Annotated in this window: 43 protein-coding genes and 4 pseudogenes (2 of these 47 only partly in view); 26 read left to right on the forward strand and 21 right to left on the reverse strand. The window is 63.3% G+C overall.

Going from position 1 to position 57,671, the window contains the following annotated elements; all coding sequences use genetic code 11:
* On the forward strand, positions 1–870 hold the 3' portion of the coding sequence (locus tag EJ077_RS14120; RefSeq protein ID WP_208702666.1) for an ABC transporter ATP-binding protein. Its footprint begins 198 nt before the window's first position; the window shows 870 of its 1,068 coding nt (coding positions 199–1,068); its start codon lies off the left edge, out of view; the stop codon is at positions 868–870.
* Positions 871–993: 123 nt separating this feature from the next.
* Here the strand turns inward: EJ077_RS14120 and rpmG are convergent, their stop codons facing one another.
* The 8 genes and pseudogenes from rpmG to EJ077_RS14160 all read right to left on the reverse strand — a co-directional run bounded on the left by rpmG (position 994) and on the right by EJ077_RS14160 (position 10,108).
* Positions 994–1,161: a 50S ribosomal protein L33 gene (rpmG, locus tag EJ077_RS14125; protein WP_006201775.1), complete on the reverse strand. Its 168-nt coding sequence runs from the start codon at positions 1,159–1,161 to the stop codon at positions 994–996.
* 155 nt (positions 1,162–1,316) lie between these two features.
* On the reverse strand, positions 1,317–1,775 hold the full coding sequence (locus EJ077_RS14130; protein ID WP_208702667.1) for a hypothetical protein: 459 nt from the start codon (positions 1,773–1,775) through the stop codon (positions 1,317–1,319).
* Between the two features lie 112 nt (positions 1,776–1,887).
* Entirely contained in the window at positions 1,888–3,066 is a 1,179-nt protein-coding gene (locus tag EJ077_RS14135) for an MFS transporter (protein ID WP_208702668.1), read from the reverse strand.
* A gap of 101 nt (positions 3,067–3,167) precedes the next feature.
* Complete coding sequence (locus EJ077_RS14140; protein WP_208702669.1) at positions 3,168–3,908, reverse strand: NUDIX hydrolase; 741 nt, start codon at positions 3,906–3,908, stop codon at positions 3,168–3,170.
* A 73-nt stretch (positions 3,909–3,981) separates the two neighbouring features.
* Positions 3,982–4,416, reverse strand: a complete 435-nt coding sequence (locus tag EJ077_RS14145; RefSeq protein WP_208702670.1) for a DUF983 domain-containing protein — start codon at positions 4,414–4,416, stop codon at positions 3,982–3,984.
* On the reverse strand, positions 4,416–6,722 hold the full coding sequence (rnr, locus tag EJ077_RS14150; protein WP_208702671.1) for a ribonuclease R: 2,307 nt from the start codon (positions 6,720–6,722) through the stop codon (positions 4,416–4,418). Before rnr ends, EJ077_RS14145 begins: the two co-directional genes overlap by 1 nt.
* Positions 6,723–6,728: 6 nt before the next feature.
* Positions 6,729–9,364, reverse strand: a pseudogene (gene topA / locus EJ077_RS14155) (type I DNA topoisomerase).
* A 366-nt stretch (positions 9,365–9,730) separates the two neighbouring features.
* On the reverse strand, positions 9,731–10,108 hold the full coding sequence (locus EJ077_RS14160) for a hypothetical protein (protein ID WP_208702672.1): 378 nt from the start codon (positions 10,106–10,108) through the stop codon (positions 9,731–9,733).
* A 281-nt stretch (positions 10,109–10,389) separates the two neighbouring features.
* Here EJ077_RS14160 and EJ077_RS14165 point away from each other — a divergent pair, with 281 nt between their 5' ends.
* The 4 genes from EJ077_RS14165 (at position 10,390) to EJ077_RS14180 (ending at position 15,508) form a co-directional block, all read left to right on the forward strand.
* Positions 10,390–11,136, forward strand: coding sequence for a cytochrome c biogenesis CcdA family protein (locus EJ077_RS14165; RefSeq protein WP_208702673.1), 747 nt, complete (start codon positions 10,390–10,392; stop codon positions 11,134–11,136).
* A 126-nt stretch (positions 11,137–11,262) separates the two neighbouring features.
* Positions 11,263–12,639 carry a bifunctional UDP-N-acetylglucosamine diphosphorylase/glucosamine-1-phosphate N-acetyltransferase GlmU gene (glmU, locus tag EJ077_RS14170; protein WP_208702674.1) on the forward strand — a complete coding sequence of 459 codons (1,377 nt, stop codon included), beginning with the start codon at positions 11,263–11,265 and terminating at the stop codon, positions 12,637–12,639.
* Between the two features lie 201 nt (positions 12,640–12,840).
* Positions 12,841–14,664 (forward strand): glutamine--fructose-6-phosphate transaminase (isomerizing), encoded by a 1,824-nt coding sequence (glmS, locus tag EJ077_RS14175; RefSeq protein WP_208702675.1) that lies wholly within the window; start codon positions 12,841–12,843, stop codon positions 14,662–14,664.
* 91 nt (positions 14,665–14,755) lie between these two features.
* Positions 14,756–15,508: a DUF502 domain-containing protein gene (locus tag EJ077_RS14180; RefSeq protein WP_135880484.1), complete on the forward strand. Its 753-nt coding sequence runs from the start codon at positions 14,756–14,758 to the stop codon at positions 15,506–15,508.
* On the opposite strand, the gene recG is transcribed toward EJ077_RS14180, so the two are convergent.
* A complete protein-coding gene (recG, locus tag EJ077_RS14185) occupies positions 15,460–17,568 on the reverse strand; it encodes an ATP-dependent DNA helicase RecG (RefSeq protein WP_208702676.1) in 2,109 nt (702 codons plus the stop codon). The genes EJ077_RS14180 and recG overlap by 49 nt on opposite strands.
* Positions 17,569–17,660: 92 nt before the next feature.
* Between recG and EJ077_RS14190 the strand changes: the two genes are divergently transcribed.
* The 3 genes from EJ077_RS14190 (at position 17,661) to EJ077_RS14200 (ending at position 23,066) form a co-directional block, all read left to right on the forward strand.
* A complete protein-coding gene (locus EJ077_RS14190) occupies positions 17,661–17,948 on the forward strand; it encodes a succinate dehydrogenase assembly factor 2 (RefSeq protein ID WP_208702677.1) in 288 nt (95 codons plus the stop codon).
* A gap of 88 nt (positions 17,949–18,036) precedes the next feature.
* Complete coding sequence (mfd, locus tag EJ077_RS14195; RefSeq protein WP_208702678.1) at positions 18,037–21,534, forward strand: transcription-repair coupling factor; 3,498 nt, start codon at positions 18,037–18,039, stop codon at positions 21,532–21,534.
* Positions 21,535–21,692: 158 nt separating this feature from the next.
* On the forward strand, positions 21,693–23,066 hold the full coding sequence (locus EJ077_RS14200) for a class II 3-deoxy-7-phosphoheptulonate synthase (protein ID WP_127872585.1): 1,374 nt from the start codon (positions 21,693–21,695) through the stop codon (positions 23,064–23,066).
* A gap of 119 nt (positions 23,067–23,185) precedes the next feature.
* On the opposite strand, the gene EJ077_RS14205 is transcribed toward EJ077_RS14200, so the two are convergent.
* Both EJ077_RS14205 and EJ077_RS32575 read right to left on the reverse strand, forming a co-directional pair.
* Positions 23,186–24,136 carry a GGDEF domain-containing protein gene (locus tag EJ077_RS14205; protein ID WP_245458745.1) on the reverse strand — a complete coding sequence of 317 codons (951 nt, stop codon included), beginning with the start codon at positions 24,134–24,136 and terminating at the stop codon, positions 23,186–23,188.
* On the reverse strand, positions 24,133–24,255 hold the full coding sequence (locus EJ077_RS32575; protein ID WP_281040206.1) for a hypothetical protein: 123 nt from the start codon (positions 24,253–24,255) through the stop codon (positions 24,133–24,135). Before EJ077_RS32575 ends, EJ077_RS14205 begins: the two co-directional genes overlap by 4 nt.
* A 414-nt stretch (positions 24,256–24,669) precedes the next feature.
* Between EJ077_RS32575 and EJ077_RS14210 the strand changes: the two genes are divergently transcribed.
* The 3 genes from EJ077_RS14210 to EJ077_RS14220 all read left to right on the forward strand — a co-directional run bounded on the left by EJ077_RS14210 (position 24,670) and on the right by EJ077_RS14220 (position 26,152).
* Complete coding sequence (locus EJ077_RS14210; RefSeq protein WP_208702679.1) at positions 24,670–25,086, forward strand: GFA family protein; 417 nt, start codon at positions 24,670–24,672, stop codon at positions 25,084–25,086.
* Positions 25,087–25,164: 78 nt separating this feature from the next.
* Positions 25,165–25,524: a diacylglycerol kinase gene (locus tag EJ077_RS14215; protein ID WP_015317648.1), complete on the forward strand. Its 360-nt coding sequence runs from the start codon at positions 25,165–25,167 to the stop codon at positions 25,522–25,524.
* A gap of 40 nt (positions 25,525–25,564) precedes the next feature.
* On the forward strand, positions 25,565–26,152 hold the full coding sequence (locus EJ077_RS14220; protein WP_208702680.1) for a hemerythrin domain-containing protein: 588 nt from the start codon (positions 25,565–25,567) through the stop codon (positions 26,150–26,152).
* A 4-nt stretch (positions 26,153–26,156) separates the two neighbouring features.
* On the opposite strand, the gene EJ077_RS14225 is transcribed toward EJ077_RS14220, so the two are convergent.
* A complete protein-coding gene (locus EJ077_RS14225; protein ID WP_208702681.1) occupies positions 26,157–26,744 on the reverse strand; it encodes a DedA family protein in 588 nt (195 codons plus the stop codon).
* Positions 26,741–27,301, reverse strand: coding sequence for a DUF1003 domain-containing protein (locus EJ077_RS14230; RefSeq protein ID WP_208702682.1), 561 nt, complete (start codon positions 27,299–27,301; stop codon positions 26,741–26,743). Before EJ077_RS14230 ends, EJ077_RS14225 begins: the two co-directional genes overlap by 4 nt.
* 88 nt (positions 27,302–27,389) lie before the next feature.
* On the opposite strand from EJ077_RS14230, the gene EJ077_RS14235 reads away from it, so the two are divergent.
* The 6 genes from EJ077_RS14235 to gltX all read left to right on the forward strand — a co-directional run bounded on the left by EJ077_RS14235 (position 27,390) and on the right by gltX (position 35,573).
* On the forward strand, positions 27,390–28,106 hold the full coding sequence (locus tag EJ077_RS14235; RefSeq protein ID WP_208702683.1) for a DNA-3-methyladenine glycosylase I: 717 nt from the start codon (positions 27,390–27,392) through the stop codon (positions 28,104–28,106).
* Positions 28,107–28,170: 64 nt separating this feature from the next.
* Positions 28,171–29,847, forward strand: coding sequence for an NAD+ synthase (locus EJ077_RS14240; protein ID WP_208702684.1), 1,677 nt, complete (start codon positions 28,171–28,173; stop codon positions 29,845–29,847).
* A gap of 54 nt (positions 29,848–29,901) precedes the next feature.
* Positions 29,902–30,318, forward strand: a complete 417-nt coding sequence (locus EJ077_RS14245) for a GNAT family N-acetyltransferase (RefSeq protein ID WP_208702685.1) — start codon at positions 29,902–29,904, stop codon at positions 30,316–30,318.
* Between the two features lie 383 nt (positions 30,319–30,701).
* The gene (locus tag EJ077_RS14250) at positions 30,702–32,507 is read left to right on the forward strand and encodes an ABC transporter ATP-binding protein (protein ID WP_208702686.1); all 1,806 of its coding nucleotides are present in this window, start codon (positions 30,702–30,704) and stop codon (positions 32,505–32,507) included.
* Between the two features lie 345 nt (positions 32,508–32,852).
* Positions 32,853–33,986 (forward strand): hypothetical protein, encoded by a 1,134-nt coding sequence (locus EJ077_RS14255; RefSeq protein ID WP_245458746.1) that lies wholly within the window; start codon positions 32,853–32,855, stop codon positions 33,984–33,986.
* Between the two features lie 213 nt (positions 33,987–34,199).
* A complete protein-coding gene (gene gltX / locus EJ077_RS14260) occupies positions 34,200–35,573 on the forward strand; it encodes a glutamate--tRNA ligase (protein WP_208702687.1) in 1,374 nt (457 codons plus the stop codon).
* Here the strand turns inward: gltX and EJ077_RS14265 are convergent.
* The 4 genes and pseudogenes from EJ077_RS14265 to EJ077_RS14280 form a co-directional block, all read right to left on the reverse strand.
* A pseudogene (locus tag EJ077_RS14265) lies at positions 35,491–36,692 on the reverse strand (DUF2865 domain-containing protein). The gene gltX and the pseudogene EJ077_RS14265 sit on opposite strands and share 83 nt — an antisense overlap.
* Positions 36,693–36,824: 132 nt before the next feature.
* A complete protein-coding gene (locus EJ077_RS14270; protein WP_208702688.1) occupies positions 36,825–37,502 on the reverse strand; it encodes an outer membrane protein in 678 nt (225 codons plus the stop codon).
* A 161-nt stretch (positions 37,503–37,663) separates the two neighbouring features.
* Complete coding sequence (locus EJ077_RS14275; RefSeq protein ID WP_208702689.1) at positions 37,664–39,988, reverse strand: NADP-dependent malic enzyme; 2,325 nt, start codon at positions 39,986–39,988, stop codon at positions 37,664–37,666.
* A gap of 176 nt (positions 39,989–40,164) precedes the next feature.
* Complete coding sequence (locus tag EJ077_RS14280) at positions 40,165–40,944, reverse strand: SDR family oxidoreductase (RefSeq protein ID WP_208702690.1); 780 nt, start codon at positions 40,942–40,944, stop codon at positions 40,165–40,167.
* A 119-nt stretch (positions 40,945–41,063) separates the two neighbouring features.
* Between EJ077_RS14280 and EJ077_RS14285 the strand changes: the two genes are divergently transcribed.
* Both EJ077_RS14285 and EJ077_RS14290 read left to right on the forward strand, forming a co-directional pair.
* Positions 41,064–41,879: a UDP-2,3-diacylglucosamine diphosphatase gene (locus tag EJ077_RS14285; RefSeq protein WP_135928638.1), complete on the forward strand. Its 816-nt coding sequence runs from the start codon at positions 41,064–41,066 to the stop codon at positions 41,877–41,879.
* A gap of 130 nt (positions 41,880–42,009) precedes the next feature.
* Positions 42,010–43,224 carry an MFS transporter gene (locus EJ077_RS14290; RefSeq protein WP_208702691.1) on the forward strand — a complete coding sequence of 405 codons (1,215 nt, stop codon included), beginning with the start codon at positions 42,010–42,012 and terminating at the stop codon, positions 43,222–43,224.
* On the opposite strand, the gene dgcA is transcribed toward EJ077_RS14290, so the two are convergent.
* Positions 43,195–44,178: an N-acetyl-D-Glu racemase DgcA gene (dgcA, locus tag EJ077_RS14295; protein ID WP_208702692.1), complete on the reverse strand. Its 984-nt coding sequence runs from the start codon at positions 44,176–44,178 to the stop codon at positions 43,195–43,197. The genes EJ077_RS14290 and dgcA overlap by 30 nt on opposite strands.
* A 77-nt stretch (positions 44,179–44,255) precedes the next feature.
* Here dgcA and EJ077_RS14300 point away from each other — a divergent pair, with 77 nt between their 5' ends.
* From EJ077_RS14300 to EJ077_RS14315, 4 genes are all read left to right on the forward strand, one after another.
* On the forward strand, positions 44,256–45,419 hold the full coding sequence (locus tag EJ077_RS14300) for an ABC transporter permease (protein WP_208702693.1): 1,164 nt from the start codon (positions 44,256–44,258) through the stop codon (positions 45,417–45,419).
* A gap of 4 nt (positions 45,420–45,423) precedes the next feature.
* Positions 45,424–46,233 carry an ABC transporter ATP-binding protein gene (locus EJ077_RS14305; protein WP_208702694.1) on the forward strand — a complete coding sequence of 270 codons (810 nt, stop codon included), beginning with the start codon at positions 45,424–45,426 and terminating at the stop codon, positions 46,231–46,233.
* Between the two features lie 14 nt (positions 46,234–46,247).
* Complete coding sequence (locus EJ077_RS14310) at positions 46,248–47,621, forward strand: MCE family protein (RefSeq protein WP_208702695.1); 1,374 nt, start codon at positions 46,248–46,250, stop codon at positions 47,619–47,621.
* Between the two features lie 109 nt (positions 47,622–47,730).
* Positions 47,731–48,309 (forward strand): ABC-type transport auxiliary lipoprotein family protein, encoded by a 579-nt coding sequence (locus EJ077_RS14315; RefSeq protein WP_245458747.1) that lies wholly within the window; start codon positions 47,731–47,733, stop codon positions 48,307–48,309.
* 32 nt (positions 48,310–48,341) lie between these two features.
* On the opposite strand, the pseudogene EJ077_RS32080 reads toward EJ077_RS14315, so the two are convergent.
* Positions 48,342–48,431, reverse strand: a pseudogene (locus EJ077_RS32080) (exonuclease); the annotation flags it as partial.
* Between the two features lie 102 nt (positions 48,432–48,533).
* Entirely contained in the window at positions 48,534–54,893 is a 6,360-nt protein-coding gene (locus EJ077_RS14320) for a kinesin (protein WP_208702697.1), read from the reverse strand.
* Between the two features lie 273 nt (positions 54,894–55,166).
* Between EJ077_RS14320 and EJ077_RS14325 the strand changes: the two genes are divergently transcribed.
* The 3 genes from EJ077_RS14325 to EJ077_RS14335 all read left to right on the forward strand — a co-directional run bounded on the left by EJ077_RS14325 (position 55,167) and on the right by EJ077_RS14335 (position 57,122).
* Complete coding sequence (locus EJ077_RS14325; protein WP_208702698.1) at positions 55,167–55,535, forward strand: Hpt domain-containing protein; 369 nt, start codon at positions 55,167–55,169, stop codon at positions 55,533–55,535.
* Positions 55,536–55,680: 145 nt separating this feature from the next.
* On the forward strand, positions 55,681–56,001 hold the full coding sequence (locus EJ077_RS14330; RefSeq protein ID WP_027144910.1) for a 2Fe-2S iron-sulfur cluster-binding protein: 321 nt from the start codon (positions 55,681–55,683) through the stop codon (positions 55,999–56,001).
* 89 nt (positions 56,002–56,090) lie between these two features.
* Positions 56,091–57,122, forward strand: a complete 1,032-nt coding sequence (locus EJ077_RS14335) for an NAD(P)/FAD-dependent oxidoreductase (RefSeq protein ID WP_208702699.1) — start codon at positions 56,091–56,093, stop codon at positions 57,120–57,122.
* A 63-nt stretch (positions 57,123–57,185) separates the two neighbouring features.
* Here the strand turns inward: EJ077_RS14335 and EJ077_RS14340 are convergent.
* Positions 57,186–57,671, reverse strand: a pseudogene (locus EJ077_RS14340) (MDR family MFS transporter); it runs 995 nt beyond the window's last position.

A 57,671-nucleotide genomic window follows, 5' to 3' on the forward strand; every position in this document is an offset into this window, starting at 1 on the left:
GTCAATGATGTCGCGCCGAAGGATCGCGATATCGCCATGGTGTTCCAGTCCTATGCGCTCTATCCGCATATGGACGTATCGAAGAACATGGGCTTCAGCCTGATGTTGCGAAAGGCCGAGAAGCCGGCGATCGATGCTCGCGTCGATGGTGCTGCCAAGCGGCTGGGGCTCGATACCTTCCTGCAACGCCTGCCCAGGCAATTGTCCGGTGGCCAGCGCCAGCGCGTCGCCATGGGCCGCGCCATCGTGCGCGATCCCAAGGTCTTTCTCTTCGACGAGCCGCTGTCCAACCTCGACGCCAAGCTGCGCGTCCATATGCGCGCCGAGATCAAGGCGCTGCACCAGCAGTTGAAGACCACTTCGGTCTACGTCACCCACGATCAGATCGAGGCGATGACCATGGCCGACCGCATCGTCGTCATGCATGACGGGCTGATCCAGCAGGTTGGTGCGCCGCTCGATCTCTATGACCGGCCGGCCAACATGTTCGTCGCCGGCTTCATCGGCTCGCCGGGCATGAATTTCCTGCCGGCGGTGGTGGAGAAGGACGGCAAGGCGGACGCCGTGCTGTCCGATGGCCAGAAGCTTCGGCTGCCGGACGGCCTGCCGCTCCGGGATGGCGACGTCATCACCGTCGGCCTGCGGCCCGAGCATATCCGGCTGGCCGATGATGGCGCCCTGCAAAGCGAAGTGGGGGTGGTGGAGCCGCTCGGCCTGTCGACGCAGTTCTATGTCAAGCTGGCCGGCCAGCAGCTTTGCGTCTTCGCCATGGGCCGCGCGGGCGTCAAGCCCGGCGACACGGTGCGGCTGTCGGCCGATCCGGCGTTGCTGCATCTGTTTGACGAGAAGAGCGGCGACCGTATCGGCTGAATGAATTCAGCCGGGCTCAATGAATTCAGCCGGGCTGAGCGCACCCAGCCCATGCCTTCCGCATTGGAAACAAAAACGCCGCCCATCGGGCGGCGTTTTGGCATTTCAGAGGGAAAACCCAGATTACTTGATCTTGGTTTCCTTGAATTCGACGTGCTTCTTGGCGACCGGGTCGTACTTGCGGAACGACAGCTTGTCGGTCTTGGTACGGCTGTTCTTGCTGGTGACGTAGAAGAAACCGGTGTCGGCGGTCGACAGAAGCTTGATCTTGATGTTTGCGGCTTTGGCCATGATCTCAGTCCGTTATGTTCGTGGAGTTTTGGCCGCTGGAGCACGGGGAAAACACCCGGACGCGGGAAACTTGGCGCGACACATAAAGAACGTGCCTGGAAAGTCAAGCCCGGCGGACCCTATGTGGCCCGCTCAAGCTGCCCGGTATGCATAAATCAGACGGTTTGCGCCTCTGATACCGCGACCTTCTTCCAGTCTCCGGTCGTGTTCCACCAGCGATTCGGATTGGCGCGGTCGTCCAGCCCCTTGGAGCGGCTGGCAAGGATCGGCTGGATGCGGATCACCGGCTCCTGATAGGAATGGGCCTGGAAAATCGCCTCGACGACGCGAGCCGCCAGCGGCTGGTCATCGGGCAATTCGAAGGAAACCTCGACCGTGCCCGGGCGGCGGCGCAATTCGCTTTCGGCGCCGGCCGCTGCTCCTTCAAGCGGCCTGTAGCGCTCGATGCCATGCGCCGACTGATAGGCATTTCGGTCATACTTGCCCATGGCCAGCGGTGCGATCGCCACAACCGCGTCCATGATGCGGTCGACGTCGGCAGCCGGAGCCTGGAAGCTGACGAGCAGCAGGAGCGTCATTCGCAGCGAGGTGGTTTCAAAGCCGCTGTCGATCATCGGAGTGTCCTCGGTTCAGGGTGTTTTAGAATACCCTTTTAACCGGTGGCTGCTGACACGGTTCTGTCAGCAGCCTGTCGCTGCGCTGTGTCGATAAGCGACTGGTTGGGCTCTACAGCAGGATCTTGCGAACGAGCCTGAAGCAGACCAGGGCGATGTAGGCGGCGAAGAACAGGCCGAGAGACCAGCCGAAGCCGGAAGGCCCGAAACTGTCCATGCCGATGCCGATCGCCTGCGGCCCAAGGACCATGCCGACACCATAGCACAGCACGAAAGCAGCATTGGCCGACGCCAGTTCGTGGCCGGAGAGCTGCGACCCGAGATGGGCAAGACCGATCGTGTACATGGCAGCAACGACACCGCCCCAGACGAAGAGAAGCGCTGCCATCAAATGCCAGTTCGCGGCAAAGAACGGCATGAATATCGTGCCGACGAGACCGACCGTGGCGCAGGCGAGCAGGAGATAGCGCCGGTCCGAGACGCGGTCGCTGATCATGCCGATGGGGATCTGCAACAGCACATTGCCAAGGCCGATCATGGTCAGCAGCAGCGCCGCGTCGGCCTCGGAGTAGCCGATGCGGTTGCCATAGACCGGGAACAGCGCGAAGCCGCCGGTCTCGACCGCGCCGAACACCAGCACGGCGAAAGTCGCGGTCGGCACCAGCCAGATGTAACGCAGGAAGTGGCTGGTTTCGCTCTCCGCCACGATGGCGGGGCTTTCGTTGCGGGCGGCCAGCACCGGTATGGCGGCGAGCGTCACCAGGGCGATGATGACGCCGAACGGCCTGAAGCCGGAACTGCCGAGATGGGCAAACAGCCACGGTCCCGCGGCAAAACCGAGCGACAGGACGGTGGCATAGATGCCGAGCACAAGACCGCGGCGATGCGGCGGCGCCGACGTGCTGATCCAGAATTCCGACAGGATGAACAGCACCGTCAGCGCGATGTGCAGCACGATGCGCAGCGGAAACCACATCCAGAAATCAGGCGCGAAATGGAAACCGACGAAAGCCAGCGCGCCGGTAGCAATCATGGCGATCATAGTCCAGGCGACGCCAAAGCGCATGGCGAGCGGCGTGGCGAGCGGCGCCCCGGCGATCGAGGCCAGGCCGGCGACGGCCGTGTTGAGGCCGATCATCGAGGCCGAATGGCCGCGTGTTTCCAGGATGACGCTAAGCAGCGGCATGCCGAGGCCAATGGCAATGCCGACGACGCTGATCGACGAGATCGCCGCGACCATCGGCAGCCAGTGTACGCGTTCGTCGCCCTGTGGTTGGGTATCGACCGTCATGAGATGCTGAATACTCTGTCTGTTTGATCTTACGCAATTCCCAAGGGCAAGTGCTACGCGCTTGTCCCGGGAAAACCGGGCCACACTTTCCTGGAATTGCTCTAAAGAAGTTCGCGGGTGAAGCGGTTGCGGACAAGCCGGTAGAAGGGGACGGGGCCACCCGGACGCAGCAGCGGATCGTGGGCGAGCCGCCTTTCCAGCTCGTTCAGGATCATTCGGGTGATGTCGGGTATGTCGGCCTGCTTGGCCTTTGCGAGCGGCAGCCAGACCAGTTCCTCCAGTTCGTTGGTCGGGCCGCCATCGGGCAATTCGATGGCGACGTCGCCACGCCAGGCGCTGAAGAAGCGGGTGTCGAATCGGCGCACCCGGTTCGGCGGCGTGATGGCGCGCGCGACGAAGCGCAACGCCTCCAGCGATGGTGCCACGCCATGTTCGACGAAACCCTGCCAGTCGCGCCTGGTCGTCGCAAAGGCGCCCTTGCGGCCGATCAGCAGGCCGGCTTCCTCATAGGTCTCGCGGACCGCCGACAAAGCGATGGCACGGGCTCGAGCGCGGCTGGTGCGGCCGGGGCCGGCCGTCAGCTTGGCTTCTTCGTGCTGGTTAAGGGCGGTCGCCGTCGGGATGCGGCTGTCGGCAGGGTCGGTACGGCCGCCCGGGAAAACGAATTTCCCTGGCATGAAGGCGTGCGCGGCGTGGCGGCGTCCCATCAGCACCAGGACGTCGTCTCCTTTGCGGTCGAGCAGGATGAGCGTCGCGGCGTCACGCGGACGCAGAGGCCGGCCGCCATGCATGGCAAGACCCTTGTCGAGCTTGTCGGCATCCGCCTTGGTCATTGCTTCCATGCGCGGGACCTAGCGGAAACTTCTTGCATGCGAAAGTGGCCTTAACGATTGGCATGTTGCGCCAGCCAACACCTCAGGCCCCGGGATGCGGCTCGATCACATCCTTTTCGCCACCAAATCCGTGCATATAGAACGCCCATTGCAATCCGATGACGGCGCCTTTGACAGGCTGCAGCAACGCGATCGACAGAAGTATGGTCAAGGGCACCCAGATGAGGATGTGTTGCCAGGTGGAGAGCGTCGAGGTCGCCTCGACACCCATGAAGGCGCCGAGCACGATGTGGCCGACGATGACGATGACGAGATAGGCGGGCAAATCGTCGGCGCGATGATGATGAATCTCCTCGCCGCAGACGCTGCAGGTTTCGACGGTCTTGGTGAAGCCGCGGAAGAGCTTGCCTTCGCCGCAATTCGGGCAGCGGCCCAAAAGGCCGCGCTTCATCGCCGTCCACAATGGCCGGGCAGTCCGGCCCGAGTGATGTTCGCCACCAAAAACCTGTTGTTCCATCATCGTCTCCTGCCGCGCGACCCCGGTCGCGATTGCGACGCACGGGCGCGGCCCTTAGCCTTATGAAACGACCTGCTGGAGCCTGGCAGGGGCTTTGGGTCGGTCAACATCTCGAAGCGCATCGCTCCGGCCATCGGCGCCACCTCGACGAGCCGGACCTCGACGCGGTCCGCCAGTTGGTAGCCTGTGCCCGAGCGTTCTCCGAACAGCGAGCGAGCCGTTTCGTCGTATATATAGTAATCGCCGCCCAGAGTTGACACCGGGATGAAACCATCGGCGCCATACTGCGGCAATTGGACAAAAAGTCCTGATTTGGTGACGCCGGAGATGCGGGCATCGAAGCGGTCGTCGATGCGCTCTGCAAGATAGGCTGAGATCAGCCGGTCGACCGTGTCGCGCTCGGCAGCCATTGCGCGCCGTTCCGTGCCGGAGATCAGCACCGCGACGTCTTCGAGGCGCGTCTCCTCGTCTTGCGTCAGTCCTCCGGGGCCAAGACCGAGTGCGGCAATAAGCCCACGATGGACGATCAGGTCCGCGTAGCGGCGGATCGGCGAGGTGAAATGCGCGTAGCGCCTGAGGTTGAGGCCGAAATGGCCGATGTTCTTGGGTGAATATTCGGCCTGGCTCTGCGAGCGCAGCACCACTTCGTTGACCAGCGCCTCATTGTCGGCGCCGCGTACGCGGTCCAGAATGCCGTTGAACTGGCTGGGCCGCATCTGGGCGCCGCGTGCCAGCGACAGGCTAAGCGTCTGCAGGAATTCGCGCAGCGATTCCTGCTTGGCGAGCGACGGCGCATCGTGAATGCGGTAGACCAGCGCCTGCTTTTTGCCCTCCAGCGTTTCGGCCGCGGCGACATTGGCCTGGATCATGAACTCTTCGATCAGCTTGTGGGCGTCGAGCCGCTCCGGCACGATGACGCGGTCGACCGTGCCATCCGGTTTGAGCAGGATCTTGCGCTCCGGCAGGTCGAGTTCGAGCGGCTGGCGGCTGTCGCGGCCGCGCTTGAGGATAGCGTAGGCGTCCCACAGCGGCCTCAGCACGGTGTCGAGGATCGGGCCGGTCTTGTCGTCCGGCATGCCGTCGATCGCCGCCTGGGCTTGGCTGTAGGCGAGCTTGGCAGCCGACTTCATCATGACGCGGTGGAAGGAATGCCTGATCTTGCGGCCATCGGCGGAGAAGGTCATGCGCACCGCCAGCGCCGGGCGATCCTGGCCCTCGCGCAGCGAGCAGAGATCGTTGGAGATGCGCTCGGGCAGCATCGGCACGACGCGATCCGGGAAATAAACCGAATTGCCACGCTTCAGGGCCTCGCGGTCGAGGGCCGTGCCGTAGCGGACATAGGCGGCGACATCGGCGATCGCGACGGTGGCGATAAAGCCGCCGAGATTTTTCTCGTCGAGGTCGGGGGTGGCGAAGACGGCGTCGTCATGGTCCTTGGCATCAGCCGGATCGATGGTCACCAGGGGCAGGTCGCGCCAGTCCTCGCGGTGGGCAAGCGTCGCCGGCTTCACCGCCTCGGATTCGGCTGTCACGTCGGCCGGGAAAATGTGCGGAATGTCGTGCGCGTGGATGGCGATCATCGAGACCGCCTTTTCGCTGGTCAGCGAACCCAGCACGTTGAGCACCTTGGCTCTCGGCAGCCCATAACGCGAGGCTCGCGCGGGCTCGACCTCGACAAGATCGCCGTTTTTGGCGCCGTTCTGGAACTCCTTGTCGACGATCAGTTCGGGCTGGCGCCGTTCCACCGGCTCGATGCGGAAGCTGCCGTCCTGAAGCACGCGAAAGACACCGAGGACGGCATCCGTACGCTTCTCGAAGATCTTCATCACCCGGCCGGTATAGGCAGGCCCTGACGGATCGTCGGTCGGGAAGGTCTTGGCCAGCACACGGTCGCCGATGCCCGGCGCCGGTCCGTTCCCCCCGCGCGAAACACGGATCGAGACCACTGGAGGTTCGCCCGGGCCGACGGCCTCGGCCGGATGCGCCAGCAAGATGCCGTCGCCGTCGCGGCCAAAGATGTCGAGCACGGCGACATGGGGCAGGGCGCCGACGCGGGCCAGCCGCTTGCGCTCCTTGGTCAGAACGCCTTCGTCCTGCAGGTCGCGCAGCAGATCCTTCAGCCAGATGCGGTCGTCGCCGCGCAGCGCGAACGCCTTGGCGATATCGCGCTTTCCGGCACGATCGGGGTTTTCGGCGATGTAGCGCAGGATTTCATCGCGCGAGGGCCGGTAGTCGTCCTTGACCTTGGCCCTGGTGTCGGCGGTGCGCGGATCGCCGTGGCTTCTTCCGGTGATCCTGCGCGCCACGCCGCCCTATCCTTTTTTCTTCGCGGCCGGCTTCTTGGCGGCTGCCTTCTTGGTTGTGGTTTTCTTGGCTGTGGGGCCTTTGCCGTGGCCGCCTTGCGGAACGGCTTCTTGCCACCGCCTCCCTTGGCTTCCTTCTCGGCAATCAGCGCTAGCGCATCCTCGACGGTCACCGATTGCGGATCCTTGCCTTTGGGCAGCGTGGCGTTGACCTTGCCAAAATTGACATAAGGGCCGTATTTGCCGTCGCGCACGACGATCTTGCCGCCGCCATCCGGATGGTCCCCAAGCTCCTTCAGGGCTGCCGGCGTGCCGCCATTGCGGCCGCCCTTGCCCTTCGACTGCTTCTCGGCAATCACCGTGACGGCGCGGTTGAGGCCGATCGAGAACACGTCCTCGATGCTGTCGAGATTGGCGTAGGTACCATCGTGCAGCACGAATGGACCGTAGCGGCCGAGACCGGCAGAGATCATCTTGCCGCTTTCGGGATGTTTGCCCACGTCGCGCGGCAGCGCCAACAAGGCGAGCGCCTTCTCGTGATCGATGGATTCAGGCGTCCAGCCCTTTGGCAGGCTCGATCGCTTGGCTTCCTTGCCGTCGCCGCGCTGGATGTAGGGGCCGAAGCGGCCCGAGCGCAGCGTGATTTCCTCGGCCGTGTAAGGATCCTTGCCAAGCAGCTTGGTGCCATCCTCGCCACCGCCGTTCTCCCCATTGGGATTGGCGGCGTCGCCGAGCTGGCGGGTGAAGGAGCATTCGGGATAGTTCGAGCAGCCGACGAAAGCGCCGAACTTGCCGAGCTTCAGCGACAGATTGCCGGTGCCGCATTTGGGGCAGATACGCGGATTGGAGCCGTCCTCGCGGGCGGGGAAAACCAGCGGCGCCAATTCCTCGTTCAGCGCATCGAGCACGTCGGTGACGCGCAGTTCCTTGATGTCGGCGACGGCTCCGGAAAAATCCTTCCAGAAGTCGCGCAGCACGTCCTTCCAGGCGAGCTTGCCATCGGAAATCTCGTCGAGCTTTTCCTCCAGCGACGCGGTGAAGTCGTACTCGACATAGCGCTCGAAGAAGCTTTCGAGGAAGGCCGACAGCAGGCGGCCCTTTGCCTGTGGCACCAGCCGGCGCTTGTCGATCGTGACATAGTCACGGTCCTCGAGCGTCTTCAGGATCGCCGTGTAGGTAGAGGGACGGCCGATGCCGAGTTCTTCCAGCTTCTTGATCAGCGACGCCTCGGAGTAGCGCGGCGGCGGCTCGGTGGTGTGCTGGGTGGCATTGATTGCGCGGCGGGCAAGCTGCTCGCCGGCCCGGATTTCGGGCAGACGGCGGTTTTCCTCGTCTTCCGCGTCGTCGTCCTTCTGGTCCGTGTAAGCGGCGATGAAGCCATCGAAGCGGATGACCGAGCCAACGGCGCGAAGCTCGGCGGTGCGGGCGCCGTTCAGCGCCTCGATTTCGACGGTGGTGCGCTCGATCTCGGCCGGCTGCATCTGGCTAGCGATGGCGCGCTTCCAGATCAGCTCATAGAGCCGCATCTGGTCGGCATCGAGATATTGCCTGACCGACGCCGGGGTGCGCATGAAATCCGTCGGCCGGATCGCTTCGTGCGCTTCCTGGGCGTTCTTCGCCTTGGCGGTGTATTGGCGCGGCTTTTCCGGCAGGTATTTCGGGCCGAATTCCTTGGCGATGGCGTCGCGAGCGGCGTCGATCGCCTCGGGGGCCATCTGCACGCCGTCGGTTCGCATATAGGTGATGAGGCCAGCGGTCTCGCCGCCAATGTCCATGCCTTCATAGAGCCGCTGCGCCACCTGCATGGTGCGCGTGGCCGAGAAGCCGAGGCCCGACGAGGCGGCCTGTTGCAGCGTCGAGGTGGTGAAGGGCGGCCCGGGGTTGCGCTTCGTCGGCTTGGCTTCGACGGACAGCGCCTTGAAGGTCGCACCCTCGAGCATCGCCTTGATGTCGTCGGCCTGGGCCTTGTTGGCAATGTCGAGCTTTTGCAGCTTCTTGCGCTCGAATGCGGTCAGGCGGGCTTCGAAGGTCTCGTTGCGCGGTGTGCCGAGGATGGCAGCGATCTGCCAATATTCCTCGCGGATGAAGCGTTCGATTTCGGATTCGCGGTCGCAGACCAGGCGCAGCGCCACCGACTGGACGCGGCCGGCGGAGCGGGCGCCCGGCAATTTGCGCCACAGCACCGGCGACAGCGTGAAGCCGACGAGATAGTCCAGCGCGCGGCGGGCGAGATAAGCATCGACGAGAGGCGCATCGATCTGGCGCGGATTGGCCATCGCCTCCAGCACCGACGACTTGGTAATGGCGTTGAAGACGACGCGGCTGACGGGCTTGTCCTTCAGCGCGCGCTTCTGCTTCAGCACCTCCAGTACATGCCAGGAGATGGCCTCACCTTCGCGATCCGGGTCGGTGGCGAGGATCAGGCCGTCGGCATCCTTGACCGCATTGGCGATGTCGGTAAGGCGCTTGCCCGAGGCGGTGTCGACCGCCCAGGACATGGCGAAATCCTCATCCGGGCGCACCGAGCCATCCTTGGCCGGCAAATCGCGGACGTGCCCGAACGAGGCCAGAACCTTGTAGTTCCTGCCGAGGTATTTGTTGATTGTCTTCGCCTTGGCCGGCGATTCGACGACGACGACGTCCATGAGGTCTCATATCAGCTGTGATGCGGCAGAAGAATTCCGCTGCGCGCGACGAAATCTCGGTTCTGTTCGTCGCTCACATGGCCGCGCTTTTGCATCCGGTCAAGGGGAAGGGGCCAAATTGCGGAGTGGCCGCCAGCAATACACTCTTAGAGTGTATGGAGAAATCACAGAATTTCGGTCAGCGGGATGAGGGCTGGAAGTCGGCGAAATCGAGTGCTTCCTTCGCGGCGAGTCGAGGAATGGCGCTGTCTTTCACATCTTGGCCACCTGTCACGCTGCATGAGCAGCAACAAGGAAGCTGGCCGCCCGCCCCATGGAGGGATGCACGGCGACCAGCAGATGTCCCGCCAGCAAGCGGGAGCGGGTTCAGTCGGCCTTGGCGATGTGCCAGACGCCAGCGACGCCATCGCCGCTCACATCTCCGGGTTTCTTGTCCTTGATGAAGGTGTAGACCGGCTTGCCGTCATAGGCCCACATCTTGGTGCCGTCGGTGCGCTTGACGATCGTCCATCCTTCGGAGGCCTTTGCGCCGGCTTCGGCCTTCAACGGTGGCCAGTTGGCGGCGCATTTGTCGTCGCAGTTCGACTTGCCCTTCTCATCCTTGTCGTAGGTATAAAGCGTCATGCCCTTGGCGTTGGTGTAGATCTTGGTGCCTCCGACATCGGCTTCCTTCCACGCATTGGCGGCGAGGGATGCGACGGTGCTGAGCAAAAGCGCGGCTAGCCCTACAGTTATGGTCTTCATGGAAATCTCCCTGGCTAATATGTGGAGGTGCGCGGGAAATCGCGGCCTCGTTGTGTCAACGCCTGCCGGTCGGGTTTTCTTCCCGAAAGGCTTGAGGACATCGGCAGCTGGCGGGCCTAGTTGCCCGTAACAATTCTCTCGGTTCGGTCGTACTTGGATAGGTGGTGCAGCTGGATTCGAGGCCAGTGCGATTGCCGAACAGCGACCGGTTGCCACACATTGGTGATTGGCGCACAGGTCGGTGCGTCGCTATATCGAACGCCAACAGTCGGAGCTTTGGAATGGCATTGGACATCGGCTATGTCAGCGCGGTCGGGGCGGGGGCCATCTCGTTCCTGTCGCCATGCGTGCTGCCGCTGGTGCCGCCCTATCTCTGCTACATGGCCGGCGTATCGGTCGACGATTTCCGCGGCAATGCGGGCGCGACGGCAAGCCAGGGCGCACGCGGCGCGCTGCTCTACTCCTCGATCGCCTTCGTGCTCGGCTTTTCGACAGTGTTCGTCGCGCTCGGCGCCGGCGCCTCGACCATCGGCCGGCTGCTGCGCGTCTGGCAGGAGCCGCTGGCAATGGGCGCCGGGGTGCTGATCATCCTGATGGGCCTGAATTTTCTGGGCATCCTGCGCATCCCCTTGTTGTCGCGCGAGGCGCGCTTCCAGTCGCAGGGCAAGCCCGCCAGCGCCGTCGCCGCCTATGTCATGGGCCTAGCCTTCGCCTTCGGCTGGACGCCCTGCATCGGCCCGGTGCTGGGACCGATCCTGACGCTGGCCGGTGGCCGTGAAACCGTGGGCGAGGGCGCGCTGCTGCTCGCCGCCTATTCGCTCGGCCTCGGCATCCCGTTCCTGATCGCCGCGCTGTTCTCTGGCGCCTTCATGCGCTTCCTCGGCAAATTCCGCGTCCATCTCGGCCGCGTCGAAAAGGCGATCGGCGCACTGCTGGTGGTCGCCGGCGTGTTTTTCCTGACCGGCGGCGTGCAGGCGGTGTCTTATTGGCTGCTGGAGAATTTTCCGCTGCTGGGGCGGCTGGGGTAAGCCTACTGATTAAAAGTCAGTTGCTCTTCCATGCTGCATCTCACCGGAATTTAACCGCATTGGTGCAGCATGGCGCCGCTGCTATCCTGTGTTGATTCCCAACCCTTTTCATATGGTTGCTTTTCCATGAGCCAGAGAACCTGCCTGTCCGTCATTCTCGCCGCCGGCGAAGGCACGCGCATGAAGAGCGCGCTGCCGAAGGTGCTGCACCAGATCGCGAGCCTACCTATGGTGGCTCATGTGGTGAAGGCGGCCGAGGCCGCTGGCGTCGGCGGCCAGGCGCTGGTCATCGGACATGGCGCGGATGAGATGCGCAAGGCGGCGGCGAAATTTGCACCGAAGGCGGAGACCTTCGTCCAGGACAAACGCCTTGGCACGGCGCATGCCGTCCTCGCCGCTCGCGAAGCGATATCAAAGGGTTATGACGATGTCCTCGTCATGTTCGGTGATACGCCGCTGATCGATGCGGATGCCCTGACGGTGGCGCGGCTGAAACTGGCTGAAGGTGCCGCTGTCGTGGTCATCGGTTTCCGACCGCCCAGCCCGACCGGCTATGGCCGGCTGATCGAAAAGGGAGGCAAGCTGATAGCGATCCGCGAGGAAAAGGATTGCTCCGAAGAGGAGAAGAAGATCGGCTTCTGCAATGCCGGCATGATGGCGGTGGCCGGCGCGCATGCTCTGAAGCTGCTTGACGCCGTCGGCAACAAGAATGCCAAGGGCGAGTATTATCTGACCGATATCGTCGAGATCGCCAGTGCACAGGGCCTTGACGTCGTTGCCACCGAAGCCAGCTTCGAAAGTGCGCTGGGTATCAACAACCGCGCCGAACTGGCGCAAGCCGAAGCCATCTGGCAGGCGCGTCGGCGCCATGAGGCGATGCTTTCGGGCGTGACGCTGATTGCCCCGGAAACCGTGTATTTCTCGCATGACACCAAAATCGGCGCCGACACGATCGTCGAACCCAATGTCTGGTTCGGACCGGGTGTGACGGTTGCCTCGGGCGCCAAGATCCACGCCTTCAGCCATATCGAGGGCGCCACCATTGCTTCCAATTGCGATGTCGGGCCGTTCGCACGGCTGCGGCCGGGCGCCGATCTCAAGCAGAAGTCCAAGGTCGGCAATTTCTGCGAGGTCAAGCAGGCCGTTATCGAGGAGGGCGCCAAGGTCAACCATTTGACCTATATCGGCGATGCCCGGGTCGGCGCTGGCGCCAATATCGGCGCTGGCACCATCACCTGCAACTATGACGGCTATTCGAAATTCTTCACCGACATCGGCGAGGGCGCCTTCATCGGCTCGAATTCCTCGCTTGTGGCCCCGGTCACCATCGGCAAGGGCGGCTATATCGCTTCGGGCAGCGTCATCACCGAAAGCGTGCCCGACGACGCGCTGGCCTTTGGCCGCGCCCGCCAGAAGACGATCCCCGGCAAGGCCAAGGAATTGCGCGAACGGTTTGCTTCCGCCGCGGCAGCGAAGAAAAAGGCGGCTGGCGCCGACCATTAGCGATTGGTCGACGGGTCTGCTTTCTTACCGAAGCAATCGAAAAACCGAACGATTGCAGTAATCGGATTGCAAGGGCGGGCTGTCATGGTGCATGCATGCGCAACCGTCCGTTACACGGGACGAAATGCAATGTGACTTTCGCGGCAGGCCGGCCACCCCTAAATAGCGCTGGTTTTCCATGGGCAATCGGGGACTGTCTGCATGTGCGGTATCGTTGGAATCGTCGGCCACTCCCAGGTTGCGCCGCTCATCGTCGACGCGCTGAAGCGGCTCGAATATCGCGGCTATGACTCGGCAGGCGTCGCCACCATCGAAAAGGGCGTGCTCGGCCGCCGCCGCGCCGAAGGCAAGCTGGTTAACCTCGAACGTCGGCTCAAGGACGAGCCGCTCGACGGCACCATCGGTATCGGCCATACGCGCTGGGCAACCCATGGCGTTCCCAACGAGAACAATGCGCATCCGCATTTTTCGGATGGCGTCGCGATCGTCCACAACGGCATCATCGAGAATTTTGCCGAATTGCGCGACGAGTTGATCCACGACGGCTATTCCTTCTCGTCGCAGACCGACACTGAGGTCGTCGCGCATCTGGTGGCGCGGGAGATGGCCAAGGGGCTTAAGCCCGTCGAGGCGGCGCACAAGGCGCTGAAGCGATTGGAAGGCGCTTTTGCGTTGGCCATCATGTTCAAAGGCGACGAGGACCTGATCGTCGGCGCCCGCAACGGCCCGCCACTGGCGGTCGGCCATGGCGATGGCGAGATGTTTTTGGGGTCCGACGCGATCGCGCTCGCTCCGTTCACCAACTCGATCACCTATCTTGAGGATGGCGACTGGGCCGTGGTGCGTCGCGATAGCGTCGCCATCTTCGACATCGACGGCAAGCAAGTCGACCGCAGGCGCCAGCAGTCGCTGTCGACCAGCTTCATGGTCGACAAGGGCAATCGCCGCCATTTCATGGAGAAGGAAATCCATGAACAGCCCGAGGTGATCTCGCACACGCTGGCCCACTATGTCGATTTCGTCTCCGGGGCCTCCAAGCCGCTCGACCTGCCATTCGATTTCGCCAAGATCGGCCGCCTGGCCATCTCCGCCTGTGGCACTGCCTATCTCGCCGGCCTGATCGGCAAATACTGGTTCGAGCGCTATGCGCGACTCCCGGTCGATATCGACGTCGCATCGGAATTCCGTTACCGCGAGATGCCTCTGTCGGCGAACGATGCCGCCTTCTTCATCTCGCAGTCCGGCGAGACCGCCGATACGCTGGCCTCGCTGCGCTATTGCCGCAAGGCCGGGATGAAGATCGGCGCCGTCGTCAATGTGCGGGAATCGACCATGGCGCGCGAATCCGACGTGGTGCTGCCGACGCTCGCGGGGCCGGAGATCGGCGTCGCTTCGACCAAGGCTTTCACCTGTCAATTGTCCGTGCTCGCGTCGCTTGCCGTACGCGCCGGCGTGGCGCGCGGGGCGATCTCGACGGAGCAAGAGAAGATGCTGGTGCGAGCGCTTTCGGAAGCACCGCGCTACGCCAACCAGGTGCTGAAGCTCGAAGAGCAGATCGAACGGATCGCGCGGGAGCTGTCGCGCTACAAGGACGTGCTCTATCTCGGCCGTGACACCAATTTCCCGCTGGCCATGGAAGGCGCGCTGAAGCTCAAGGAAATCTCCTACATCCACGCCGAAGGCTATGCGGCTGGTGAGTTGAAGCACGGGCCGATCGCGCTGATCGACGAGAACATGCCGGTGATCGTGATTGCGCCGCATGACCGCATCTTCGAAAAGACCGTGTCCAACATGCAGGAAGTGGCGGCGCGCGGCGGCAAGATCATCCTGATCACGGACAGCAAGGGCGCGGCACAGGTGAGCGTGACGACGATGGAGACGATCGTGCTTCCGGATGTGCCGGAAATCATCTCGCCTATCGTTTATGCGCTGCCGATCCAGATGCTCGCCTATTTCGCCGCCGTGTTCATGGGCACCGACGTCGACCAGCCGCGCAATCTGGCGAAATCGGTGACGGTGGAATAGGCACTCTTAAACGGGCGCCTTTAAAAACTTCGCAGTTCCAAACGGCCTTCCGGTTCACTAATGTTGCGCTGCAACCCGCGCCCGGTGAACCATGTCCGATGCTCCGAAGACCTCCGGCATGACCCGGCTGAGGAACTATTTCCTCACGGGCTTCGTCGTCTGCGCCCCACTGGCGATCACCGCCTATATCGCATGGTCGTTCATCGGCTGGGTCGATTCCTGGGTCAAACCCTATATTCCGGCGCGTTACAGCCCCGATACCTACCTGCCGTTCCCGGTTCCGGGGTTCGGACTGATCGTGGCGCTGATCCTGATCACGCTGATCGGTTTTCTCGCCGCCAACATTGTCGGCCGCGCCATCGTCGGTTTTGGCGAGCGCCTGCTTGGCCGCATGCCGCTGGTGCGCGGCATCTATGGCTCGCTGAAGCAGATTTTCGAGACCGTGCTGTCGAACAAGGGCGACATGTTCCGCCAGGTTGGGCTGGTCGAATATCCACGCAAGGGTGTGTGGTCGCTGGTGTTTGTCGCCAGCGAGAAGGAAACCGAGATCAATCAGAAGCTTGACCAGGAAGGCGATCCGCTGATCGCCGTGTTCATGCCGTGCACGCCGAACCCGACGACCGGTTTCCTGATGTATGTGCCCAAATCCGACATCGTGCCGCTCGACATGACGATCGAGGACGGCGCCAAGCTGATTGTGTCGGCCGGGTTGGTGGCCCCTGAGGTAAAGACGAAATTGGTGACGCTGAACGGTGAGCCGATCAACGGAACCCTGGCCAATCCGCCGCTAGGCCCTCATCCGGCGCGCAGGAGCCGCACGGCCTCGTCGCGGCCAAACAAGTAGAGCAGGAGCCGCAGCGCCTCGCCACGATCCGATTGCAGTTCCGGGTCGCGCGACAGGATCAGCCTGGCATCGTCTCGCGCGGCTTCGAGAAGGTCGGCATGCGCCTCGATCCGCGCCACCTGGAAACCCGGCGTGCCGGACTGACGCGTGCCGAGCAATTCGCCTTCGCCGCGCAATTTCAGGTCCTCCTCGGCGATCAGGAAGCCGTCCTCGGTCTCACGCATCACCGACAGCCGGCGTTTGGCGGTTTCGCCAAGCGGGTCCTTGTAGAGCAGTACGCAGGATGACTTGATATCGCCGCGCCCGACCCGGCCGCGCAGCTGGTGCAATTGCGCAAGCCCAAATCGCTCGGCATGCTCGATGACCATGATCGTGGCGTCAGGCACGTCGACGCCGACCTCGATGACCGTGGTGGCGATCAGGATGCGCGTCTCACCCTGCTTGAAGGCGCGCATCGCCTCGTCCTTCTCGGGACCCTTCATGCGGCCATGGACAAGGCCGATGCGGTCGCCAAACAGCGGCTTCAGCGAGGCGAAACGATCCTCGGCCGACATTAGTTTTATCTCTTCGGATTCCTCCACCAGCGGACAGATCCAATAGATCTTCTGGCCATCCGCGACGGCATCGAGCATACGGCCGACCAGTTCGTCGAGCCGTTCGAGCGGCAGCGTGACGGTGCGGATCGGCTGGCGGCCGGCTGGTTTTTCCGTCAGCTTCGACACATCCATGTCGCCGAAGGCGGTCAGCACCAGCGTGCGCGGGATAGGGGTCGCGGTCATCACCAGCATGTCTGGCGCGTCGCCCTTGGCGGTGATGGCAAGCCGCTGGTGGACGCCGAAGCGATGCTGCTCGTCGATGACGGCCAGGACCAGATCGTGGAAGCTGACCGTTTCCTGAAACAGCGCATGGGTGCCGACGACGATGTCGATTTCGCCGCTGGCAAGACCCGCCAGCGTTTCGGCTCGCTCGCGGCCCTTTTCACGGCCGGTCAGGATGGCGATGCGCAATCCGACCTTGGCGGCAAGCGGGGCGATCGTCGCCAGATGCTGGCGCGCCAGGATTTCGGTCGGCGCCATCAGCGCCGTCTGGCCGCCGGCCTCGACGGCGCGTGCCATGGCCAAGAGAGCCACCACCGTCTTGCCCGAGCCGACATCGCCTTGCAGCAGCCGCAGCATGCGCTCGGGGTCAGCGAGATCGGCGTTGATTTCGGCGAGCGCGAATTCCTGCGAGGGGGTAAGCGAATAGGGCAGGGCCGCACGCAGTTTCTCGACGATGCGGCCATCGCCAACGAGCGGTCGGCCTGACAGGCGTCGCACCTTTGCCCGCACCAGGGCCAGCGAAACCTGGCCGGCGAGCAATTCATCATAGGCGAGGCGGCGCCATGCAGCCCCTTCAACCGCGACATCGATCGGGTCGGCGGGATAATGGATGCGGGTCAGCGCGTCGCCGAAGGACGCAAAGCTCTGGCGGCGCATGAAGGCACCGTCCTGCCATTCCGGCAGTTCCGGCAGGCGGCCGAGCGCCTGGCCGATCGCACGGCGCAAAACCTTGCCGGAGAGCCCCGCGGTCAGCGGATAGACCGGTTCGACCAGCGGCAGGTTCTCGGCTTCATCGGCGAGTGCGATATGGTCGGGGTGGACCATGGTCGGGCGTCCGTTGAACCATTCCATGCGGCCTGACACCACGACATGCTCGCCCACAGGCATTGCCTTTTCGAGATAGGCGGCATGGGCATGGAAGAAGGTCAGGCCGATTTCGCCGGTATCATCATGGGCGTAGACTCGGTAGGGCACCGATTTGTTGCCGCGCGGCGGCGGCTGGTGGCGGTCTATGCGCAGCTCAAGCGTCACGATGGCGCCTTCGGCCGCGAGTGCGATGCCCGGCCGGTTGCGGCGGTCGATGACGGTGTGCGGCAGCACGAACAAGAGATCGCCGGCGCGTGCGGCGCGATCGCCGAGATCGGCCGCAACGACCTTCTCGATCAGCGCAGCGACCTTCGGTCCCACGCCGGCAAGCGAAGTGATCGGGACAAACAGGGGATCGAGTATGGAAGGACGCATGATGTCAGCTTATGTCGCGACGGCAGCAGCGCAAGGCTGACACCGCCCACTATCCACGCTATATGCGCCGCTTGAAGCGAGGATGCGGCACAATGACCGGAACGAAACGATCAAGCGAGGGTCTGGACGCCCATCGCCGCAAGCTGTTGTTCCGCTCCTGGCATCGCGGCATGCGCGAGATGGACCTCATCCTGGGCACCTTCGCAGATGCCGAGATCGGCACCTTGACCGCCGAGGAAATCGACCAATATGAGAGGCTCCTCGACATTTCCGACACGGAATTCCTGCCGCTGGTCACTGGCGAACGCCCGGTGCCGGCGGAGATCGACTGTGCCGTCCTTCAAAAAATCCTGGTGGCCCGCCGGACCATGACTTTCTGAAACACATGACTTTCTGAACACAAGCAATTCCAGGAAAAGTGCGAAGCGATTTTCCCACGGGAATTGCGACAACCAAGACCGTGATTTGATGGCTCTCATTCCCACCATTGGCTTGCCGAAGGGCCGTGCCGGCCAGTTCATCGTCGACGGGGTCGCCGACGGCTACGAGGCCTTCGCGCTGGTCCAGACGGCGCTCGAGATCGCACCCGACAAGCCGGTGCTGTTCGTGGCCCGCGACGGCCAGCGCCTGCCTTCCATCATCGAGGCGCTGTCCTTCGTCGCGCCCGGCCTGCCCGTGCTGGAACTGCCTGCCTGGGACTGCCTGCCATACGACCGTGTGTCGCCGGGTTCCGATGCCGCCGCCAAGCGCCTCGATGCGCTGACCGCCATGATCGCGCTGGCGAAGAAACCGCATCGTGCCGTCATTCTCACCACCGCCAATGCGCTGCTGCAGCGCATCCCGCCTGCGGAGCTTGTCGAGGCACAGACCTTCCACGCCAGACCCGGCAACCAGATCGACATGAATGCGCTGATCGCGCGACTGGAGACGTCGGGATTCGAGCGGGTGCCGACCGTGCGCGGCATCGGCGAATTCGCGGTCCGGGGCGGCATTCTCGACCTCTTCGCGCCCGGCTGGACCGAGGCGCTGCGGCTTGATTTCTTCGGCGACACGCTGGAATCGATCCGCGTCTTCGACGCCGCCACGCAGCGCACCACCGGCCAGCGCAAGTCGATGGCGCTGCAGGCGATGAGCGAGGTGGCGCTGACGCCCGAAACCATCAGCCGCTTCCGCCGCTCCTATATCGAGGCCTTTGGCGCGCCATCGCGTGACGACGGGCTCTACGCGGCGGTCAGCGAGGGGCGGCGCTTCGCGGGCATGGAGCATTGGCTGCCGTTCTTCTATGAGCGGCTGGAGACGGTGTTCGATTACCTGCCCGATGCACCCGTGGTTTTTGACCATCTGGCGCATGAGGCGCTTGCCGAACGTCATACGCTGATCCTCGACCACTACGAGGCGCGCAAAAAGCAGGCTGACGGGGCGCTCAAGGATGCGGTGCCCTACAAGCCGGTTGCGCCTGACCTGCTCTATCTCTCGCCGGAGAATCTCAAGGCTTCGCTTGGCGAGCGCGAGGACATTGACTTTACCGTGTTCGATGCGCCCGACGTGGGGGGTAAGAAAGTCTTCCACGCCGGTTCGCGGCATGGCCGCAGCTTCGTCGAGGAACGAGCCGATCCGAACGTCAATGTCTTCGATGTCGTCGTCCGGCACATAGCCGACGAGCGCGCGGCGCGCCGCCGGGTCGTCATCGCCGGCTGGACCGAAGGCTCGCTCGACCGGCTTGGCCAGATCCTGGCCGAACATCACCTCGGCAATCTCAAACAGGTCGAGACGCTGGCCGAGGCCGAACAGCTAGAGCCGGGACAAGCCGCATTGGCCGTGTTGCCGCTGGAATCCGGCTTCGAAACCGCTAAGCTGGTCGTCGTCGCCGAACAGGACATTCTGGGCGACCGGCTGATCCGCCGTTCGAAGCGCAAGAAGCGCGCTTCCGATTTCATAGCCGAGGCCTCGGCCCTGTCGGCCGGCGACATCGTCGTCCATACCGACCACGGCATTGGCCGCTTTATCGGCCTGCGCACCATCGAAGCGGTCGGCGCGCCGCATGACTGCCTGGAAATCCACTATGCCGGCGACGACCGGCTGTTCCTGCCGGTGGAAAACATCGAGCTTTTGTCGCGCTATGGCTCTGACACAGCCGAGGCAACGCTGGACAAGCTCGGCGGCGGCGCCTGGCAGTCGCGCAAGGCCAAGCTGAAGCGGCGCCTGCTCGATATGGCCGGGCAGCTGATCCGCATCGCCGCCGAACGGCAGATGCGCGCCGCGCCGGCGCTGGTGCCGGCCGAAGGCCTCTATGATGAGTTTGCCGCCCGTTTCCCTTACGAGGAAACCGACGACCAGCAGACAGCCATCGACTCGGTGCGCGACGACCTTGGCGCCGGCAAGCCGATGGACCGGCTGATCTGCGGCGATGTCGGCTTCGGCAAGACCGAAGTGGCGCTGCGCGCCGCCTTCATCGCGGCGATGGAAGGATTTCAGGTCGCCGTGGTGGTCCCAACGACGCTGTTGTCGCGCCAGCACTTCAAGACATTCTCGCAGCGTTTCTCAGGGCTTCCCATCCGTGTCGCCCAGGCCTCGCGGCTGGTCGGCGCCAAGGAACTCGCCGAGACGAAGAAGGCCCTGGCCGAGGGGCAGGTCGATATCGTCGTCGGTACCCACGCGCTGCTTGGGTCGTCGATATCGTTCAAGAATCTCGGCCTGCTGATCATCGACGAGGAGCAGCATTTTGGCGTCAAGCACAAGGAACGGCTGAAGGATCTGAAGAGCGATGTGCACGTCCTGACGCTGTCGGCGACGCCGATTCCACGCACTCTGCAACTGGCCCTGACCGGCGTGCGCGAACTGTCGCTCATCGCCACGCCGCCGGTCGACCGCATGGCGGTGCGCACCTTCATCTCGCCCTTCGACCCGCTGGTCATCCGCGAGACGCTGCTGCGCGAGCGCTACCGCGGCGGCCATTCCTTCTATGTGGTTCCGCGGATCAGCGATCTCGCTGAAATCCATGATTTCCTGAAGGAATCCGTACCCGAACTGAAGGTGGCGGTGGCCCACGGGCAGATGCCGCCGGGCGAACTTGATGACATCATGAACGCCTTCTATGACGGCCAGTACGACGTGCTTCTGTCGACCACCATCGTCGAATCGGGCCTCGACATTCCGACCGCCAACACGCTGATCATCCATCGCGCCGACATGTTCGGCCTGTCGCAGCTCTACCAGTTGCGCGGCCGGGTCGGGCGCTCGAAGGTGCGCGCCTATGCGCTGTTCACCCTGCCGGCCAACCGCAAGCTCACCGACACGGCCGAGCGCCGGCTGAAGGTGCTGCAATCGCTCGACACGCTGGGCGCCGGTTTCCAGCTCGCCAGCCACGACCTCGACATCAGGGGCGCCGGCAACCTTCTGGGCGAAGAACAGTCCGGGCACATCAAGGAGGTCGGCTTCGAGCTCTATCAGCAGATGCTGGAGGAGGCGGTCGCCGAGGTGAAGGATTCCGGCGAGGTCCAGGACGGCGGCTGGTCGCCGCAGATCGCCGTCGGTACGGCGGTGATGATCCCGGAAGGCTACGTGCCGGACCTGCAGCTCAGGCTGGCGCTTTATCGCCGTCTCGGCGATCTTGAAACCACCGAGGAAATCGACGCCTTCGGCGCCGAGCTGATCGACCGTTTCGGCCCGCTGCCGGACGAGGTGAAGCATCTCTTGAAGATCGTCTTCATCAAGGCGCTCTGCCGCAAGGCCAATGTGGAAAAGCTCGACGCCGGGCCGAAAGGCGTCGTCATCCATTTCCGCAAGCGCGAGTTCCCCAATCCCGTCGGACTGGTCAAGTATATTGGCGAGCAGGGTTCGCTGGCCAAGATCAGGCCGGACCATAGCGTGGTCTTCGCGCGTGATTGGCCGAATGCCGAAAAGCGCCTGGCGGGCTCGGCTGTGGTCATGACGCAATTGGCGAAGTTGGCGGAGAAGGCGGCCTGATCCCGGCTTTCGGGCCGTCCTGGGGACGTCAAGCCATTCGCCAGCACCGAAATTCCGGTCTAGAATAGGAAATCGGCTTCGTGTATGGAGCCGCCACCCCATTTAGGGGCTGGAAATGGCGGGCAAGGTGTTCGCCGGAAAGAGCGTTGGGTGCAGCGATGACGAAATGGTCGCCGAATTCGTGGAGAGCAAAGCCGATCAAGCAGGTTCCCGCCTATCCGGATCTTGCCGCGCTGAAGAACACGGAAGCCCAACTCGCCACCTTTCCGCCACTGGTCTTTGCCGGCGAAGCGCGCAAGCTGAAGAAGCAATTGGCTACCGTCGCCGCCGGTGAGGCCTTCCTGCTCCAGGGCGGCGACTGCGCCGAAAGCTTTGCCGAACATGGCGCGGACAACATCCGCGACTTCTTCCGCGTCTTCCTGCAGATGTCGGTCGTGCTGACCTTCGCCGGCGCGCAGCCGGTGGTGAAGGTTGGCCGCGTCGCCGGCCAGTTCGCCAAGCCGCGCTCGTCCGACAACGAGACCAAGGGCGAGGTGACGCTGCCGAGCTATCGCGGCGACATCATCAACGGCATCGAATTCGACGCCAAGTCCCGCATCCCTGATCCTGCCCGGCAGGAAATGGCCTATCGTCAGTCGGCGGCGACGCTTAACCTTCTGCGTGCCTTCGCGCAGGGCGGCTATGCCAGCCTTGAGAACGTGCATCGCTGGATGCTCGGCTTCGTGTCCGACAGCCCGCAGGGCGAGAAATACGAGTCGCTCGCCAACCGCATCACCGAGACGATGGATTTCATGCGCGCTGTCGGCATTACGTCCGAAACCAATTTCGCGCTGCGCGAAACCGACTTCTATACCAGCCACGAGGCGCTGCTGCTCGGCTACGAAGAGGCGCTGACCCGTGTCGATTCGACCTCCGGCGACTGGTACGCCACGTCGGGCCACATGATCTGGATCGGCGACCGCACGCGCCAGCCCGACCACGCGCATGTCGAATATTGCCGCGGCATCAAGAACCCGCTCGGCCTGAAATGCGGCCCGTCGCTGACGCCGGACGGCCTGCTGGAACTGATCGACTTGCTGAATCCCGAGAACGAGCCGGGGCGGCTGACGCTGATCGCCCGCTTCGGTTCCGACAAGGTTGCCGACCATCTGCCGAAGCTCGTACGCGCGGTGCAGAAGGAAGGCCGCAGCGTGGTCTGGTCGTCGGATCCGATGCACGGCAACACCATCGAAGCCGCCGGCTACAAGACGCGGCCCTTCGACCGCATCCTGAAGGAGGTGCAGACCTTCTTCGAGGTGCACCGCGCCGAAGGCACCCATCCGGGCGGCATCCATGTCGAGATGACCGGCAAGAACGTCACCGAATGCACCGGTGGCGCGCGTGCCATCACCGCCGAGGAGTTGCAGGACCGCTACCACACCCATTGCGATCCGCGCCTCAATGCCGACCAGGCGATCGAACTGGCCTTCCTGGTCTCGGATCTGTTGAAGAAGAGCCATCCGGTGCAGCACAAGCAAGTCGCGAACGGCTGAGCCCTGGCAATTGGACCGATGAAGCAAAAGGCGCCTGGGAAACCCGGCGCCTTTTTCACTTTCGGCTTTTTTGTTTGTGCCTCCGACCGTGCTGGCGCGGCCGCCGAAAAGCGCAGGCTTCAGTCTTGCTTGTAGAGCAGCCAGCTCTTGCCGGCGCGCCCGGCCATGGCCGAATGCCTGGTGACGCGATTGCGGCCACTGACTTTCGAGCGATAGAGCGCCCGATCCGCCTTGGTGTAGAGGTCCTCGGGGCCTTCGGCCTCGGATGCCATGCAGATACCCATCGATACCGTCACGGTGCCGTAATTCATGCCGGTCTGGCTGCTGGTGAACGGAGTCTGCTCGATCAGCGCGCGGATGCGTTCCGCGATCTCGTAGGTCGCGTCCTCGCTGGCGCCCTCGATGATCAGCGCGAACTCCTCGCCGCCGGTGCGGGCGACGAACATGTCGCCGCGAATGCCGGTCCGGAAAATCTCGGCGATGATCTGGATGATCTTGTCGCCCACCGGATGGCCGTAGCGGTCATTGATATCCTTGAACCGATCGATGTCGACAAGGACCAGGGCATTGAACAGGATACCCTTGTTGCTGTTGTAGATCCTGGTGATTTCCTTGTCGAAGGCGCGGCGATTCCAGATCTGGGTCAACGGATCCGTGTCGGCCAGCCGTTTGTATTCCTCGAGCTTCGACTTGACGCTCTCGAGTTCTGCCGTCTTGTCGCTGAGCGTCGAGGCGATCTGCCGGCCGTGATCGATCGTCGAATTGGTCGCGATGGTCATTGCGTTGGCGATCTTTTGCAGAAGATCCTGGGAGAGCAGGCTGCGGTTGCTCAGGCCGCTCGATGTCTCATCGAGGATTCTGCCGTATTTTTCGATGTGGCTGCGTTCGCTGCGCAGAAGCGACGCGACCTCTTCGAGCTCGCGGGCGATGATGTCCCTGGCATGCTCGACGATGCCGGGGCCATGATTATGGGCGAAGAAGGCGCGTCCGATCTGATCCAACTCGTCCTGCGTCGGCCGGTTGCTCAGCGATACGACGGCGAGGCTGAGCTCGCGGTTGGTACCGCTCAAGGCCTCATAGAAATCTCGTAGTTGCGTGGCAGGCCGAGGACGCCAAGCTGGCGCATGGTGGCGACAACGGTGGTTGCGATATCGGTGCTTCGTTCGGTCGAGGCTGCTGCCGGCTGCATGTCTGATTCACTCTTCCCCTCGGATCCCGACGCCAGAATTCGCGGGTCCATTGATCGCCGACCTGGGGAGCGCTACCCGATGCGCCAGAACATCTTGCGAAGAGGCGCGTCCCCACCTGCGCCCTTCGCTTGGGGAGATCATAGTTGCGTCGGCGCTAAAGTTTCCTTAATTCGCACGACTTCCACAGGTTTTCTCTACCTGTGGCTGTAAACGCATGAATTTTTGCACAGCCATCCCGGGACAACCCCGCCGTCCGGTGGTCTTGAATTCGAAACTCCGCGGTGTGTTGCCGCAAATGAAACTGAATTTCGAATTCGCCGCGCCAATCGATGTCGTATTTGCTTGCGCGTAACCACCGCGAAGCTGGAATCCTGACACGGATGCTGGACGAGGTTTCTTCGAGGAGTGCCGAAATGAGCGACAACCACCAGGAATCATGCCTGTGCGGAGCGGTCCGCTTCCGGACAAGCGGGGCGCTGCGTGGCGTTGTCTACTGCCATTGTTCGCAATGCCGCAAACAGAGCGGGCATTTCTACGCCGCGACCAACGTCGCCGATACCGACATCTCGATTGAAGGGACGGAAAGCATCACCTGGTATGGAGCGTCCGCATTCGCCAGGCGCGGCTTCTGCAAGGCATGCGGATCGGTGCTGTTCTGGAAGGCAATGGATCAGGACTATATTTCGGTCATGGCGGGATCGTTCGACAAGCCGACCGCGCTCAAGGGCGAATGTCATATCTTCGTCGGCGACAAGGGCGACTATTATTCGATAGACGACGGCCTGCCGCAGTTTGAAAAGTCGACGCCATCCATACCAGTCGCCGAATGAAATTTGGACCATCCGCCTTATTCCATTGATCGGAGCATTGCTTTATCCCGGGCCGGTGATTCCGAGAGGGGCCTTGGCATGCAACGGCTGATCGATGCTTTTATCAATTCGGTGCGGGCATTTCGCAAGCTTGCGGTTAGTGAGAAGGCTTTCCAGCAGGAACTGATGCTGCTGGTGCTGGCCTTGCCCGCCGGCTGGTTCGTTTCAGTGTCGTGGCGCGGCTATGCGCTGCTGATCGGCGCGGTGCTCCTGTTGATCATGGTCGAAGTGCTGAACACCGGCATCGAGGCGGCGTGCGACGCAATTTCTCGTGAATTCCACATCGACATCCAACTCGCCAAGGATTGCGGCTCGCTGGCGGTGCTGATTTCGGTCGTGATCGCTGGCGGCGTCTGGGGCATTGCCCTGATCGAACGCATAACGGGGGTGCCGATCTGAGACTTTGATCCCTATATGGCAGTCACCAAAGGAGACCGTCATGGCAGAGGTCAAGAATTCCTCGCTTCTCGAACGCCTGGGTCTGCCGGAAGACCTGCGCTGGCTGGCTGAAAAGTATCCGCGCGAGAACTGGCAGGGTCACGCCAATATTCACGGCATGGCCAATATGTGGCTGCAGCGGCACGACATGTTCCGCGAACTCGGCGGCATGCTAACCGGCGGCATTGGCAACTATCGCGAAGGCAGACTGGCGGCTCCCGATTTCGCGCGCTGGTTCGCACCGCGCCTCAATCATTTTCTCGGGCATCTCGATGGCCACCACAATGTCGAGGACTACCAGTATTTTCCGGCCTTCGCCAAGGCTGAGCCCCGTCTGAAACGCGGCTTCGACATTCTCGATGCCGATCACCACACGATCCACGAAGGACTGGAGCGCAACGCCGAGGCGGCGGATGCCTTCATCCGTACACTTCAAGAGAGTGAGGATAAGCAGCGCTTCGCCGCCGATGCCTATGCCGACGAAAACAGCCGGCTGATCGCGATGCTGACCCGGCATCTCGCCGATGAGGAGGACCTGATCATCCCGCTCATTCTCGATCGGGGTGATCGGGCGCTCGGCATCGACTAACCGGTCAAAACTCCTTGGCGCGCTCCCGCTTGGCGATGTGGCGGGCGGCAAACCAGGCAAGCACGGCCACGGCAAGGCCGATGCCAAGTCCGACGAACAGCCGCTCGTGGCGCATCAGCGTCTGGCCGATCAACTGTTCGGCTCCCAATCCGAAGATATAGCCGATCGTGCTGAACAGCACTGCCCAGATCACCGATGAGATGGCGTTGAGGATGACGAAGCGCGGCGCCGCTATGGTCGAAAGGCCGGCCGCGATGCCGCCGACCAGGCGCATGCCGTAAACGTAGCGGTTCGACAGCACGAATATGTTGGGGTGGGTGTTGAGCAGGTGGTAGGCGCGGCGAAAGCCGGGCCGCCGGCGCAGCCTGACAACATGGCGATTATCGGCGAAACTCCTGCCGAGGATGAAGAAGAAGGTGTCGCCGGCGAAGGCGCCCAGCGCTGCCGCGGCAAAGGCATGCCACAGCACGAAAACATGCTGGTGGGCGAAGAAGCCACCCAGGATCGCGGCACTTTCGCCCTCGGCCACGCAGCCGAGAAAAACCGCCAGCAACCCGTATTGTTCGATGAAATGGTGGATCGCCTCGGTCATGACGCCGACTGCTGTGACAGTCTTTCATCGATCCGCTTGACCACTTCCGCCAGCCGCACGATCTCGTCGCGCATGCCGATGATCTGGCTGTGGCGCAGCTCGTCCAGTTTCTCATGCAGCGCCATAATCTCGATCTCCGCCTTCAGATTGACCTCGTAGTCGTGGGCGGCATCGATGCGGTCGCGTTCGGTCTGCCGGTTCTGCGCCATCATGATCACCGGCGCCTGCAGGGCGGCGACCATCGATAGCACGAGGTTGAGGAAGATGAACGGGTAGGGGTCGAACGCATCGCGCGACAACAGCCAGACATTGCCTGATGTCCAGACGACCAGGAAGGCGATGAAGGTCAGGATGAAGGACCAGGAGCCGCCGATGCGGGCTATCGTATCGGCAAGGCGGTCGCCAAAGGTCTGGTGGAAGGCGACGGCTTTGTTGGTGTCCACGGTGATAGTCGTGCGCTCGATGGTGCTTTGCAGCACCCGGCTTTCCAGCTGGCTCAGTCCATCCGGCTTACGCTTTAGCCAGCGGTTCGCCAGATCGTCGATCGTCTTGTTCATGGCCGTCTCCAAGCGCTTTGCTGCGCTAGAGGTAGAGGCTGCCGGCCCGGGCGGGAAGTGCTAGATTGAGGCGAACCGAGGGGCACCGATGGCCGACTTCAAGAAAATTCGCGCTCGCGCGGCAAACCGCAAGGGCGGTGAGGCGGAACTGACCTCCCTGTTGGGGCCGATGCCCGACAATGCGGCGGTGGCCGACATCGCCGATGACCGTATCCTCTCGACGATGGCCGAGCGCGTCTTCGCAGCCGGTTTCGTCTGGCGGGTCATCGAGCAGAAATGGCCGGGATTCGAAGAGGCGTTCCTGCGCTTCGAACCCAAGCGGTTGCTGTTCCAGCCTGATGATTTCTGGCACGACCTGGCTTCGGATCAACGCATCGTGCGCAATCCGCAGAAGATCAAATCCATTCGCGACAACGCCGCCTTCGTCGAGCGCGTGTCGAGGGAGCATCGCGGTTTCGGCCAGTTCCTCGCCGACTGGCCCGCCGACGACCAGGTCGGGCTGATGGCTTATCTCGGCAAGCATGGCAGCCGGCTCGGCGGCAACACCGGCCAGTATTTCCTGCGCTGGCTGGGCTGGGACGCCTTTGTCATTTCCGCCGATATGGCCGCCGCCCTTCGCGACGCGGGCCTCGACATCGCCGAGAACCCGACATCGAAGAAGGATCTCGACAGGATCCAGGCCCAGATCAATCGATGGGTGAAGGAGACGGGCCTGCCGCGCCGGCACATTTCGCGCATCCTGGCGATGTCGATCGGAGAGAACCATTCGCCGCAATCGCTGCGCGAGTATATGGGCGACGATTGACGGTCTGAATTGGTCCAAGCGAACGCCATTGCGGGGCGAATTCCGCCGCGCTAAGTCAGCAGGCATGACCAAAAAACTCGACATACTGCGTATCGCCATTGCCCAGCTCAACCCGACGGTCGGCGATGTCGCCGGCAATCTTGCCAAGGCGCGCGAGGCGAGGGGGGATGCTGCCCGCCAGGGCGCCGATCTCGTGCTCTACACTGAGCTTTTCCTCGCGGGCTATCCGCCGGAGGACCTGGTGCTGAAGCCAGCTTTCCTCAGGACATGCGAGCGGGCGGCACAGGATTTTGCCGCCGATACCGCCGACGGTGGTCCGGGCGTCATCATCGGCACGCCGCTGAAGCGCAAGAGCGGCACGCATAATTCCATCGTCTTCGCCGATGGCGGCAAGATCATCGCCGAACGCTACAAGCTCGACCTGCCCAATTACGGCGAGTTCGACGAGAAGCGCGTTTTTCAGGCCGGGCCCGAGATCCAAGGGCCGGTCAACTTCCGTGGCGTGCGCATCGGCGTCCCGATCTGCGAAGACATCTGGGGCGAGGTCGGCATCTGCGAGACGCTGGCCGAAAGCGGCGCGGAAATCCTGCTGGTGCCGAACGGTTCGCCCTATTATCGCGCCAAGATCGACGTTCGCCACCAGGTCGTCATCAAGCAGGTCATCGAATGCGGATTGCCGATGATCTATGCCAACCAGCTCGGCGGCCAGGACGAACTGATCTTCGACGGCGCCTCCTTCGCCATCGGCGCGGACAAGACGCTCGCCTTCCAGATGAGCCAGTTCGAGGACGCGGTCGACGTCACCACCTGGAAACGTGCGGACAATGGCTGGGTCTGCTCGGAAGGACCGATGTCGAAAATCCCGGACAAGGAGGAGGCCGACTACCGCGCCTGCATGCTTGGCTTGCGCGACTACGTCAACAAGAACGGCTTCAAGAATGTGGTGCTCGGCCTGTCCGGCGGCATCGATTCGGCGATTTGTGCGGCCCTTGCGGTCGACGCGCTCGGCGAGGAACGGCTGCGCGCCGTCATGATGCCTTACCGCTACACCTCGAAGGACTCGCTCAAGGATGCCGAGGACTGTGCCCGCGCGCTTGGTTGCCGGTATGACATCGTGCCGATCTTCGAGCCGGTCGAAGGATTTTTGCACACGCTGACGCAGTTGTTCGAAGGCACCAAGGAAGGCATCACCGAGGAGAATTTGCAGAGCCGCGCGCGCGGCACCATCCTGATGGCGATCTCCAACAAGTTCGGCTCGATGGTCGTCACCACAGGCAACAAGAGTGAGATGTCGGTCGGCTACGCCACGCTCTATGGCGATATGAACGGCGGCTTCAATCCGATCAAGGACCTCTACAAGATGCAGGTCTATGCGCTGTCGCGCTGGCGCAACAGCCATGTGCCGCCGGGCGCGCTCGGGCCGTCGGGCGAGGTGATCCCGAAGAACATCATCGACAAGGCGCCTTCGGCGGAACTGCGCGAGAACCAGACCGACCAGGATTCGCTGCCGCCCTATCCGGTGCTGGACGATATCCTGGAATGCCTGGTCGAGAACGAGATGGGCGTCGACGACATCGTCGCGCGCGGCCATGACCGGGCGACGGTGACACGCATCGAACATCTGCTCTACATCGCCGAATACAAGCGCCGGCAGGCCGCACCGGGCGTAAAGATCACCAGGAAGAATTTTGGCCGCGACCGCCGCTATCCCATCACCAACCGTTTCAGGGATCGTGGATAGGCGTCCTTTCGCCTGCCGAGCGAGAGTGCGCGATGCCGCGGCGAGAGTGCTATCATGCCTGACTGTGAGATCAGCTTCGACCTGTCACGCATCGATTTCCGCGCGACCTCCGACCTGTTGATGGCGAGCTACTGGGGAGCTGGACGCAGCGATGCGTTTCATCACCGAGCCTTTGCCAACTCGTTCTGCGCCGCCGCTTACATCGCCGGCAAGCAGGTCGGTTTGGGCCGGGCGATCACCGACCGCACCGTATTCGCCTATCTCGCCGACATCATCATCTGGCCCGAACATCGCGGGCAAGGCATCGGCTTGCGGCTGGTGCGGGCACTCATCGACCATCCTGAACTCAGCACCGTCTCGCACTGGAGCCTGTCGACCAGCGACGCGCATGGGGTCTATGAAAGACTGGGCTTCAAGGAATCGACGGATGGACGATACATGCGCCTCGATCGTGCGGTGTCTGCCGGGTAAGCAACGCGCGACGACGACAAGGCACCAGTCGCGACTGTTGCAAAATCACCTCATCGGCTGGTCCAGCACTGCTTTTGGCCATGGCTTGCCTTGGCGAACGATCGAAGCGTCCCTATAACGACCTCTCCGCGATTCCCTTCAGGGAGGACCGAATGCCAGGATTTGACATCGTTATGCGAGGCCGCGAAGCCTAGGTCTGCGCCGGTGTTCCGAAATATCGGAACCACTCCGGACGCAGAAAAGGCATTTGCCGCTGCCGGTCGCCGCCCCTTGGGCGGGCGACCAACCATAGCCGAACCTCCGCATTCATGGGCAATTGCCCGGCGCGGTTTTTCAATTTTCGACCTTACTGGGATCGGGCTCGTTTGCGCCCGAATGACATCATGGCTCGTTTTAAGATCGATTTGCGCGCGAGCGCCTTTCGCAGCGTTCTTGGGTTCACGTTCATCCATTGGCGGCGTCAGCCCTGGCGGCTCTCGCTGATCATGGGCGGTTTCCTGCTGTCGACGCTGGCCGACGTGCTGACGCCGCTCTATTCCGGCCGGCTGGTCGATGCCGTCGCCAGCAGCGCCGGCGCGGACGCGATTGCCTGGAATGCCGCGATGACGGCATTTTTCATCTTGATGGCGCTGGCGCTGGCTGGCGTCGTGCTGCGCAATCTTGCCTTCATGGCGATCGTCGAACTGACGCTGAAGATGATGGCCGACATCGCGGCGGACGCCTTCCATCGCGTCCAGCGCTTTTCCACCGACTGGCATGCCAACTCGTTTGCCGGCTCGACCGTGCGCAAGGTGACGCGCGGTATGTGGGCGCTCGACCTGCTCAACGACACCATCCTGATCGCGCTGCTGCCGTCGGTGGTCATGCTCCTCGGCTCGACGCTGCTGCTCGGCTGGTTCTGGCCACTGATGGGCGCGGTGGTCGCGGCTGGCTCCGTGCTGTTCATCATGGTGACGGCGATGCTGTCGCTTGGCTATGTGGCGCCGGCGGCAAGACTTGCCAACACCTGGGACACGCGCCTGGGTGGCTCGCTGGCCGACGCGGTGAGCTGCAACGCCGTGGTCAAGGGCTTCGGCGCCGAGGAGCGCGAGGAGCGCCGCCTCGCCAGGGTGGTTGCCAAATGGCGCGCCCGCACACGGCGCACCTGGGTGCGCGGCACTATTAACGGCACCACGCAAGGGGTGCTGCTGCTGGTCATGCGGGCCGCGGTGATCGGCCTGGCGCTGATGCTGTGGTCGTGGGGGCAGGCGAGCGCCGGCGATGTCGCCTTCGTGCTGACCTCGTTCTTCGTGCTGCAAGGCTATTTGCGCGACATCGGCACGCATATCCGCAATTTGCAGCGTTCGATCAACGACATGGAGGAACTGGTCGATTTCCAGTCCGAACCGCTCGGCATTGAAGATCGGCCCGGCGCCGGACCGATTGCCATCACGCAGGGCCACATCGCCTTCGACAACGTCACCTTTCACTACGGCAATCACCGGTCGCCGCTCTATCGCGACTTCTCGGTGGATATCGCGCCGGGTGAACGTGTCGGGCTCGTCGGTCACTCGGGTTCGGGCAAGACCACCTTCGTCAAGCTCATCCAGCGGCTTTATGACGTGAACGCGGGAACGATCGTGATCGACGGCCAGGATATCTCGCAGGTCGCCCAGGCGTCGCTGCGCGGGCAGATCGCCATCGTCCAGCAGGAACCGATCCTGTTCCACCGTTCGCTGGCCGAAAACATCGCCTATAGCAGGCCAGGCGCCAGCCAAGAGGAGATCGAGCACGCCGCGAGACTGGCGAGCGCGCACGATTTCATCGCCAACCTGCCGAAAGGCTATGGAACGCTGGTCGGCGAGCGTGGCGTGAAACTGTCGGGCGGCGAGCGTCAGCGCGTGGCGATCGCCCGCGCTTTCCTGGCCGACGCGCGCATCCTGATCCTGGACGAGGCGACATCGAGCCTCGATTCGGAATCGGAGGTGCTGATCCAGCAGGCGATGGAACGGCTGATGGTCGGCCGCACGACGCTGGTCATCGCGCACCGGCTTTCGACGGTGAGGGTGCTCGACAGGCTGCTGGTGTTCGATCGCGGCAAGATTGTCGAGGAAGGCTCGCATGACGAGTTGATCCGCCTGAAGGGCGGCATCTACCGCCGCCTGTTCGAGCGCCAGGCGCTGGAACTGACCAAGGGCCTCATGGTCTGACCCGAGATGGCCTCCGGCTTAGAGCAATTCCAGGAAAAGTGCGTAGCGGTTTTCCCGGGAGAAGCGCGTAGCGCTTCCCCTTGGGAATTGCGTAGAAACAAGAAGTTAGAGCGGGTCAGAGATTCTATCAAACTCTGAACCGCTCTAGGCTGGAGGCCATCTCCATCCCGCGCTGCGAGACTTCCGAGCCCCTGTCACCCGGCTAATGCTGGCTGAGCAAATCCGCCTGTGAAGCCCGCTTTTCAGATATCGGGTTTGCGATGTCTGTTTACGTTACCGACCGAGATCCGTTGCCTCTACTTTTGGTTGTTGTATGCTGAAAAAGCAACCCAAGCGGTTTTCGCAATGCATCTTGCTTCCGAAACTACTGGCGTGGAAAAGGTGGCTGCGCCATCGGTGCTGGAATCTCAGCATGGCTCGGTCCGGCCGCTCGCCGCCGAAGATCTCGAACGGGTCGCCGCACTCTTCCTGACGAAGTTTCGCCGGCGGCGCCGTCGCCTCCTCGATCGCGCGATCGCGGAGACGGCCGAGTATATGAGAAAGATCTATCTTGACCCTGCCGGCCAGTCCGGTGAGAGCAGTGCTCTTGTCCAGATCAATCCGCAGGGCGATCTGGGTGGGTTCCTTGGCGTTCTGAAAGCCCGTTACGAACTCAACGGAGCGGCATTGAATGCGGCGATCATCGGTCCGTTCATGGCCGACCCTGGCGCCGATCACGGCTCGGCCGGACCGCAATTGCTGCGCGCCTTGCATCAAGGCGAATTCGATCTGCAGCTGACGGATTCGGCCAACCGGGTATCCCTGGCCTTCGCGCGGCCGATGAAATACCAGCTCCTGCCGGTCCATTGTCTGGAATGGACCTATGTCTTCCGGCCAGCCGCGATGGCAGCCGCCGCACTGCACCGTAAGTGGCCCTGCCTGCCTCGCCTGGTACTCGATCCCTGCGCGAGGGCGTTCGATGCGCTCACGAGGCGAAGGTTCGAACCGCCCGTCCAGCCTTCATCGTCGCATCGGGTGCATGCCAAGCCGATCAATGCCGCGCAATTTGCCGAGCGGCTGCCGGCCCTCCTGTCGGATTACGCTCTTCGCCCGAGTTGGAGGGATGGCGAGCTGCCGCGGCTGCTCGCACTGGCGGCCGAGAAGCGGGCCGACGGCCCGCTTCATTTTGGCGGGACCTACGACGAGACTGGCAGAATGCTCGGCTGCTATGCCTTCTACGGTCAAGCCGGCGACATGGCGAACCTGTTGAAAATCCAGGCGTCCGGGCCTCACTGGGGCGCGACGCTGGATGGCCTTGTCGCCGCAGCGCGCGATATGGGATGCGTGGGCATCAGCGCGCAGACCCAGGGCAGGTTCATGTCCCACCTCTTCGGTTATAGGAATCTCATCTTCCGCTATGCCGGGGGACGATGGTCCGCTCGCGAAGCGCCGAGGTCACGGAGGCGGTCCGCTCCGGCGACATCGCTATCGGCGGCTTGATGGGCGACCGCTGGACCCGCCTCAGTTCCGACGACTTCGGCCGCTGATCGCCTTCGATGATCTCTTCGTCGGCTACGCCAGACTGGTCGTCGCCGTGCGCGGCCTGAGACGCGCGCAGCCCGGTCTTTTCATTCCAGCCGCCATGTTCTATGTCTGCGGCAAGGCGCGGGGGCGCATCTTGTCAATCACAAAGGCATCCGGTACGCCCCGCTCATGACAGTTACCGTTCGTTTCGCCCCGTCACCGACCGGCCGCATCCATATCGGCAATGCGCGCACCGCTCTGTTCAACTGGTTGTTTGCCCTCAACAACAAGGGCCGTTTCATCCAGCGCTTCGACGACACCGACGTCGCCCGCTCGAAGCAGGAATTCGCCGACGCCATCCTTTACGACCTGCATTGGCTGGGCATTTTCCCGGATGCCACCGAGTATCAGTCGCGACGCTTCGAAATCTATGACGCCGCGGTCGAGCGGCTGAAGGCTGCGGGTGTCCTTTACGCCTGCTACGAAACGCCGGAAGAACTCGACCTCAGGCGCAAGGTGCGCCGCACGCGAGGCTTGCCGCCGGTCTATGGCCGCGAGGCATTGGCGTTGACGACAGAGCAGGTGGCCGAATATCAGGCCGACGGGCGCCGGCCCCACTGGCGTTTCCTGCTGCCCAATTTCTCCAGCGATCCGCTGCAGCCGGAGCGCACCGACATCCACTGGGACGATCTGGTGCGTGGCGAGGAGACGGTGGATCTGGCTTCGCTGTCCGATCCGGTGCTGGTGCGCGAGGACGGCACCTATCTCTACACGCTGCCCTCCGTCGTCGACGACATCGAGATGGGCGTCAGCCACGTCATCCGCGGCGACGATCATGTCACGAACACCGGCGTGCAGATCGCCCTGTTCAAGGCGCTGGGCGCCGAGCCGCCGTTCTTCGGCCACCACAATCTCCTGACCACCGTCTCGGGCGAGGGATTGTCGAAGCGCACCGGCGCGCTTTCCATCGAGAGCCTGCGCGAGGACGGCATCGAGCCGATGGCCGTCGCTTCGCTGGCCGTGCTGGTCGGCACATCGGAGAATGTCGCGGCCGCGCACGACCTGGCCGAACTCGCCGGCCATTTCGACCCGGCTGCGACCTCGAAGTCGTCGTCCAAATTCGATCCGGCCGAGCTGTTTGTGCTCAACCGGGTGCTGCTGCACCGTATGCCGTTCGCCGAGGCGCGGGACCGGCTGATGGTGCTGGGTATTTCCGGCGAACACGCCGAGCCGTTCTGGCTGGCGGTGCGCGGCAATCTCGACCGGCTGGCCGATGCGGCTGCCTGGTGGCGTGTCCTGCGCGAAGGGCCGCAGGAGATGCCCGAATTTTCCGACGACGACCGCGATTTTCTGCACCAGGCACTCGATCTCCTGCCTGAGGAGCCGTGGAACGGGACGGTCTGGAAGGATTGGACCGGCAAGATCAGGGAAGCGACCGGCCGCAAGGGCAAGGCGCTGTTCATGCCGCTCAGGCTTGCCCTTACTGGACGGTCTTCGGGGCCGGAGCTTGCAGATCTATTGCCGCTGATGGGTCGGGAAGGAACGTTGGCCCGACGACCCTGACCTTGCGCTGTTCCGGGGCAGGGCCGAAACCGGCGATGTCACCGGCTTGGCCGAAAGGCGCCTGATCGCTTCACGGTCGAGCCCGCCCTCCATGTTGGCCAGGGTCTCCGGGTCGGCACCCGGATCGGGCTTCGAGCCCGGTACCGGAACAGACGGCGCCGCATCCGGTTCGGGCTCTGATTGTTGCTGGCTTGGCGGGTTGCCGCCAATGATCTGGAAATTCTGCGCGGCATTGCAGCCGCAAGCGGGCGGCCGCGACATGTTGGGCTGTTTGTAGAGATAGGCGGTCGGCAATTCGCCGTAGGGCCTGCCGGTGACCGATGACGTCATCGATGCCGAATCGTCGTCCATGCCGCGCGAATAGAAGACCTGCATCTCGGTACCGGGGCAGGCTGATTCGCAATTCTTCTGGTCGCGCTCGAAATCGCCGGCCGAGGCGGCGTTCGACATGGGGAAGAAATATCCGTCGCAAGTGCGCACGCAACTGGTATGGAATTCGCCGCCGCTGCCCGCAACGTCCGGAATGCCGGGCTGGTTCAGGACGCGGCTGACATCGCTTTCGTCGCCCGAATCGTCAGGCTGGTCCAACGTATCGATCCGCCGGTTGTCGCCGCCGAAAAGCTGGTCGAAGAGGTTGGCATTGCTCCCATCTTCACGATTGGCTTCCTGCGGAGGCGCGCGGCGGGGTGCCACCGCATCGTCACGGCAGTCATTGGCATCGAGCGCCGCCAGGATACGGTCGCGGTCGCGGCGTGAGCCGCCGCCGGAGAGTTGGGCGCGCTTGGCCTGCAGACTGTCGAGATTGGCGTTCATGCGCTCGATGGTGGCGTTCAGCCCGGCACACTGGTTGATGTTGCGTGAAAACAGCGAGAACCCGCAACCGGCGCTGCTCGCCTGACCGCGAGCCTTCGAGATCTGTTCGCGCTGCCTTTCGATCGCGGCGTCGTATTTACGGACCAGTGCCGGGCCTCCGCCACCACCACGTGATGACGCGGCGAGGTCGGCCTCCAGTTGACGGCAGACCCGCGAAGCGGCCTGCGGCTCGCTGACCGCCGCGCCGGACAGCAGGAGGCCAAGCAGCACGGCAGCATGCGCCTGCTTCAAACCTCCGCTCGCCATCCGCCTCGATCCCGCTTGCCAGTGATCGCCAAGGCTACGCCGTTCGCGGTTAATCGTCTATTTCGGAAGTTATCTTGTGTCGGCTGAAAGGCGGCGCGCATTCGATGGTGCGGCAATGGGCAGGGCCAGCCCTCAGAACCTGTAGTTCATCCCGATCCTGACGGTACTGAACGTATTGTCGAAGGTCGTATTGGAGTTGGGCGCGTAGTTGATCGTCTGGTCCCGCAGGTCGACGTATCGATATTCGGCATTCGCCGACCAATGATCGGTGATCGCCTGCTCCAGCCCTGCGCCAATCGCCCACCCAACCTTGGTGTTCTTTTCGGAAAAGCTGTTGGCGGGCCCGTCGAGATATTGGTTCTCGACACCCCCGAAAGCGAGGCCGCCGGTCCCGTAGACAAGGGTGCTGTCGAAAGCATAGCCCGCCCTGGCGCGGATCGTTCCGAACCAATCCACCTTGGTGTCGTAGACATCGCCTCCGCCGACATTGATCTCGTCGGAATGTCCCTTGATATCGGCGCCCGAAATATCGGCCTCGATCCCAAGAACCGCGGAATTGACCTGGTAATTGTAGCCGATCTGGACACCGCCCAGAAAGCCGTCAATGTCGTAATCCTGCGTGCCCCGGATCGTTGGCGTGTTTGGCAGATTGTAGGTTGCGTCGGTGCTGCCAAAACCATAGCCGAGATGGCCACCGACATAGACGCCGGACCAGTCATGCATGGGCGGCTCCGACCCGATGGCGTCGGCGGCGAACGCCTCCGCGCCAGTCACAATCAGCATTGCCGAAGCGAGCAACAGGGCTCTCATGACATTCTCACGGCCTAATCAGACGGCCTGACCATATCAAATTGATCCGTTCCGTGAAATCGGCATTCGTTTAGTGCGGGATTTCTCGGTTAAGAGTTGTGGGCTCGCAACACTTGATCCGCCCAAGGCGGGGCGGGATCAATCGTGTCGTTAGAGCCAGTTCAGTCCAGATTGGCGATTGCCTGCGCCTTGTGCGCGGCCTCGACCACGGCCAGCGCCGTCATGTTGACCACGCCGCGCGAGGTCACCGAGGGCGTCAATATGTGCGCCGGCTTGTCGGTGCCGAGAAGGATGGGGCCGACATGCAGGGCATCCATCATGGCGCGCAGCGCCGTCAGCGTGATGTTGGCCGAGTCCAGATTTGGGAACACCAGCAGGTTGGCTTCACCCTTTAGCCGCGAATGCGGATAGACACGCTGGCGCAAATGCTCCGACAAAGCGGAATCGGCGTGCATTTCGCCATCGCACTGCAGTTCCGGCGCGATGCGCGCCAGAATGGCCGCGGCCTGACGCATCTTCAGAGCGCTCGGCGAATCGCGCGAGCCGAAATCCGAATGCGACAGCAGCGCCGCCTTCGGCTCGATGCCGAAGCGCTGGATTTCCTCGGCCGCCAGCACGGTCATCTCGGCGATTTCGTCGGCCGTGGGGTCGACGGAGACGTGAGTGTCGGTGAGGAAGATGATGCCGCGCTGCGAGATCAGCATGGAAAGGGTCGACAGGTCCCGGTCCTTGATGCCGGTGCGCGGCCCAATAATCAGCGTGACGTTGCGCAGATGCCGCTCGAAACGGCCTTCGAGGCCGCAGATCATGGCGTCGGCATCACCGCGCTTGAGCGCCAGCGCCGCGATCACCGTGTTGTCGGTGCGCACCATGGTACGCGCGGCCTCCGTCGTCACGCCGCGGCGGCCGGCGAGTTCGATCAGGAGGTCGACATAGTGGCGGTAGCGCGGATCGTCCTCCGGGTTGATCAGGCCGAAATCGACACCGGGCTTGATGCGCAGGCCGTAACGCTTCAGCCTGACTTCGATGACATGCGGACGGCCGATCAGGATCGGTTCGGCGATGCTTTCCTCGAGCACAACCTGGGCGGCACGCAGGACACGCTCGTCCTCGCCGTCGGCGTAGATGACGCGCTTGGCGCTGGAAGCCTTGGCGGAGGAAAACACCGGCTTCATCACCAGGCCGGAGCGGAAGACGAAGCGGTTGAGCTTGTCGATGTAGGCGGCGAAGTCGGTGATCGGCCGTGTCGCCACACCGGTGTCGCAGGCTGCCTTGGCGACGGCCGGCGCGATGCGCAGGATGAGGCGCGGGTCGAAGGGCGAGGGGATCAGGAACTCAGGGCCAAAGATCGGCGTCTCTCCGGAGTAGGCGCGCGCGGCGACATCGGAAGGTTCCTCGCGGGCAAGGGCGGCGATCGCCCGCACCGCCGCCATCTTCATCTCCTCATTGATGGCACTGGCGCCGCAGTCGAGCGCACCCCTGAAGATGTAGGGGAAGCAAAGCACGTTGTTGACCTGATTGGGAAAATCGGAACGGCCCGTGCAGATCATGGCGTCCGGACGCGCCGCGCGCGCCACTTCCGGCATGATCTCCGGATTGGGATTGGCCAGCGCCAGGATCAAAGGCTTCGGCGCCATGTGCTGCAGCAGCTCCGGCTTCAGCACGCCGGCCGCCGAGAGGCCGAGGAAAACATCGGCGCCCGCTATGACGTCGGCCAGCGTGCGCGCCTCGGTTTCCTTCACATAAGGGTCTTTCCAGCGGTCCATCTCGTCGACACGGCCCTTGTAGGCGACGCCGAAACGGTCGGTGACCCAGATGTTCTCGACGCGCACGCCGAGCGAAACGAGCAGATTAAGGCAGGCAAGGGCGGCGGCGCCGGCGCCGGAGGTGACGACCTTGATGTCCGAAATGGTCTTGCCGGCAAATTCCAGCCCGTTGAGCACGGCTGCGGCGACGATGATGGCGGTGCCGTGCTGGTCGTCATGGAACACCGGTATGCTCATGCGAGCCTTCAGGCGTTCCTCGACCTCAAAACACTCCGGCGCCTTGATGTCCTCGAGGTTGATGCCGCCGAAGGTCGGTTCCAGTGCGGCGACGGTCTCGACCATGCGCTCGATTTCCGGCGCGTCGATCTCGATGTCGAAGACATCGATGCCGGCGAACTTCTTGAACAGGACCGCTTTGCCCTCCATCACCGGCTTGGAGGCAAGCGGCCCGATATTGCCGAGGCCGAGCACGGCCGACCCGTTCGACACAACGCCGACCAAGTTGGCGCGCGCCGTGTAGTCGGCGGCAGTCGCCGGATTGTCGCGGATCTCGAGGCAAGGGGCGGCGACGCCGGGCGAATAGGCGAGCGCCAGGTCGCGCTGGTTGCCAAGCGGCTTGGTGGCCTGGATCTCGAGCTTTCCCGGCGTCGGATGCTTGTGAAAGTAGAGGGCGGCTTCGTCGAGGTCCGAACGTGCCGTTTTCTTGTTCTCGCCTTCCATGCGGCCGCTCCTCGAAACCTGCTTCGGGAGTCCTTTTAGCATGAGGCCAAGGTTTTTCGCGACGCTAATTGACGCGCCGGCAGCTTTAAATGCCGGTGCATAACAATCCAATATTTATCAGTTGCTTACGGTTGTTTCATGCGAAATCAGGTTGCGCTGCTTCGCAGGCGCGCCGGTCAAAAGGCACTGACGTAGAGGCCCCCGTCGACGGGTATATTCTGCCCGGTCAGATAGCCGGCATGGACAGAGCACAGGAAAGCGCAGATCTGGCCGAATTCCTCCGGCGTGCCAAGCCGCTTGGCCGGTACGTCGGCACTGATGCGGGTCTTGCGCGCCGCGGCCGCCTTGGGATCCTCCGACGTGCCGGCCTCATGCGGGCCGCGCAGCCGGTCGGTGTCTAGCTTGCCCGGCAGCAGGCTGTTGATGGTCACGTTGCGGTCGATCACCGTGCGCGCCACGCCGGCAAGGAACGACGTCAGGCCGGCGCGCGCCCCCGATGAGAGGTCAAGGCCGGGGATCGGGACGTAGACCGACAGCGAGGTGATGTTGACGATGCGTCCGAAGCCGCGCGCCGCCATGCCGTCGATGACGGCCTGTACCAGTTCGATCGGCGTCACCATGTTCTGGGTAACGCCTTCGAGGATTTTTCCACGATCGAGCTCACGGAAATCGCGAAGCGGCGGCCCGCCATTGTTGTTGACGAGGATGTCGGGTTCCGGACAGGCGGCGAGCAACGCCTTTTGCACCTCCGGCTTCGAAACGTCGCCGACGACTTCCGTCACCGTCACGCCATGGCGTTGGCGCAGCTCCGCGGCGGTTTTGGCGACCAGCTCCGCATTGCGCCCATTGACGACGATGTCGCAGCCTGCCTCGGCCAGCGCCATGGCGCAGCCACGCCCGAGCCCCTTGCTCGAAGCGCAGACGATGGCCTTCTTTCCGCGGATACCAAGATCCATGACGATTTCTCCTTTGATTTGCCAGGCAGGCTAGCGCCAGCGCTGGACCAATCGCAACCGTCATACGGTTGTTGCATGAATCGGGGCATAGGCTGGTCAAAAGCAAGGTTGAATCCGCAATGTCAGGCCAAGAGCCCCGCACTTTCCGCAGCATGTTCATTTCCGATGTCCATTTGGGCTCGAAAGCGGCGAAGGCCGATTTCCTGATCGATTTCCTGCGCTACCACGATGCCGACATCATCTATCTGGTCGGCGATATCGTCGACGGCTGGCGCCTGAGGCGCAGCTGGCACTGGCCGCAAAGCCACAATGACGTCGTGCAGAAATTGCTGCGCAAGGCGCGCAAGGGCGCCTCGATCACCTATATCGCCGGCAATCACGATGAATTCGCCCGCCAGTTCCAGGGCGTGCATTTCGGCGGCATCGTCGTTGCCGACCGCGCCATCCACGAGACCGCCGATGGCCGGCGCCTGCTGGTCATCCATGGCGACCAGTTCGACACCGTCGTCCACAACCAGCGCTGGCTCGCCTATCTCGGCGACCATGCCTACGACGCCGCCATGCAGGTCAACCGTGTGATCACGCGGCTGCGCCAGCTGCTCGGCCTGCCTTACTGGTCGTTTTCGTCATGGGCGAAGGTCAAGGTCAAGAAGGCGGTGAACTTCATCGGCTCGTTCCAGACGGTGCTCAGCGAGGAAGCGCGACGCTCGCATGTCGACGGCGTCATCTGCGGGCACATCCACCATGCCGCCATCGAGAGCTATGGCGACGTGCAATATATCAACACCGGCGACTGGGTGGAGAGCTGCACGGCCGTGGTCGAGCATTTCGACGGCCGCATGGAAATCCTGACCTGGGCGCATGTGCTGCCTGAAGCGCCCGACGAGCCCTTCATTCCAATGCTTATCGAAGACAGGGTCGTGCAGGCCGCCTGAGGCGGAAGCCCGCCCTTCACTTTCAGGTGTTAATCGACTGGGCCAACCGGTTTCGCCCGGTTTTTCCTCATGTTAAGGATCGGCTTGCGCTGCTCGCCGTTCGTTGAGCGCAGCGTCATTGGATCGATTCATGCCTCTGCCGCCGCTTTCGCCCGAACAACTCGTGAAGCCGAGCCGTTTTGAGCTGCGCATGAGCCTGATCTTCGGCACGTTGTTCATATCGCTTGGCACCCATTTGCCCTATTTCCCGCTTTGGCTGCAGGCCAAGGGGTTTCACGCCGAGCAGATCGCCGTCATCCTTGCGGCGCCCATGTTCCTGCGCGTGGTGACGACACCGCTGCTGACGACACTTGCCGATCGAGCCAGGGACCGCGCCGATGTCTATGTCGTGCTTGTGGCGGCCTCGCTGCTGTTCTCCGCGGGGTATTTCCTGACACCGACCTACGCGACGGTGCTGGCGGTGTCGTTGCTGCTGACCATTGTCTGGACGCCGCATTCGCCGATCGCCGATTCGCTGGCGCTTTCGGGCGTGCGCCGCTTCGGGTCCAACTATGCGGGCATGCGCAAATGGGGATCGATCTGCTATCTCCTGGCCAATGTCGCGGGCGGCTTCATCCTGGCGGCTACTGGTCCCGGGGCCGTTCCAGTAATCATATTCCTTGCCCTTGGCGCGGCACTCGCCGCAGGCCTGATGGCGCCGCGCCTGGGGAAGCCGCGCAAGGCCTCGCCGCTGTCGGCGGCGGAAATCCAGCACGCGGCGCCGGGCCTGTTCAATGCTTATTTCCTCTATTTCACGCTTGGCGTCGGCATCATCACCGCGAGCCACGCCTTCCTTTATGGCTTCGTCTCGATCTATTGGAAATCGATCGGCATCAGCGATTCCCTCGTCGGCCTGCTATGGGCATGGGGGGTCGTGTCCGAGGTCTGCATGTTCCTGTTTTTCAATCGTATATTCGCCTCCGTACCCGTCGTCCGGGTCATGCTCATTGCCGGCATCGGCTCGATCGTGCGTTGGATCGCCTTTCCGCTGGTGTGGCCGCTCGGCCTTGGCGTCGGCGGCTTTTTCGCGGTGCAGTCGCTGCATTCGGTGTCTGTCGCAATGGTGTTGATCAGCCTGCAAAAGATGATCGCCGAAACCGTCTCAGAAGAACGCACGGGCGCCGCGCAAGGCATCGCCTATTTCTTCAATGGCTTCTTCATGGCCGCCGTCACGCTTGCCTCCGGTCCGCTCTATGACCGTCTCGGCGTCGATGGCTTCCTGGCGATGATCCCGATCGCGATCATTGGCCTTGTGCTGATCGGGCTTGCGGCGCGCTCAGCCCCACAGCGCCCGGTCCGGGGGTGAGACGAGCGATCCCTGGTAGACGAGACCCGGTACGCGATCCCGGGCAAGCAGCAGCGGGCCGTCAAGGTCGACGAAATCGGCTCCTTGCGCGAGCAGCACAGCCGGCGCCATTGCCAGCGAGGTGCCGACCATGCAGCCGACCATGACGCCGAAGCCCAGTTCACGAGCGCGGTCGCGCAAGGTGAGGGCCGCCGTCAGCCCGCCGGACTTGTCGAGCTTGATGTTGACGGCATCGTAGAGCCCGACAAGGAATTCGAGGTTCTCGGCTTCATGAACGCTCTCGTCGGCGCAGATCGGGACCGGGTGCGCTATGTGGCGCAGGATGCCGTCACGCCCCGCCGGCAGCGGCTGCTCGATCAGAGCGATGTTCTGCTCGGCGGCAAAGGCGAGGTTCGCGACGATGTTATCGTCGGTCCAGCCTTCATTGGCATCGAGGATCAATCGGCTCTCGGGCGCGGCCTGTCTCACCGCCCGGATGCGGGCGATGTCGTTGTCGCCGCCGATCTTGACCTTGAGCAGCGGCCGGCCGGCGTTGGCGCGGGCCCGCGCCGCCATCGCCTCGGGTTCCCCAAGCGACAGCGTGTAGGCGGTCTCGAGTTGATGCAACGGGTCCTGCCAGATTGCGTTCGCCACCGGATTGCCGCTGATCTTGGCTTCAAGGTCCCAAAGGGCACAGTCTATGGCGTTGCGCGCCGCCCCGGCAGGCATTGCGTCGAGCAGGGCGATGCGGTCCATCCCGCCGGCGATCCGGTCGCTCATCGCCCGGATCGCGTCACGGACACCGTCCATGGTCTCGCCATAGCGCCGGTAGGGAACGCATTCGCCGCGCCCGCTATGGCCACCCTGGCTGATCGTGCAGGTGATGACCTCGGCCTCGGTCTTGGAGCCGCGCGAAATGGTGAAGGTCCCGGCGATCGGAAAACGCTCGGCCTCGACCGAAATGACACGCGCCATATTTTTCTGCTCCGGCTATGCGAGAAGGGTTGTCGGCAAATCGACAAGGTCGGACCCATCAGGCTAAACAGGACGCCATGTTGACCATCGGCAAACGCGACGCAAGCGGCACGACCGCCTCGGGGGCTGACCACGACCCGCGCGTGGCGGTCGGCGAGGAGGGTGGCGTCCTCGGCTGCGCGTTTTCCGGAGTCTGGACGACACGGACCGTGGCGCTGATCGACGCCGAGATGCGCAAGATCGAGAAGCGAAGCGGTGTCAAGGCGTTGGCGCTCGATCTTTCGAAAATCGAGAAGATCGATACCGCCGGCGCCTGGCTCATCGACCGTCTGGTCAGCGTCTTCGAGAAGAAGAACGTCGAGGTCCGACTGCAAGGCCAAAGTGACGTCGCTTCCATACTGCTCGAAGCGGTCAGCGAAGCCGTCCGGCGCGAACCCGAATCCGGACCGGCGCGGCCGCCCAACATTGTCATTCGGGCGCTGGAGGCGGTCGGTCGGCGCGTCTACGAGATGCGCGACGATTTCCTCGCCTCGATGAACATATTGGGCGCCACCATCCGCGGCGCGCAGATGAAGCTCGACCGCGGCCATGGGGTCAACCCGGCGGCGATCTTCAACCAGATCGATCGCATGGGCGGCGATCCGGCGATCGTCGGGGCCATCGTCGCCCAGCAGGGCGCCTATCAGCTCAGCTATTTCGGCGCCGACATCTTCGTCGTCGATCTCGTCGGCGTGCTGATCCTGCGCGAACTCGGCGTGCTGATGACGGCAATCATGATCGCCGGCCGCTCCGGCAGCGCGATCACCGCCGAAATCGGCTCCATGAAGATGCGCGAGGAGGTGGATGCGCTCAAGGTCATCGGCCTCAATCCGATCGGCGTCCTGGTCTTTCCGCGGCTGGTTGCCCTGGTGATCGCCTTGCCCTGCCTGACGATCATCGCGAATTTCGCCGCACTTGGCGGCGGCATCGTCGCGGCCTGGCTTTACTCCGATATCCCGCCCGCTGCCTTCATCGACCGGCTGCGTGTCGCAATCGATCTCAGCACGATTTTCGCCGGCCTGATCAAGGCGCCGTTCATGGCCATGATCATCGGCACGATCGCCTCCGTCGAGGGCATGAAGGTTGGCGGCAGCGCCGAATCGCTCGGCCAGCACGTGACCGCGTCAGTGGTGAAGTCGATCTTCGTCGTCATCATCCTCGACGGGCTTTTCGCCATGTTCTACGCAGCGATCGAGTTCTGACACGATGGCGAAGGGCAATGGGATCGAGGTGAAGGACGAGGCCGACAGCGAAATCGTCCTTTCGGTGCACGACGTCACCGTTGCCATCGACGACAAGCTGATCCTCGACAAGCTGTCGCTCGACATCACGCGCGGCGAAATACTGGGGTTCGTCGGCGCCTCGGGCGCCGGCAAGTCCGTTCTGTTGCGCACCATTCTCGGGTTGATGCCCAAGCAGTCGGGAACAATCAAATTGTTCGGCGTCGACGTCGACAAGGCAAGCGACATCGAGCGGTTGCGCATCGACATGCGTCTTGGCGTGCTGTTCCAGCATGGTGCGCTGTTTTCGGCGCTGACGGTGATGGAGAACGTGCAGGTGCCGATGCGCGAATATCTCGACCTGCCAAGGAAGCTGATGGACGAGCTGGCGCTGCTCAAGATCGAGCTGGTCGGGCTGCCGCCGGATGCGGCGCAGAAGTTTCCCTCCGAACTCTCCGGCGGCATGATCAAGCGCGCCGCGCTTGCCAGGGCGCTGGCGCTCGACCCGGACATCGTCTTTCTCGACGAGCCGACGTCGGGCCTCGACCCGATCAGCGCGGCCGAGTTCGACGAACTCGTCGTCAAGCTGCGCGACACCATGGATCTGACCGTCTACATGGTGACCCACGACCTCGATACGCTGTTTACAGCCTGCGACCACGTGGCGGTGCTGGGCAAGAAAAAGGTCCTGGTCGAAGGCACTATCGACGACATGCTGAAGAGCGAGGAACCGTGGGTGAAATCCTATTTCCGCGGAAAACGCGCACGGCAACTTGATCTTGCCGCTCGTGCATAGCCATAAGTGAAGCAATGGAAACCAGAGCCAACTACGTCATTGTCGGCATTTTCACGCTGGTTGCGATCCTGGCGGCTTTCGGCTTCGTCTATTGGACGGCCGCGATCGGCGACAGGGGCGAGACGACGCTGCTGCGGGTGCGCATTCCGGGCTCGGCCTCTGGTCTGGGCCGCGGCAGCTTCGTGCTGTTCAACGGCGTCAAGGTCGGCGACGTCAAGCGCGTCTATATCGACGTCGACAATCCGACCGTGGCCATCGCCGACACCGAGATCGACCGGATGACGCCGATCACCAAGTCGACGCAGGCCGATATCGGCCTTGCGGGCCTTACCGGGCAGGCCAATATCGAGCTGAAGGGCGCCGACCCCAAGGAAGTGAAGCTGCTCGACCAGGCCGAAAAGGAGGGCAAGGTCGCCGAGATCATCGCCAACCCTTCGGCCGTGACCAATCTGCTGCAGACGGCGCAGAACATCTTCACCCGCGCCGACAAGGTGCTGACGGAGCTGGAGGGCTTCACCAAGGATGTCCGCGGGCCGCTGACGCAGACCGTGCAGAACGTACAGACGTTTTCCGATGCACTCGCGAGGAATTCCGACGGCATCGACAAGTTCTTGTCCGCCGTCAGCGCGCTGTCCGATGAGCTGAAAGGCGTGTCAGGCAAGCTCGACGGCACGTTGAAGGCAGCGGAGGGCCTGCTCAATGCCGTCGACAAGGACAAGATCAAGAGCATCGTCGCCAATGTCGATACGGTGACGGGGAACCTCAAGGAAACCTCGCGGCAACTGGACGGTGTGATCAAGAACGTCGATACGGCCGTGGGATCGGTCAACGACTTCGCCAAGCAGACCCAAGGCACGCTGGCCAAGGTCGATGGCGTACTCGACGGCATCGACCCGGCGCAGGTGCGCCAAGCGCTCGCCAACATCCAGAAGGCCAGCGACAGCGCCAACAAGGCGGCTGCCGATATCGCTGAGGTGACCGGCAAGATCGCCAATCGGGCTGACGACATCGACCAGACAATCAAGGACGCCAGGCAATTGGCGCAACGGCTCAACGATGCCTCGGTGCGGGTCGACGGCATCCTCGCCAAGGTCGACAAGCTGCTCGGCTCGGGCCAGGCCGACGGGGTGATGGCCGACGCAAGGGATACGCTGAAATCCTTCAAGCAGGTCGCCGACACGCTGAACGCCCGCCTTGGGATCATCACCGACAATCTGGCGCGCTTCTCGGGCCAGGGGCTGCAGAATGTCGAGGCGCTGGTGCAGGACAGCCGCCGCTCGATCAACCGCATCGAGGAGGCGGTGACGGATCTCAGCCGCAATCCGCAGCGCATTCTTTCGGGTGGCGACGGCGAGGTTCGGCAATTCGACGGCAGGGCGCGGCGTTGACTTCGGCGCCGCCCCGCCGCAAGAACAGTGCTCGTGAATGCGGGTTTGATCTTACGATCGGGGACAACGGGGATCACGCGTGACGTTGAGTAGGCTTGGAACAGGCGGGTTGAAATCAGCTTCGGTGCTGCTCGTCCTGGCGGTTGCCGGTTGCGCGGCGCTCGGCGGCAAGCCGGCACCGCTCGACACGTTCGAACTGTCTGCGCCGTCGGTCGACGCGCATGGCCATAGCCGCAAGCAAATCCTGATCGCCCAGCCTTCGGCGCTGAAGGCGCTGGACAGCCAGAACATCGTCATCAAACCCTCCGACCGCTCGATCCAGTATCTGAAGGGAGCGCAATGGGCCGACCGGCTGCCGCTGATCGTGCAGGCGCGGCTGGCCGAGACGTTCCAGCGCTCGGGCAGTTTTGCCGGCGTCGGCAAGCCGGGCGAGGGGCTGGCGATCGACTATCAGGTGATCGTCGAGGTCCGCTCCTTCGAGGTGAGCGTCAATGGTGGCGAGCATGCCGAGGTCGACCTGTTCGTGCGCTTGCTCAATGATCGCAACGGCGAAGTGAAGGCTTCAAAGAGCTTCACCGCATCGGCACCCGTATCAGGCAGCGGCAACCCGGCCTATGTCGGCGCGCTCGACGCGGCTTTCGGCGATGCGGCCAAACAGATCGTCCGCTGGACCGATTCGGTGATCTGAGAGCCAGCAGCGCAGGAATTCCATCTTTCGGGCTACGGACGGTCGAAGACGTCCGGCCGCAGCTTTCCAGTCTTCATCAGGTGCTGCAGGGTGTAGGTGACGGACAGCGCATCGTCTAGCGCGAGACTAAACCCGGATGCGTCTTCCGGGTGGCGAGATCATTCCCTTCAAGAAAAAGGCGGGAGACAAATCCCCGCCCTTTTTCGTTAAGGCTTGGCGACCGCTTAATGCAGGCGGCCGCTGGCATGGGCCAGCATGGTGTAGACCTTGCCGGTGTCCGACGTGAGATAGGTCTGCGCCATGATGTTGTCGCGGTCGTTGCGCGAGACGTCCTTGAGCAGCTTCTCGAAATCGTCGCAATAGCGGTCAACGGCGGCGCGGAATTCGGCCTCCGCCTGGTACTTGCGGCGGATTTCGTCGAACGTCTGCTGGCCTTTCAGCGTGTAGAGCCTGCGCGTGAACACGTCACGCTCGCCACGCCGGTAGCGGTTCCACAGCTCGATCGAGGCATCGTGATCGATGGCCCGTGCGATATCGACGGAGAGCGAGTTCAGCGATTCCACGACATGCAGCGGGGAACGCTGGGCAGGGGCCGGGCGCGGTGCTTCCGCGGGCGCCTGGGGCGCCGCCGGCCTGAGGTCGGCATCGTTCGACGCGGCGGTCAGCAGATCACGCACCCAGCCGCCTTGCGGCGTGCGGGCACTGGCGTCAGCGGCACGCTGGCGCGGTGCTGCCTCCGCCGGACGCTCCAGATCGAGCGTGCCGCGCAGTGCCGCGCCGCCCAGCGGTGCCTGCGGCGGGCGCAGATCCGCCTGCTGTGGTGCCGGAGCGCGACGGGGCGGTTCGGCGGCGCGTGCGGCCGGTGCCTGCGGCGCCGGACGCAAGGGGCGCGGTTCCGAGGAGTCGCCGCCACGACCGGATTTCGCAACGATATCCGAAAGCTCCTTCAAGGCGTTGATCTGCTCGGAAACGGCGCGGCGGATGGCCGAGGTCGATTCCTTGGCCTCTTCCGGCATCTCGATGACGCCTTTCTTGAGCTCGGCGCGGGTGAGGTCGAGTTCGCTCTTGATCGAGCCCGCCGTGCGCCGCATTTCCTCGGTCGCATCGGCGAAGCGCTTGGTTGCCGACTCGACGACCTCGGTGATGGCGTTGCGGATCTTGTCGGCCGATTCCAGCGTCTTGCCTTCGGCGTTCTGCAGCGTCTGGCCGACGAGGTTCTCGAAAGAACGCATGACCCTTTCGAGATCTTCCGACTTCTTGACCAGGCCAACGGCGAGATCCTCGAGCGACGACTGTCTTTCCAGCGTGTGTTCGAGGTTGCTCTGGGCTGAGCTCAGAAGATCCGAGGCGCCGGCGAGCAGGCGGCTGTGTTCGTCGAACTTGGTGGCGATCGAGGCGACCTCACGCAAGGTCGACGACGACAGTTCCGTCAGCCTTGTCGTGTTCGAATCGACCAGACGCGCCGAGCTGGCAAAGGTCTGCGCAGCCTTTTCGGTGGTTGCCGCGAAGCTTTGCGTGCTGCCGGTCAGACGTTGATCGACCTCGCCGAGGTTGACCGCGGCCTGCTCGATCAGCTGACCGAGCTGCGAGCTGGACTTGGTCATACGGCCGATGAGATCGGCGACGCTGTCGGACAGCGACGAACGGGCGCCTTCGACCGCCGACAAGGTTTCGGCGGTACGGCTGGCCAGCGCGTTGACCAGGGTCGCATTCTCGCTGCGCAGCTTCTCGGCCGCGCGTTCCGTGACCTCTTCCATGCTCTTTTGCAGTTCCGAGCCGCCCTGGGCGAAGCGCTCGACCAAAGGCCGCGCGGTTTCGTCGAGGATCTTCGACATCTCGGCGGATCGCGCCGCGAGCATGGTGTTGAGCTCGCGAGTGTTGGCACCGATCGTCTTGGCTGCGTCGTTGGTACTCTGGCCGATATGCTGGCCGACCGCGGTGAAGGTCTCCGCGATCACATTGGCACGCGAGACGAGTTGCGCCTCGGCGGTCGATACCTGCTCGTTGAGCTTCTGGCCCATCGTCTCGGCCGTGTAGGCGAGCCGGTTTTCGACGCCGGCGATCTGCTCTTCGACACGGGCGGCCGCGGCCGCGGCGCTCGACGCGAGACGCTCGTCGGCGCCGGCAAGCGCCTGCTCGATTTCGCGCGCATGCACGGCCAGTTCCTGACCTGTCTGGCGGGCACGGTCGGCCACCCTCTGCTCGGTGCTGGCGAAGGCGCCGACAATGGTCTGCGCATGCTCGCCGATCGTCGAGGTGCTGTCGGCGATGCGCGAAACCAGGCGCTGGTCGGCGTCGTCGAAGATGCGGGCGATTTCGGACGCCCGGCTGGACAGCGCGTCCGAACCCTCGGCGATGCGTGAGACCAAATGCTGGTCGGCGGCGTCGAAGATGCGGCCAAGGTCCGACGCGCGGGCGGCGAGCGCCTCGGCGGATTCGCCGATGCGCATGCCGAGCCGCTGGTCGGCGCTTTCGAAGTTGCGCAGGATGTCGCCGGCACGGGCGGCCAGCGACTGCGCCGTTTCCACGGCCCGGGCGACGAGTTTCTGGTCGGCCGCGTCGAATGTGCCGGCAATCTCGCTTGCGCGGGCGGCCAGCTGATCGGCGGTCTCCTGGGCACGGGCGGCGAGCTTCTGGTCCGCCATGTCGAAGGTGCCGGCGATCTCGCCAGCGCGGGCGGCGAGCTGATCGGCGGTTTCGTGGGCGCGGGCCAGTAGCGAGCTGGAGGTGTCATCGGCGCGGGCGAGCAAGGCGTTCGACGTATCTTCCGCACGGGCGTGGAGGCGACGATCGGCCTCCTCGAAGGTGCGGGCAATGTCTTCGGCCCGTGCCAGCAGGGCGGCGGACGTCTGTTCGGCGCGCTCGGCGATCTTGCGATCGGCGTCGCTGAAGGCCGCACCGGCCTGCTCGTGCAGCGTGCTGGTGACTTCCAGGACCTTTTCGCGCAAGGCGCCGGCGACGAAGACCGCGCTCTTCTCGAGCACGCTGCGGACGTTGTCGACACCGGTCGACAACGCGCGCTCCATGGTGCCGGCGCGTTCCTCGATGATGCCGGTCTGGCGGCTGAACGCCTGCTCGATCTTGTCGACATCGGCGGCGATGGCGGCGGAAATGTCCGTGCTCCGGGCCGCGATCTGGTCGATATGGCTGGACAGCGAGCGATCGACGTCCTTGCGGGTCTCGGCGAGCTTGCCGAGATCATCTTCCAGCGCGCGGCTGAGCATATTGCGGCCTTCGGACAACTTGCCGACATGCCCGGCGATGATGTCGTCGATATCGCCACGGCTTTCGGTCAGCCTCTGCAGGTCGGCTTCGAGGGCGCGCTTGAGAATGTCGCGGCCCTCGGCGAGCTTCTCGACCTGGCCGGCGACCAGACCGTCGATGCTGGAGCGGCTTTCGGCCAACTTGGCGAGATCGGCCTCCAGCGCACGCTTGAGGACATCACGGCCTTCGGCGAGCTTCTCGACCTGGCCGGCGACCAGCCCGTCGATGCTGGAGCGGCTTTCGGCCAGCTTGGCAAGATCGTCTTCGAGGGCCTTCGACAAGGTCGAACGCTCCTGGACAAGCCGTTCCGCGTGATTGTTGACGTGGCCGCTAACGGTCAGCAGGTCCGCCTCGAGCGCTCTCGACAAGGTCGAGCGATCCTGGGCAAGCCGCTCGGTGTGGCTGTTGACGTGGCTGCCGACAGTCTCGAGGTCGGCCTCAAGCGCCTTCGACAGTGTCGAACGCTCCTGGGCAAGCCGGTCCGAGTGGCTGTTGACAAGGCTGTTGACGGTTTCGAGATCGGCCTCCAGCGCGCGGGCGAACTGGGCGCGGTCGTCGACCAGTTTCTGCGACTGGTCGGCAACGGTATTTCTAACCGTATTGAGGTCGGCCTCCAATGCGCGGCGCAGGATGTCGCGACCTTCGGCGAGCTTCTCGACCTGGCCGGCGACCAGCCCGTCGATGCTGGAGCGGCTCTCGGCCAGCTTGGCGAGATCGTCCTCCAGCGCTTTCGACAAGGTCGAGCGATCCTGAACCAGCCTGTTCATGTGGTCGGCGATGACGCTGTTCACGTTCTGCAGATCGGCTTCCAGAACGCGCGAGAGCTGCCCGCGATCCTCGGCAAGTTTGTCCGACTGGCTCGATATGACGTTCTTGATGGTGTTGAGGTCGGATTCCAGCGCACGCTTGAGAATGTCGCGGCCTTCGGCGAGCTTCTCGACCTGGCCGGCGACCAGCCCGTCGATGCTGGCGCGGCTTTCGGCCAGCTTGGCGAGGTCGGCTTCAAGCGTCTGCGACAGCAGCCCGCGGTCTTCCGCCAGGCGCCCCGAATGGCTGTCGATCAGGCCGCGTATGCCCGACAGGTCGCTTTCGAGCGAACGGCCGAGCTGCGTGCGGTCTTCGGCCAGTTTCGCCGAATGCGCCTCGATGAGGTTCTTGATACCGGCAATGTCGTTTTCCAGCGCCTTGGCGAGCACCGCGCGGCCTTCGGCGATTTTCTCGACCTGACCGGCGACAAGGCCGTCTATGTCGGCGCGGCTGTCGGACAATTTGCCGAGATCGGCTTCCAAAGCGCGCGACAGGATGTTGCGGCCTTCAGCCAGCTTTCCGACATGTCCGGCGACCATTTCATCAATGATCGTACGAGCTTGCACCAATTTACCAGTGTCTTCGTTGAGAGCCAGAGAGAGCCGGTTGCGGCCTTCTTCCAGCCTTTCAAGGTGGCTGCCCAGCGACGCATCGATGGCAGCGCGCGATTCGTTGACCTTGCGCAGGTCTTCTTCGAGCGCACGCGCTATCAGGCCGCGGCCTTCGGCCAGCTTCTGCACCTGGTTGGTCACCGCGGCATCGATGCCAGCGCGGCCCTCGGCGAATTTCGCCAGGTCCGCCTGCATGGCTTCCGCCATGCGCTCGCGACTCTCGGAAAGCTTGCGGCTGTGGTTTTCGACGGCTTCCTCGATACCGACGCGGGCGTCGGCAAGTCTCTGGATGTCGGCGTCGAAGGAGCGTGACACGACGTGGCGGGCTGCCTCCATGCGGCCGGCGAAATCGCTGGCGCGCGCTTCGAGCATGGACGAGGTCGAGGTGACGATGTCGGCCATGTCGGCGCCGATCTGGGTCTTGCCCTGATCGATCATGGCCGACAGCGTGTCCTTGCTCTCGGCGAAGGTGTGGGCGATTTCACGCGCACGCTCGACCAGCGTTTCGTTGATCTGGCGGGCGCGGGCTTCCAGCGCTGCATTGAGCTTCTGTGTGCCGGTGTCCAGCGCTTCGGCGCGGGTCTGGAATTCGCTGATCAGCGCCTGGCCGCGTTCGGCCAAGGTGCGCTCAATGCCGTTGAGGCTGGCTTCGAACTCGGAATTGAGGGTGCGCGCGGCGCCGCCGAGCAGCGACACCATGCCGGTGGTGCGGTCGTCGAGCAGATCGGTCAACGAGCGGGTCAAGCCGTCCGTGGTGTCCGTCAGCTTGGCGATGCGGGTATCGAGCAGGCTGGCGAAAGCCTCGCCGGAGGTCGAAAGCCGGTCGGTGATGTTGTCGAGCCGGCCTTCCACCGAGTCGAAGATCGACATCGAGCTTTCATTGATGCGGTCGATCAGCGTGTCGCCGGAATTGGTGATTGTCATCGACAGCTTGGTCGACGCATTGAGGATGCTGTCGCGGATGATGTCGCTTGCCGCGCCGATTTCATCGCGCAAGGTCTCGTGCGCGCCGGAGATCGAGGCGCGGACGCGTTCGGCATGGGAGACCACGGCTTCGCGTTCACTGCCCAGTCCGTCGACCAGCGACCGAATCCGGGTTTCGTTTTCCGAATAGGAGCGCTCGATCTGGTTGACCTCGCTGTGGACCAGCGTTTCCAGCTCCACGGCACGGGCAAGCGTGCGTTCGATGCCTTCGCCCATGGCGGCCACCTCGCGGCGGACAGCCTGGCCGATCATCATGACGCGATCCTGGGCCATGTTTTCCGGCTCGGTCAGGCGGAAGGCCACTTCCGTCATCGATTGCGCGGCGATGCGCATGTCCTGGGCGCGGCGGATCATCGCCGCGAAGGCCCAGAACAGGATGACGGGCACGATTGCCGCGACCGCGAGGCCGATCAGTTCGGGGCGAGCGAAAAACTGGTCCAGCGTGCGTATCCGCCAGATGCTCGGTCCAAAAAGCAGGTTGGCCAGTCCGCCGGCGCCCGCTATCCAGGCGAGCGAGACAAAGGCGATGACCCAGTAGATGGTGTTGGAGGCGCGCCTGTTCAGGCTGTGCAGAAGGGTCTTGTAATCTTTCTGGCGATCGTCGTTGGCTGGCGCGAAACCAGCGGGCTGGCCACCATTGCGTGTTTCCACCGGGCGAAGTTCGGCCGGCTTGGCCTTTGGCGCGGCCTTCGCGGCCTGAGCCTGATTGACGACGGGCGCCGCCGGCTGCTGATTGCGTCCCTCGCGTGCCAGCTCGTCGGCGGCCTGCGATATCTGCGCTTCCAGATCTTCCATCGAAGCCGCGATATCGAGGTCGCCGCCGTCGGTATCGCTGCTCAGGTCGAAATCGAGCGCTTTTTCGAGTTCCCTGGCTACGTCGCTGTCGAGAGTTCTGGTCGTCGTTGGTTTCTTCGCCATGCCTTCGCTACCCTGTACTAGCTGCCGCGGGGGCTTATAATTGTGGTTGTCTTACCCCCGCGCAGGAGGCTGAAAATGGACCCTCGTATCGTAATGACACAGGGGGTAAAGAAAACATGCATTCCGCGGGATACGTAAAACTTTAAATATAAGGTTAACGGAACCGTGATTTGGGCGCCGTTTTCGCAACATTTTTCCCGGCCAATCATTAACCCGTTGTCCACTGGAATCGCCTAGTTTTTCAGGCGGCCGAAGAAAATGGAGTTCGAGTTCATGCGTGGCGAAAGCGGCATTGCCTTCTCAATGCCCGGGGGCGACGTATCGGGAACGAGGCAGTCCCGGCCGGTCGATTTGGCACACCTTGCCCGGCAAACGATGGGCGACCGGGCCCTCGAGCAGGAGGTGCTGGCGCTGTTTGTACAGCAGGCATTGTCGGTGCGCGACAAAATAGTCGATGCCGACATCAAGGACCGGCTGCTGCTGGCTCATGGTTTGAAAGGATCGGCACGCGGCGTGGGCGCCTTCGCCATCGCCGATTGCGCCACCGATATCGAGCGCCGGCCGGAGGACGTCCAGACCCTCAAGCGGCTCGGCCCGCTGATCGACGAAATGCGCGACTTCATCGCCGCCATCAATCGCTGATCCCGGTTTGCGACAAAAACGTCACCGAGCGCCGCTTTCGCGCGGCAGTTGACTTGTTTGCCGGAGTGATTATCTCGGGCGAAACTCTCTTTCGTCTCGGGCGAAACGCTCATTCGTCCCGGGCGAAACTCCCTTCAGGTGACAAATGACCAAACTGACCTTCATCGCCCATGACGGCACACATTTCGACGTGGATGCCGAAAACGGCTCGACGGTCATGGAAAACGCCATTCGCAACGCCGTTCCGGGCATCGAAGCGGAGTGCGGTGGCGCCTGCGCCTGCGCGACCTGCCATGTCTATGTCGATGAGGCCTGGACGGCCGAAGTCGGCGAGCCCGAGGCGATGGAAGAAGACATGCTGGACTTCGCCTATGAGGTCCAGCCGAACTCGCGCCTGTCCTGCCAGATCAAGGTGCGCGACGCACTCGACGGTCTGATCGTGCGGGTGCCAGAACGTCAGGGCTGAAACCCAGCATCGGCGATTTTTGCCGCTGACGCTTGGCAGCGGGGCAATGGTCATGCAGTCTCGCCGGGACTTTCGCAGCGAGGCGCATCATGACCGGCATCATCAGCACAGACGTCCTCATTGTCGGGGCAGGGCCGGTCGGCCTGTTCGCCGTGTTCGAGCTCGGCCTGCTGGACCTCAAGTGCCACCTGATCGACATTCTCGACAAACCGGGCGGCCAATGCGCGGAACTCTATCCGGAAAAGCCGATCTACGACATCCCCGGCTGGCCCTCTATCTCGGCGCAAGGGCTCGTCGACAAGCTGCTCGAGCAGGTCGGGCCGTTCAAGCCCGACTTCACCTACAACCGCATGGTCTCCAGTCTCGAAAAATTGGACGACGGCGGCTTTCGCGTGACCACGGACGAGAACGAGGTGTTCGAAGCCAAGGTGGTGGTGATCGCCGCCGGCGGTGGCTCATTCCAGCCGAAGCGCCCACCAATTCCCGGCATCGAGGCCTATGAAGGCACGAGCGTCTTCTATTCGGTCCGCCGGATGGAGGATTTTCGCGACCATGACCTGGTCATCGTCGGCGGCGGCGACTCGGCGCTGGACTGGACGCTGAACCTGCAGCCGGTGGCAAAGAGCGTGACACTCGTTCACCGGCGGCCCGAGTTTCGCGCGGCGCCCGACAGCGTCAACAAGATGTACGCCATGCAGGAGATGAAGCAGCTGGAATTTCGAGTCGGCCAGGTTGCCGGGCTCACCGGGGCCGATGGCCAGTTGGCATCGGCCACCATCAAGGGTGGCCCGGATGGCGACATCGAGGTGCCTTGCACCCGCATGCTGCCGTTTTTCGGCCTGACCATGAAGCTCGGCCCAATCGCGGAATGGGGGCTCAATCTCCATGAGAACCTGATCCCGGTCGATACCGAGAAATTCCAGACATCGGTGCCCGGCATCTTCGCGGTGGGCGACATCAACTGGTACCCGGGCAAGCTGAAGCTGATCCTGTCTGGTTTCCACGAGGTGGCGCTGATGGCGCAGGCCGCGAAGCGCATTATCAGCCCCGGCGAACGGATCGTGTTTCAGTATACGACTTCGTCCACCAGCTTGCAGAAGAAGCTCGGCGTCTCCGGCTAGGGTATGTTGATATTCAGGTGATGCCGGCCTGACCTGAACCTCAACACACGCAAAATTAAGCCCTTACTCCGGCAGGATGGGCGCCGGATCGTCGACGTGGCCTCGAAGTTCTTTCTCGGGCATCAGCGTCAGCGTGACGAGGCCCAGTCCCAGAGTGCCGGCCGCGACGAGAAAGATCATCACGAAGGGTTGGGCCGATACGACATGTCCAGCCACCGCAACGCCCTCGCCGGCCAGCGGCAACCCAAAGCCCAGAGCGACGGCGCCGAGCATCGCGACCCCCAATGCACTGCCCAGCGACCGCAGAAAGGTAAGCACCCCGGTCGCCACGCCAAGATGCATGCGGTCGACGGCGTTCTGCACGGAGACGGTGGTTACCGGAAATGTCGTCCCGGTTCCCAGCCCGATACAGATGGTCAGGACTTCGACGACCAGCAACGACGCATGGCCGGCGACAAAGGCCAGCAGGCCCATGCACAGGATGGCGAAGAGGACGCCGACCATGGCGATGCGCTTGTAGTGGGTGAAGCACGGTATCAGGCGGCCGCT

Source organism: Mesorhizobium sp. M8A.F.Ca.ET.057.01.1.1 (genome assembly GCF_003952565.1).
In the GTDB taxonomy this organism is placed as follows: Bacteria; Pseudomonadota; Alphaproteobacteria; order Rhizobiales; family Rhizobiaceae; genus Mesorhizobium.

What these genes read in the sequence shown, in the direction of transcription:
- rpmG (WP_006201775.1), bottom strand. Translation starts at nt 1,161, where the DNA reads ATGGCCAAAGCCGCAAACATCAAGATCAAGCTTCTGTCGACCGCCGAC.
- EJ077_RS14130 (WP_208702667.1), bottom strand. Translation starts at nt 1,775, where the DNA reads ATGATCGACAGCGGCTTTGAAACCACCTCGCTGCGAATGACGCTCCTG.
- EJ077_RS14135 (WP_208702668.1), bottom strand. Translation starts at nt 3,066, where the DNA reads ATGACGGTCGATACCCAACCACAGGGCGACGAACGCGTACACTGGCTG.
- EJ077_RS14140 (WP_208702669.1), bottom strand. Translation starts at nt 3,908, where the DNA reads ATGGAAGCAATGACCAAGGCGGATGCCGACAAGCTCGACAAGGGTCTT.
- EJ077_RS14145 (WP_208702670.1), bottom strand. Translation starts at nt 4,416, where the DNA reads ATGGAACAACAGGTTTTTGGTGGCGAACATCACTCGGGCCGGACTGCC.
- EJ077_RS14160 (WP_208702672.1), bottom strand. Translation starts at nt 10,108, where the DNA reads ATGAAGACCATAACTGTAGGGCTAGCCGCGCTTTTGCTCAGCACCGTC.
- EJ077_RS14165 (WP_208702673.1), top strand. Translation starts at nt 10,390, where the DNA reads ATGGCATTGGACATCGGCTATGTCAGCGCGGTCGGGGCGGGGGCCATC.
- glmU (WP_208702674.1), top strand. Translation starts at nt 11,263, where the DNA reads ATGAGCCAGAGAACCTGCCTGTCCGTCATTCTCGCCGCCGGCGAAGGC.
- glmS (WP_208702675.1), top strand. Translation starts at nt 12,841, where the DNA reads ATGTGCGGTATCGTTGGAATCGTCGGCCACTCCCAGGTTGCGCCGCTC.
- EJ077_RS14180 (WP_135880484.1), top strand. Translation starts at nt 14,756, where the DNA reads ATGTCCGATGCTCCGAAGACCTCCGGCATGACCCGGCTGAGGAACTAT.
- recG (WP_208702676.1), bottom strand. Translation starts at nt 17,568, where the DNA reads ATGCGTCCTTCCATACTCGATCCCCTGTTTGTCCCGATCACTTCGCTT.
- EJ077_RS14190 (WP_208702677.1), top strand. Translation starts at nt 17,661, where the DNA reads ATGACCGGAACGAAACGATCAAGCGAGGGTCTGGACGCCCATCGCCGC.
- mfd (WP_208702678.1), top strand. Translation starts at nt 18,037, where the DNA reads ATGGCTCTCATTCCCACCATTGGCTTGCCGAAGGGCCGTGCCGGCCAG.
- EJ077_RS14200 (WP_127872585.1), top strand. Translation starts at nt 21,693, where the DNA reads ATGACGAAATGGTCGCCGAATTCGTGGAGAGCAAAGCCGATCAAGCAG.
- EJ077_RS32575 (WP_281040206.1), bottom strand. Translation starts at nt 24,255, where the DNA reads ATGCAGCCGGCAGCAGCCTCGACCGAACGAAGCACCGATATCGCAACC.
- EJ077_RS14210 (WP_208702679.1), top strand. Translation starts at nt 24,670, where the DNA reads ATGAGCGACAACCACCAGGAATCATGCCTGTGCGGAGCGGTCCGCTTC.
- EJ077_RS14215 (WP_015317648.1), top strand. Translation starts at nt 25,165, where the DNA reads ATGCAACGGCTGATCGATGCTTTTATCAATTCGGTGCGGGCATTTCGC.
- EJ077_RS14220 (WP_208702680.1), top strand. Translation starts at nt 25,565, where the DNA reads ATGGCAGAGGTCAAGAATTCCTCGCTTCTCGAACGCCTGGGTCTGCCG.
- EJ077_RS14225 (WP_208702681.1), bottom strand. Translation starts at nt 26,744, where the DNA reads ATGACCGAGGCGATCCACCATTTCATCGAACAATACGGGTTGCTGGCG.
- EJ077_RS14230 (WP_208702682.1), bottom strand. Translation starts at nt 27,301, where the DNA reads ATGAACAAGACGATCGACGATCTGGCGAACCGCTGGCTAAAGCGTAAG.
- EJ077_RS14235 (WP_208702683.1), top strand. Translation starts at nt 27,390, where the DNA reads ATGGCCGACTTCAAGAAAATTCGCGCTCGCGCGGCAAACCGCAAGGGC.
- EJ077_RS14240 (WP_208702684.1), top strand. Translation starts at nt 28,171, where the DNA reads ATGACCAAAAAACTCGACATACTGCGTATCGCCATTGCCCAGCTCAAC.
- EJ077_RS14245 (WP_208702685.1), top strand. Translation starts at nt 29,902, where the DNA reads ATGCCTGACTGTGAGATCAGCTTCGACCTGTCACGCATCGATTTCCGC.
- EJ077_RS14250 (WP_208702686.1), top strand. Translation starts at nt 30,702, where the DNA reads ATGGCTCGTTTTAAGATCGATTTGCGCGCGAGCGCCTTTCGCAGCGTT.
- EJ077_RS14255 (WP_245458746.1), top strand. Translation starts at nt 32,853, where the DNA reads ATGCATCTTGCTTCCGAAACTACTGGCGTGGAAAAGGTGGCTGCGCCA.
- gltX (WP_208702687.1), top strand. Translation starts at nt 34,200, where the DNA reads ATGACAGTTACCGTTCGTTTCGCCCCGTCACCGACCGGCCGCATCCAT.
- EJ077_RS14270 (WP_208702688.1), bottom strand. Translation starts at nt 37,502, where the DNA reads ATGAGAGCCCTGTTGCTCGCTTCGGCAATGCTGATTGTGACTGGCGCG.
- EJ077_RS14275 (WP_208702689.1), bottom strand. Translation starts at nt 39,988, where the DNA reads ATGGAAGGCGAGAACAAGAAAACGGCACGTTCGGACCTCGACGAAGCC.
- EJ077_RS14280 (WP_208702690.1), bottom strand. Translation starts at nt 40,944, where the DNA reads ATGGATCTTGGTATCCGCGGAAAGAAGGCCATCGTCTGCGCTTCGAGC.
- EJ077_RS14285 (WP_135928638.1), top strand. Translation starts at nt 41,064, where the DNA reads ATGTCAGGCCAAGAGCCCCGCACTTTCCGCAGCATGTTCATTTCCGAT.
- EJ077_RS14290 (WP_208702691.1), top strand. Translation starts at nt 42,010, where the DNA reads ATGCCTCTGCCGCCGCTTTCGCCCGAACAACTCGTGAAGCCGAGCCGT.
- dgcA (WP_208702692.1), bottom strand. Translation starts at nt 44,178, where the DNA reads ATGGCGCGTGTCATTTCGGTCGAGGCCGAGCGTTTTCCGATCGCCGGG.
- EJ077_RS14300 (WP_208702693.1), top strand. Translation starts at nt 44,256, where the DNA reads ATGTTGACCATCGGCAAACGCGACGCAAGCGGCACGACCGCCTCGGGG.
- EJ077_RS14305 (WP_208702694.1), top strand. Translation starts at nt 45,424, where the DNA reads ATGGCGAAGGGCAATGGGATCGAGGTGAAGGACGAGGCCGACAGCGAA.
- EJ077_RS14310 (WP_208702695.1), top strand. Translation starts at nt 46,248, where the DNA reads ATGGAAACCAGAGCCAACTACGTCATTGTCGGCATTTTCACGCTGGTT.
- EJ077_RS14320 (WP_208702697.1), bottom strand. Translation starts at nt 54,893, where the DNA reads ATGGCGAAGAAACCAACGACGACCAGAACTCTCGACAGCGACGTAGCC.
- EJ077_RS14325 (WP_208702698.1), top strand. Translation starts at nt 55,167, where the DNA reads ATGCGTGGCGAAAGCGGCATTGCCTTCTCAATGCCCGGGGGCGACGTA.
- EJ077_RS14330 (WP_027144910.1), top strand. Translation starts at nt 55,681, where the DNA reads ATGACCAAACTGACCTTCATCGCCCATGACGGCACACATTTCGACGTG.
- EJ077_RS14335 (WP_208702699.1), top strand. Translation starts at nt 56,091, where the DNA reads ATGACCGGCATCATCAGCACAGACGTCCTCATTGTCGGGGCAGGGCCG.